Raw genomic sequence first — 57671 nt, forward strand, 5'->3', positions numbered from 1 at the left:
AAACCACTCTCACAACGGCAACAGCATTCCCGTTACGATGAACAACACATTTACTTATCCGCACTCGCAACTTCACAAGCGGTGGATTTTGTCAAACAGCACCAATTGACACTGAATAATTTGGTGCAGGTTACCTGGGGATTGCTCCTGTCTCGCTACAGTGGTGAAACCGATGTCGTCTTTGGTGCCACCTTGTCTGGTCGTCCCCCCGCACTCCTTGGTGTGGAGTCGATGGTGGGGATATTTATCAATACAGTGCCCGTGCGCTGGCAAATCTCCCCTCAGACAGATTTGCTGAGTTTGTTGAAAGATTTACAAACCCAACAGGTGGAATCCGAACAATTTTCCTACTGCTCATTAGTAGAAATTCAAAGTTTGAGTGACATTCCTAGGGGTACGTCTTTATTTGAGAGCATTGTCGTGTTTGAGAATTATCCGGTAGATGCCGATACTTTACAAGACGATGGCGGTTTGACAGTGGCGGATTTTCGAGGGATCGAACACGCAAATTATCCCCTGACAGTTGTCGCCGGACCGGGGGAGCAATTGTGGTTGAAGGTGAGCTACGATACCAATCGATTTGAGCATGAAACGATGAGCCGGATGCTGGGGCATTTTGTCACCTTGCTGTCGGCGATTGTCACCAATCCACATCAACCGATTGAGCAATTGCCGTTGTTAACGGTATCCGAGCAACAGCAGTTATTACTGGAGTGGAACGATACACGCGTAGAGTCACCTCAGCATCAGTGTATCCATCAGTTGTTTGAGGCGCAGGTGGCACTGACTCCGAATGCTGTGGCAGTCGTGTTTGAAGACCTTCAACTGACTTACGATGAGTTGAACTCTCGTGCCAATCAGTTAGCCCATGAGTTGCGCTCGCTCGGTGTGGGCGCGGATGTGCTTGTTGGCATTTGTGTGGAACGTTCCTTGTCCGCGATTGTGGGACTTTTGGCGATTCTCAAAGCGGGAGGGGCTTATGTGCCTCTCGACCCCGAGTCTCCCACTGAGCGGATGAGCTTTGTGCTTCAAGATACTCAACTCTCCGTGCTGGTAACGCAACAGCATCTGGTGGCGAAATTCCCATCAATTCAGGCGCGTGTCCTTTGCTTAGACAGCGACTGGCATCACATTGCTCGCAATAGCGCCGCCAATCCGCTCAACGGTACAACACCGACTCACTTAGCATACGTCATCTACACGAGTGGCTCCACAGGCTTGCCCAAGGGTGTTTTAGTTAACCACAATTGTGTCACCCGTTTGTTTGCCGCCACACAACCTTGGTATGACTTCAACTCTCAAGACGTATGGACTCTGTTCCACTCAATCGCCTTTGACTTTTCGGTTTGGGAAATTTGGGGTGCATTGCTTTACGGTGGACGACTGGTGGTGGTACCCTACCTGGTGACCCGCTCGCCAGAATCTTTTTATCAGTTATTGTCTCAACAGAAAGTCACAATTCTCAATCAGACACCTTCGGCTTTCCGCCAGTTGATGCAGGCAGAACAGTCCATGGCAACTGTGACCAATTTGTCCCTCCGCTTGGTGATTTTTGGTGGCGAAAGTCTTGAAATCAACAGTTTGCATCCTTGGTTTGAGCGCCACGGCGATCGCCACCCGCAGTTAGTGAATATGTACGGCATTACAGAAACCACCGTTCACGTCACTTATCGTCCATTAAGCAAAGACGATTTTCACAGCACCCTCAGTCTGATTGGTCGCCCGATTCCAGATTTGCAGGTGTATGTCTTGGATGAACATCAACGGCTCGTACCCATTGGTGTTCCAGGTGAGATGTACGTTGGCGGTGCTGGGGTTTCCCGTGGCTACCTCAATCGTCCCGAACTCACCGCACAACGGTTTATTTCTCACCCCTTCCACAACAGCACTGGTGGCGATCGCCTTTACAAAACAGGTGACTTAGCTCGTTATCTACCCAATGGTGAGTTAGAGTATTTAGGGCGCATCGACAATCAGGTGAAAATTCGCGGCTTCCGCATCGAATTGGGTGAAATCGAGGCGCTACTGAGTCAACACCACCACGTGCAAGCCAATTGTGTCATTGTCCGCGAAGACACCCCAGGCGATCTTCGCCTCGTCGCCTACATCGTACCCCACATCGACCACGCCCCCACTCCCAACTCTCTACGTAGCTTCCTCAAACAAAAGCTACCAGACTACATGGTACCGAATGCGATCGTTCTCCTTGAGTCCCTACCTCTGACCAACAACGGCAAAGTTGACCGTCGCGCTCTCAAAGCCCCCGTTCATTCCAGTGGTTCCGACACATTCGTTTCTCCCCGCAACACTGTAGAACTACAACTCGTCCAAATCTGGTCTCAAATTCTTCAGGTTGACAATGTAGGGGTTAAAGATAACTTTTTTGACCTTGGCGGTCATTCCCTCTTGGCTGTCCACTTAATGACTCAGATGAAACAGCAGTTTGGTAAAGACATCCCCTTAGCCATGCTCTTCCAACATCCCACAATTGAAGACTTGGCAATTGTTGTACAAAAAGATACCGACACTTCCCCTTGGTCTCCCTTAGTCGCCATTCAGCCAACTGGCTCCAATCCACCTTTGTTCTGTGTTCCTGGCGCGGGGGGCTTTCCGTTCTATTTGTATAATTTAGCTCGTTGTCTTGGGCCTGACCAACCGTTCTACAGTTTCCAAGCCCAAAGTCAGGATGGAGAATTAGCGCAGATTTGTACAGTGGAAGAGATCGCCGATGACTACATTCAAGCAATGCAAGCTGTGCAGCCCCAAGGTCCTTATTTTTTGGGCGGACATTCTTTTGGCGGTAAAGTCGTGTTGGAAATGGCACAGCAGTTACTGCTTCAGGGACAGGTGGTGGCTTTAGTAGCCATTTTTGATACCATAGTACCCATCGTCCACGGAAAGCAACAAGAATTCGATGATGCTACGTGGCTGATTGACATTGCCAAAAGTATGCAAGTTGCGTTTGCAAAAGATTTGGAGATGGATGCTGAGCCTTTGCGTTCTCTAGCTCCTGCCGAACAACTAGAATATGTCCTGGAGTACCTTCATCTGCTTGAGGTTGTGCCTCCCAATACCGATACTTCATATTTGAAGCATTTGTTGCAAGCTTACAAGACTAACAATACCACTGTATATCTACCACAACAGGTTAATCCCGTTCCAATTACTCTGTTTCGTGCCAGCGAGTCTATTTCACAAGATCTGAGTGTGTTACCGTCTGAAATTTTACAGGATTTATCCTGGGGATGGAGCAAGTTTTCTAGCAAACCAGTGGATATTCACTTTGTCCCTGGTAATCATGTCAGTATGATGACTCAACCCCACGTTCAGGTTTTAGCTGAACGATTGAGTCTCTGCCTTCAGAATTCTACCTTCTTCAATTGTTGATAGCTGTTTTTGAAAATAAGCCCTGTAGAGCTCGCAACGTGGTAGTATGCGATCGCCCTCAAAGCGAATTAATCCCAAACTTTCCAGTTTGTAAGCCTGAATAGGATTAAGAGAAACATCTTGCTGTCGAGCCAAAATTCTAGCATAGGCCTTCGCTAAGCTAGGATTTTCGTGTAGTTTCATGGAGTATCGCCACAAATGATAGCGATAGATCCCACCATTTGCGATCGCATCCTGTATCAATTCTGGCATGGTTATTTCTTGACAGCAAAGATAGTACAAACTCATCTGAATCATTGCTGGATGTCCCCCTAGCAGATATATGAGTTGCTCTATATCCTTAGGTTTACATAAATTGAAGCCATAACGTCTAGCTAAATCTTCTACTTGTGTTTGGGTAAATTCGCTTAAACTAATAGGTAGACCTATATTGAAAGGAGAGAGGTTAATATCTAGAGAGATGTACTCCTCCATAGAGTAAACCATGACTAACCTTAGCTTTTGCCAGTTAGGATTGTGCCGCGCTTCCTCACACCACGAACGCAACAAAGCAAAAAAATCTTGACAAATGTGAGGAGATTCAAAAAAATGGTCAATTTCATTTAACACCAAAACGACAGGTTTTTGACATTGATTGAGCAAATATTTTTCTAAATACAAGCTGCTACTCAAGTTATAACCAATTTCTTCATTCCATTGTTCCTTAATGTTGGGAGGAATACCTAATTCTGTTGCAACTCGCCAGCAAAGACGACGTAATAGCTTATTGAGATCGGTGAGACACTCAGTATCAAATTGATAACAATTCAGATTCACTGTGTGATACCCTTGCGACTGTGCAAAGGCTAACAGTCGCAATACTAAAGAACTTTTACCCATCTGTTTGGGAGCTCGAATCCGAATCACGCAACCCGGTTGGGTGACTTCTCGATAAACTCGTTTCTCTAGTGGCGGACGTTCAATATAAAAGGGAGAACATAGAGGTAAAGGTCCATCTGGGTACGGCAAAAAATTTTCCATCTCTTCAGCTTGGGTGTGATATTTTTGAGTAAAAGATTTTACCCAGAAAAATTGAGAGGGTTCTTCTATGAATGAATTTTCTGATAATAATTTCAAGGTTTGATTTTCCGACGCTTCATTCACTTCAGTGTAATCTTCTTTCTGTAATTCCAGATTAAAAGCACTAAAGCAAAGCTTCAATGTTTTTTGGTCTACACCTGCACTTGAAGACCATAATTTACTTACAGTTTTAGTGGAAAGATTAATACGATTGCTCAGCTGTTCCAGGCTCAAGCGTTCGCCTTGATTTTCCGTCATTTCTACGGCAACAATTGCTTCCTGTAACCGTTTAATTCCTATGAAAGTTAATATAACTCCTCGTCTTCTCCTGAATTTAGATTGTTCCATCATCATAATAATTGGCACACTTTTATTTGATTTTCTTATAGAATCCATCAAAGCTCTATTCGATTACACCACACTAACTCGATAGTAAATACCTCGTATAAATTTTACTATTAACTTTGTATAAAATTTTTTAGAAAATCTGATTGCTTTCCCTACTTTTCCTACTTTTCTTACTTTTAAGGCTTATTGAATTTTAATGCTTGTGTTGCACAAATTTTTGCAGAAATAATAAAACCTTTATTTTTATAAAATTATAAAAATAAAATTAAATAAACTATACATATAGCTTATGTATAAATTTTTTTAAAAAATTTATGCATTGTCAAAAAATCGTTTATAACAATTCCCACTTTCTTGAGGTGCAGGAAGAATAATTAACCGCAGATACACGCAGACAAACGCAGAGAAATTTGTACCTCAGCAGACTGGAAAACGCTGTATATGAATATCGTTGATATTAATATTTAATATTTTTGAGATACTGAATAACTTTGTATTACATCGAAATCTTTTTTAAAGATATCCCCCCTTTTTAAGGGAAACCGCAATCGCTTTTGGAGACTTGTGTGTACACCGTAGCTTAAAAAGGGGGGATATTTCTGACACGGGTGAACTTACAATTAACTATCTCCCAAACCCAACCTATCTAAAACAAAGGCATATTCAAAAGCGAGTTCCTTCAAACTGTCATAACGCCCTGATGCACCGCTATGTCCTGCACCCATATTGGTTCTCAGCAAGAGAATATTGTTGTCTGTTTTGAGTTCTCGCAGTTTTGCTGTCCATTTTGCTGGTTCCCAATATTTGACACGAGCGTCATTTAATCCCGCTAAAATTAGGGTATCTGGGTAATTTTTGGCTTCGACATTGTCATAGGGAGAGTAAGATTTTATGTAGTCGTAATATACCATTACATTTGGATTGCCCCATTCTTCCCACTCTGTGACTGAAAGGGGTAAGGAAGTATCCAATGTGGTCGTCACTACGTCTACAAAAGGAACATCAGCAATGACGGCTTTAAAAAGATCGGGACGCATATTCATGACTGCGCCCATCAATAAGCCACCTGCACTTCCACCAGAAATGACTTGGCGATCGCTTGATGTCCATTTTTCACCAATCAAGTACTCAGCACAAGCAATAAAATCGGTAAAGGTGTTCTTTTTCTGCAAAAATTTGCCATCTTCATACCACTTTCGTCCCATTTCTCCGCCGCCACGAATATGGGCAATGGCAAACACAACCCCACGGTCTAATAATGAGAGTCGATTGGAGGAAAATGCAGATGAGGAAGGATAACCGTAAGAACCATATCCTGTTAAGAATAGAGCATTTTTACCATCTTTTTGGATACCCTTTTTATAAACAATAGATATGGGAACTTTTGTCCCATCAGCAGAAGTCGCAACCAACCACTCACTTTGGTACTGACTTCTATCGTATCCACCCAAAACTTCTATCTCTTTTTTCAACTCTCGCTGATTTGTTTCCATGTCATAGTCAAACACAGAATGGGGAGTGGTGAAAGAGGTGTAATTAAATCGCAAGGTCGTTGTGTTAAATTCTGGGTTACTGCTTTCGTAGAAATCGTAAGTTGGTTCTGGAAAGGAAATTTGATGGATGTTTCCTGTCGATAAATTTTGTACTCTCCCAATAGGTAGCCCACCTTGCCTTTCATAAATTATCATGTAATTGGCAAACAAGCTAATGCCTGAAAGCATGATATCTTCTCGATGGGGAATGATAGTTTGCCAATTTTCTTGTGCTGGTGAGGCGACAAGAGTTTTCATGAGCTTAAAGTTAATTGCTTCGTCATTAGTGACAATGTAAAAGGAATCACTGTGATGGTCAATATCGTATAATACCCCTGTCTTTCGTGGTAGAAAAATTTGAAAACTTCCATTGGGATCGTTGGCATCTAAGTAATGAATTTCTGATGTAATTTGGCTACCCAAACTCATCATGATGTATGCTTCACTTCTCGTTCTACCCACTTCTAAAAAGAAAGCATTATCTGGTTCGTGAAAAATGAGAACGTCCTCGTCTACAGAAGTTCCTAAAGTATGCCTCAAAAGTTGGAAGGGACGATTTGCGGGATCGATTTTGGTATAGAATACCGTTTTATTATCATTTGCCCAGGCAAAAGAATAATAGGTTTCAGGAATAGTTTCTGGGTAAAGCTCGTATGTGGTTAGATCGAGAAAGAAAAGCGTGTATTGCTCGGCACCACTTGTATCGACTGAGTAAGCTAAAATCTGGTGATTGGGACTAACTTGCAGGACGCCCAAACTCAAAAATTCATGCTCTAGTGCTAATTTGTTTTGGTCTAACAGCACTTCCTCAAGAGCTTCAAGGCTACCTTTTTTGCGACAGTGTATTGGATACGCCTTACCTTCTTCAGTACGTGAATAATAATAATAATTATCTTTGCGGTACGGTACTGACAAGTCTGTTTCTTGGATGCGAGCTAGCATTTCCTCATAAAGCTTTGTTTGTAATGTTTCTGTGTGCTGCATCATAGCTTCGGTGTAAGCGTTTTCAGCTTCTAGATAAGCGATCGCGTCTGGATTATCAATCTCGCGCAGCCAAAAGTAATTATCAATGCGGCGATCGCCGTGTAATTCTAAAACATGAGGTTTCTTGGACGCAGTGGGTGGAGTGAGTGTTGTTTGCAAAGCATTATCTTTAGTCATCTTCGTCAATCTGTGTCCGATTTTTTGTTTTTAGGGTACAAAAGCCAATGGCTGGGATAATTCCCAGAATAATAGCTGTAAATCCCTGTCCGCTCAAATACACTACCCGATCTCGGCTCGGTGCTGGAATAAAATCTTGCACAAAAGACAGCAATCCAACCAAAAAACTAATTAGTAAAAATGAAACTGAAGGTAAAAAATTCCACCAGCAAGCACCAGATGTGTCTCGGCGCAGCACTATCCATTGAAAAAACCCCAGCCAAATTCCTGATAAAATGTACGCAATAGTTGACAAAATTCCAAAAATCACAGCCTCTTGAAAAGTGAGAGTTCTGTTTAAGGATGAGGCGATAGATGAGATGTAGTCAATCCAAGCTGTAGAAACGTTAGTGGAAACTAGCCAGCCCAAACTTGTTGCTGTCATCCACAGCCAACCCGATGTATATTGTCTGACAACAAGTGCTTGATCGATCCCATAGATCAGCGCAAACACACAACTGCTGATGTACCTTCCCAAGGCGTTCCATTTTGGTTGCTGAAGAATTTCAGGTGAGATTGTCTCTGCAAAGGTCTTTTCTATCGCTATACTGGCAATTCCACCAACAACCCATCCCAAGACAGTCATTAAACAGAATAGTATGAAAAATTTTTGGCGTTGCGATCGCGGTATCAAAAACATTTGTCCTTTGTCCTTTATTATACCATTTTGGATTTTAGATTTTGGATTTTGGATTGGAAAAGTCCTGCTTATACTTGATTTCAACCAACTATCTTCGCATTCTTTTTTGTACTTAGTATTATTTCTCATTTGTTTACGGTTCTTTCCAAATCCCCAATCCCAAATCCTCAGTCCCAATCCAAAATCCAAAATCTAAAATCTAAAATTCCCAATCCCTAAGTTAAAAATTGTCAATATTAACTTCTTAAAACTTTGCATTTGGTCAATAATTTTATAAGAAGTTTTGCGAACAGCCCCAAAAGTTATTTCTCTTGGAAAAAGGACAAAGGGGGAATGATAAGCTAAACAATGACAAATAAAGAGTTTAGGATGAATTGTTAAATGGGTATTTCCTCTAACGATCCATTTCTCCTTAGGGTAGCTCGTGGTGAAGTTTTAGATCGTCCTCCCGTATGGATGATGCGTCAAGCAGGACGGTACATGAAAGCTTATCGAGATTTAAGGGAGAAGTATCCTTCTTTTCGCGATCGCTCGGAAATACCGGAAGTAGCGATTGAAATATCCTTGCAACCTTGGAAAGCCTTTCAACCGGATGGAGTGATTTTGTTTTCTGACATTGTCACACCGCTCCCTGGTATAGGCATTGATATGGATGTCGCGGAAGGCAAAGGTCCAATTATTTACTCCCCCATCCGTACATCTGAGCAAATTGATAACCTGCACCCTCTAGAACCAGAGGAATCTTTACCGTTCATTAAACCAATATTACAGGCGTTGCGGCAGGAAGTCGGCAATAAATCAACAGTTTTGGGCTTTGTGGGTGCGCCCTGGACGTTGGCAGCTTATGCTGTGGAAGGAAAAGGTTCTAAAACCTACTCCATCATCAAAAATATGGCGTTTTCAGACCCAAGCATCCTGCATCAACTGCTAGGAAAATTGGCTGACTCCATCGCTACCTATGTCCGCTACCAAATTGACTGTGGGGCTCAAGTAGTACAAATGTTTGATTCTTGGGCAGGTCAGTTAAGCCCTCAAGATTACGAAGTCTTTGCTCTCCCCTACCAGCAAAGAGTGTTCCAGCAAGTTAAAGCCACTCATCCAGAAACCCCCGTAATTCTGCTAGCAAGCGGTAGTGCTGGTTTATTAGAAAGAATGACACAATCGGGTGCAGATATCATCAGTGTAGACTGGGCAGTAGATATGGCAGATGCACGGGAAAGATTGGGCAAACACATGAAAGTACAAGGCAATCTTGACCCAGGCGTGCTATTCGGTTCTAAAGAGTTTATTCGCGATCGCATTCTCGATACTGTTCGCAAGGCAGGTAACAAAGGACACATTCTCAATCTCGGTCATGGTGTTTTGCCAGAAACACCAGAGGACAACGTAGCTTTCTTCTTTGAGACAGCAAAAAATCTCAATGCAGTGGCTGTGTGAGGAGGGAATAGGGAGTAGGGAGTAGGGAGTAGGGAGTAGGGAGTAGGGAGTAAGAATAAGAAAACTTGGAACTTTTCACTTTCTTCCTAACTCTTAACTTCTAACTCTTAGCTATTGTATATGAGTCAGAAACGAATCTTTGTGACGGGTGCAAGTGGTTGTATCGGTCACTATATAAGCGAAACTTTAATACAACAAACAAACCACGAGCTGTATCTGTTAGTCAGAAATCCAAAAAAACTGCAAGTTGATACGCACGCACGTCCCGGTATCACTGTATTGCAAGGCGATCTGCAAGAAATAGGGCAATTTGCTGACTTGTTGAAAACAGTAGATGTAGCCGTATTAACAGCAACGGCTTGGGGTGGGGAAGAAACATATGAAATTAATGTAACCAAAACTTTAGAATTGCTCAACTTGTTAGATCCACAAAAATGCGAACAAGTTATCTATTTTTCCACGGCTAGTGTTTTGGATAGTCACAACCAACCATTAAAAGAAGCAGGAGAAATAGGGACAGATTATATCCGTTCTAAATATGACTGCTTGCAAAAGATACCACAATTAGCGATCGCACATTCAGTCACCTCCGTGTTTCCAACTTTAGTATTGGGTGGCGATCGCAAAAAACCTTATTCGCATGCAACATCTGGTATTCCAGAAGTCACAAAATATGTAAATTTAATTCGTTTTTTGAGTGCTGATGGAAGCTTTCACTTTATTCACGGGCAAGATATTGCTACTGTCGTGCGATACTTAATAGATAATCCGCCAAAAGAAGAAAAAACACGCCGATTTGTATTAGGTCAGAAGCAAATAACTGCAAACCAAGCTATTCAAGAAGTTTGTAGCTATCTTGGGAAAAAAATTTACTTTCGCATCCCCTTATCTGTATCATTAGCCAACTTAATTATCGTTTTATTCCGCATCCAGATGGCTGCTTGGGATAGGTTTTGTATGAACTATCGACATTTTACTTACAACACTGTCGTTAATCCTGCCAGTTTTGCATTACCAAATTATTGCGAAACCATGAGCGATGTTTTGAAAATAAGTGGAGTATATAGCAATCCTAGTTGAAATCTCTGATTAGCGTCGGGAGAACTGATATAAAGCTAGAGTACTCTGATAGCGATCAAAAACATCTTAAAACTTCTAATTTTTTTAAATTAGAAAGCAGACGTAAAAGTTGATCTTCGTCCCCCATTACATAGCTTTTTCATTAAAAAACGCATACAACGTGTATACGGGCATCTACACCCTGTTTTAATGTGTCAAAATCCGTATTGGCGCAATATTCAACATACATACTAAATTTTGTCAAACGCTTGTGAAAATTTGTATTGCTTGATGAGAACGTAGCACGAGCATCATTAGACGACATTTCATTGAAATTGTCAGAAAAACCCAATACAAACCAACTTCAGTGATATTTTGACAATCACTATAGCGTTTCCCAGTCTGGTGAGGTACGATTTGAAATCTGCTTGTATTTTTGATAAGAGTTAAAAAAATTTAGGTGTACCTCAGGTGCTTGGGAAAGGCTATAACTGATAAACTTAGCCCAAATGATTAACAAATAGAAATGAGTAGAAATACTAAATTTTTGGGTGGCATCTTACAAGAACGTCGTTCGCGATTGGGATTTATCTATGCAGTACCGATTGGTGTATTAGGAGGTCTAATTGGTCTGGGAGGGGCAGAATTTCGACTACCTGTACTAGCAGGTGTTTTAGGATATCCCGCACGTCAAGCCGTACCTCTTAATCTAGCGGTTAGCTTAGTGACAATTATTGCATCCCTAATAATACGTGGTAGTACTCTTTCTTTCGACTTAGTTATTCCGTTGTTACCTGTACTCTTTTCTTTAATTGCTGGAGCGGTTATTACTGCTTTTTTTGGAGCATCATTGGCAGGACGATTAACAAATGAACAACTTGAGCGAATTATTCTAATATTGCTAGTAGTGATTGGTTTTGCACTGATTATTGAAAGTTTCTTGCCTCAACAGTTACCAGCTTTTTTACCGAATATATTACCCTTGCGTATCATAGCGGGAATATTATTTGGGCTAGCAATTGGACTTGTCAGTAGTCTTTTAGGTGTTGCTGGTGGAGAAGTAATCATTCCAACACTAGTTTTTGCTTTCGGTGCAGATATTAAAACAGCAGGTACGGCTAGCCTTTTAGTTAGCTTACCCACTGTAGCTGTAGGAGTTATTCGTTATGCAACCCGTAAAGCTTTTGTGGAAAAACAAGCATTAACTGATACAGTCGCTCCTATGGGTGTAGGGTCGGTGATTGGTGCTGTTATCGGAGGTATGCTAGTTGGAATTATCCCAGCTTCAGTGTTAAAAGTTGTACTTGGTTTGATTTTGAATATTTCAGCATTTCGAGTTTTTCGTAAAACCCACTAACCAATTTAGCCTGTAAGGGGGGAAAGTAGCGAAAATCCCCCAACAGTATCCGGTATAAGCAAGAAACCAAAAAAACTTCAACCCTATCCCCAAAATCGAGTTTTTCCATCAGTTAAATGTTAAGTAATATTTCGCCAACAGTATCTTCCCGGCTCTTCCGTACTTAGTGGGCTAAATTATTATGAAATCAGCATCGCGACAGTCAGACTGGACAATGGTCGATATGGAACACAAGGGCTAATAAAGGACAAGGTCGCTGGACACCAATTACTGATGGACTTGCAGCTTCTACCTTGGGCGGCAGCATACCACAACAGTAAAATAACACAAGATAAGCACGAAAGTATCAAGCTGATTATATGCCCGACAGAGTTGAAATAATCGTCATTACCAAAAGTTCTCTTCGTAGCTGTGCGGGTCTAGAGCATCTGCTCAATGCCTTTGAGAGCATCAAAGAGTTGACCCCAACCCACTGGGGTACAGATGAACGCGCACCTAACCCATACGACCGTAACGATTTACTAGCTACAGTGAGTGCGTTCAAAAGTGATTTTAATATGCCCAGTCTGCACCGAAGACAAGCCCCTCGTTACAAAGCTTATTTTTCAGCCAGCGATCGGGGTCTTAATTATGTCAGTGTGGAGTTTGGCTCTTCCCTTCAAAACAAGGACTTGCACCGTGTCTTTTTACTTGGTGATGCGATCGCTGCACAACTAGAGGCAGAGTTTGGTATTGTTCACCCAGTCTGGCTTGAAGGTAGTCAAGAATACTGTGCCTCCGGGAAAATCACCGCTTCGGAATTGCAAAAATATGGTCCGTCTCCTGTATGTGCTCGTACCTGGTTTGGTTCACATCTAGTACAGTTGATTAGTAGCAAACGCTTATTCCTCTCTGGTGCAATTATCCACAATACACCATGGGGTGGAGTACAGTTAGACTTGGTGCAACATCCTTGGAAAAGCGACTTGGAGACGTTAAGCAACCGCCAAAGGTCGGTGATGAAGCATCTACAGCCCTCTGGCGTGTTCGGTGACTATACGCAATTCCTAAATTATCAGCCAGGATCGAACTGGATACCTATTCTAGATAAAATTTCTCACAAGGTAGGATGAGTAAACTTTTCATATTAGAGCGATTACACCAAGCTATTGGTCTGAAACAAACAGTCAGAGGTATAGATCTGTCGGGTCTTGATTTGCGTCAGGTAGATCTAACAGGACTAGTTGCAGAAGGTTTGCTAGCTCAGAATGCACACTCGACTATGCTTTACTTACACAAGCACAGTTAATGGAAGCGGACTTTACTGGAGCAAACCTAAATGGTGTGCATCTGGCAAATGCGAACGTGGGATTAGCAACATTCAACCGAGCATCAATGCGCCAGATCTGCTTACAGTATGCACTCTTCATCAACGGCTACTGCAAAGACGCTCTTCTAGAGGAAGCTAACTTGACTGGTGCTGAGCTAGCAGGTTTCCTATTCTTCGGTAGCTGTTTGAATCGAGCCGTGCTTCGGAAGGTGAAAGCCGACAACACGGGTTTTAACCGTGCAATGATGGTACAGGCTGACCTACAGGGCGGAAGCTTCGTAGGAGCAACTTTCAATAAAGCTGACCTAACTCAAGCTAACCTTACGTCCGGGGATTTCTCCCAGGCTGACTTTCGAGAGGCAAAACTAGATGGAGTAAACTGGGACGACACCCTACTAAAAGATGCATTATTCGATCCCAGAGTTTGATCTTATCAAATAGACATCTCCAGAAATTAATTATGCATTACCCAAAAGTCTTGGTAGGGGCGCAAGGCATTGCGCCCCTACGAGTTTTTAACAATTTTTGGAAAATCAGGTTCTAAACCGTTTTTGGTATAAACAATAATCTTGTCCTAGCGATCGCGTGGATTTGATTTGCAACAGATAGTTTCTCACTCTTGCACAGCTTGCACAAATATGCCTAACCTTTTCTCTGTATGGTAAATAAACTAATACCAAGTTGAAAACAGAATGTGACAGATAGTATAGTGAAATTTAGCCCAGGCAAAGCTTTCCCAATCCAAAATCCCAAATCTCTCATCCCAAATGGTATAAAATATGACTAAATTTTTGGTTGGGAGGATACCAGCTTCCCCAAGAACTAGAAACGAAAAGTAGTCCGGATAACTCCTACATAAACCGTGTCGTTGCTGTCGTTATGCTCTGGATTTGTAACCATAAACACTCCCGGCGTGATATAAATGTTTTTGGTGGCTCTGAAGCGATAGAAGGCTTCCAGATGAAAGGAAGTGTCTGGATCGGTAAAGTCATTGCCGAAATCGTTGCTAGTCACTTTAGGTGGTTGACCAACTACAATACCAGCTAAGTTACCTTCTCCACCAAGATCGGGGAAGATTAAGGTGATTGCATAGTTAAAGATATTGGCTTCTGGTTCACCGGATAAGTCTTCTGCTTTTGCTTTGGTGTAGCCAACCCAACCGCCTAAGGTAAAGTTAGAGCTAATATCAAGCCTAGCCTCAAGACCAAAGGAATTAGCTGTTATATGATCTGCATCTCCATCAAAAGGGTCATTAGCAAGCTCGCTCCCGGTTCCTGTATCAAGCAGATTGTAGGAGCGCACATACGTCAAACTCAGATGCAATTCATCATTGGGTTCCACATAGACTTGGGCAATAGCTCCATAAGGACCTTTGAAAATTCCAGACCTGGTATCGTCGGTATCTTCAGCTAAATAACCTAACCCCACACTGACAACGTCATTCAATTCATAATTTATGCCAGCCCCCGTGCTTCCGATTTGTCGATATATAGGGTTGCGTCGCCCAAAACGAGAGATAGCACCACGACCACTGCTATCTAATGGATTGAGCGAGATGGCAAAGTCATCAGCAGAAGCTAGTGCATTAATGTAGACAGTTGCTTGCTTAGAAATGGGGAAGCTATATTGAAGTGTACTCAACTCAAATTCATTATCATTACTCCCCTCAAACCCCAAGCGAGTCATGGTAGTACCTGTGACATCATCATCAAACTTAGGAATATCTCTCGCTTGTAATTGAAGTATTAAATTGTCTTTCCCTGTGAAACTGGTCTCCAAGCTCAAACGCAGTCGGCTACCAAAGATGATGCTTTCCTCCACTGGCTCATCGTCGTCGTCAGCCTGATTGTTACCAATAGCTCCAGCAATGGCAAAGATGGCGTCTCCTTTGAGCTTGACAGTTGGTGAAAACTGTTGCGCTGCTAGCTGGGATGAAACTACTTCTACATTTTCTATCCTTCCCCGTAAAGCTGATAGCTCTGCTGCAAATTCTGATTGCAGCCTTTGCACGGTGACCAAGTCCTCTTTCTTAACCAACTCAGCAGTACCCGCAGCAATTAGCTTGTTAATCTGGTTCAAGCAGGTGTCTAGACCCCCTGCAAACTCATATCGGCTGAGACTGCGATCGCCTCGATAGGTATTATCGGGATATCCAACAATGCATTCGTAGCGCTCTATCAGAGATTGTAAAGCTTGAAATGCCCAGTCATTGGGATTGACATCAGACAGTTGAGAAACAGAATTTACTTGAACCGGGGTGTTTGTTTTTTGTGAGTATTGATTAGTTTGTTCGAGAGAAAGAGTAGGTTGCTCTGAGACTAAAACTTTATTATCTAGATTCACTTTAGTGTCAGGAACCTCACCAGCAAGGGTACTGCTGGCTACTAATAGCAAAGTTGTACTAAGGAGAAGTGATTCAATCCTTAGTACAGTCCATACGTACTTAAGCATTTTAAGGGTGAGCATTAGGGCAGATGTCAAACTGATAACAAATTAGAATTTTGATAAATAAAAAATGTGCTCGCACCCCTAAGAAACTTGGTTACCGATCGCTGGTCGCTGGTCGCTGGTCACTGGTCACCGATCACTGGTCACTGGTCACTGGTCACTGGTCAATTACACAGATGCTCAATGCTTTCTTCATTGTTGGTATTTTGGGGGTAAATAGCAAGTTGTATTCTGTACAGGGCAGCATAGCAACCGTTATTTTGCATGAGTTCCTTATGGGTACCGCGCTCGACCACACGCCCGCCCTCAAGGTAGAGAATTACATCGGCGTGAGCTACCAAGTGCAAGTCATGGGTAATGATAAAAGTGGTGCGACCTTGGGCTAAATTTTCCAAAGCTGCAATTACCGCACGTTCATTTTCCTTGTCCAAACCAGTGGTTGGTTCATCCCAAATCAGGATGGGGGCATTACGGATAGCAGCACGGGCGATCGCAATCCGTTGGCGTTGTCCACCAGATAAGGTAGCGCCACGGTCACCCAGGATGGTATCATAGCCATCCGGCAACGCCATGATGAAGTCATGAGCATTGGCAAGGCGTGCAGCCGCCTCAATCTTCTTCTCTGATGCACCCAGTGAGCCATAAGCAATGTTTTCTCGTACACTGGTGGCAAATAAGACACTCTCTTGCAGCACAATGCTGATCTGCCGCCGCAAGGAATCCAGTTTGTACTCGCGGATGTCGTGTCCGTCGATCAGAATGCGACCCTCTAAGGGATCGTAGAGGCGTAAGAGTAAACTGATTAGAGTTGACTTACCACCGCCAGAAGGACCAACCAGCGCAATCTGCTGACCGGGCTGTACCTCCAAGTTAAGATTTTTGAAGACGTTCTTTTCCGGTTCATAAGCAAAGGTAACATTCTCAAAACGCACCGCGCCTCGAAAAGGGGGAGCATTGAGCGCACCCCGTGAATCGCGAATTTCGGGTACAATGTCTAGTATGTCTATGATTCGCTCGCCCGAAGCTGTCGCCTTGGTAATCTGCTCTGTGTACCTGGCAAGTTGACCAATGGGCTTAAAGGCGTTCTTGAGGTAGGTAATGAATATCAGCAAATCTCCTGGTGTAATCACATGACGCAGCACGAGTTGTACGCCCCGCCACAACACGAGTGCTGTTGCGATCGCTGCTAAGACTTCCACTACGCGCTCTTGCCTTGAATGCAGTTTTTCCACCAGAGCGTCTTCTTTGAGGTTCTTTTTGTTATGGATAGAAAAAGTCTTCTCCAGCATGTCCTCTAGAGAGAGCGCTTGTACTACTTTGATAGCACTGAAGGCTTCGGCGGCGTCAGCAGCCATTGCCCCTTCACGTCTGCGTTGCTTGCGGGCAACCTCCTTGAGGCGCTTCGTTGCGTGTAGACTGTAGAGGACAAATAGAGGAAAAACCGCGATCGCAATGAGAGCCAATTCCAAATTGAGCCAGAAAACGATGCATAACATCCCCACTAGGGTAAGGATACTGGTCAACAGTGGCACAACACCAGTGACCGTCACCCCCCGCAGCCGCTCAATATCATGTATCACCCTGGTCATTAAGTCCCCACTTCTGGCTTTGTAATGAAAGGACAGAGAGAGACGCTGAAGGTGAGTGTAAAGAATGCCACGAACTTCAGCGATAATACGGTTAGCTGCAAGTGATAGGCCCAGAGTACTAAAGTAGGCAGCGCCAGACCGCAACCCGGCGATCGCCACCATCGCCAATGCCAGGACGGTAATAAGCGACACAGGGTTCAATCCATTCAAGAATGGAATTCCCAAAGACTTGGTGTTAAAGCCAGTTGCCATTATCTGGTCAAAAAGAATTTTTAACGGCCAAGGCTCCAGTAACGCCAAGCCAGTCTTAGTCAGGAGTGCCAGCACAGAGATTGCTAGCAAGAATCCTTGTTTGCGAATTTGCGGCCAGAATCTACGTACAATCTCCCATAGACCAGGTATCGATTTCTGAAGTTTTTGAGGACTACGGCTCACTGCAACTCCTTGTTTTGTGATTTCCTACTCCGTAACTCCGACCATGGCAGTTTCCCGCTCATCAATCTGACTCTCTAAGCAATTGAGCAGATTGTTTCTCTCTTCAGCAGACAAGACTCTATCCCCTGCTTTGCTGTTTGTAGCTGCTTGTTCGGGGGACTTGGCTCCGGGGATTGCCACGGGCTGTACTGGGTGCGAGATGACAAAACCCAGGGCTGCTGTAACCATTTCCTCTCCAGGAGTCAATGTTTTTTTGAGATTTTCGACTGTAGCAATGTGGTTCTGGATTTTTAATTGTTTGCTTTCTTTCTTGTACCACTTGGCTCTGACAGAATCGGTAAAGACTGTATCGTTTGAGTATTTGCCAGACAAAAGACCTTTGGCGAGAGGCCCGCGCACCAATACAGCAATACCATGTTCCTGGCAATAGGGCAATATTTGGGACTCGGCATCGCGATTCAATAGCGAATATTCCAACTCCACCACACGACAGGTGTTATTGGCATTAAATCGTTTCAAAGCTTCAAAATTATTAGTTGATATGCCGTATACTCGGATATGACCTTGTTGTTTAAGAACTTCAAAGGCTTCCAGGTAAATGGTAGGATCTTCAATATCCCCCTCATGGCAAAGTAGTGCGTCGATCCAGTCAGTACGCAGGCGATACAAGGAAGCATGAGCGCAAAGGCGGATGTTATCTACTGAATCTTTTGGTATGTGTTGATGAGTACGATTGCCCCAATGACCGATCTTGCTGACGAGGTGGACTTTGTGACGGATACCTGTCAATGCTACCCCCAATCGCTGTTCGGACAATCCTTGGGGAATGCCGTATGACTCAGCACAGTCAAACAAATTCACGCCATTGTCGATAGCACTGCGTACAGTAGCGAAAGCAGTTGCATCGTCAATCTCGCCCCATTGATTACCGATATTCCAAGTGCCCAAACCGATAGCTGATACTTTCCATCCTGTTTGCCCGAATTCTCTATAAAGCATGATAAATTCTCCTGTTTGTTCAAAGTTCAATTGCATGAATGTCTGCTTCTGGAACAGACTGCTGACACAGGGTCGCGTACCGACCGCCAAGGCGCATCAGTTCCGCATAGGTACCCTGTTCTAAAAGTTTTCCGTTTTCGATATAAAGGATGAGATCCGCGTTTTCGACTGCTCTAGGGTTGTGGGAAATGAGAAACGTAGTTTTCCCCTGAGTCAGTCGATCTAGTGCTTCGCTAACAGCACGCTCATTTTCTTTGTCTAAGCCAGTTGTTGGCTCGTCGAGGATAACAATGGGGGCATTACGGATAGCAGCACGGGCGATCGCAATTCGCTGGCGTTGTCCACCTGAAAGGGTTGCCCCCCGCTCGCTCAGAACGGTTTTATAACCTTGGGGGAGTGCCATAATAAAGTCATGGGCATTAGCCAGACGAGCCGCCGCCTCGATCTCCTGCTTTGACGCTTCTAGAGAACCGTAGGCAATGTTATCTTTGACACTGACCGCAAAGAGAACGCTATCTTGGAGCACTATGCTAATCTGGCGGCGCAAGGACTCCAATTTATATTCCCGAAGGTCATGCCCATCAATCAAAATGCGACCTTCTAGGGGATCGTAGAGGCGCAAGAGCAGACTCACCAGGGTTGACTTGCCACTTCCAGAGGGACCAACTAGCGCCACACGTTGACCGGGCTGCACCTCAAAGTTGAGGCTTTTCAAAATGCCGCTTCCTGATTCGTAGCCAAAGGAGACATTTTCAAAACGCACTGCGCCACGAAAGGGAGGAGCATCAAGAGCACCCCGGACATCATGAATTTCGGGTACCATGTCCAGTACATCTAAAACGCGTTCCCCTGAGACTGTTGCTTTAGCAACCAGCCCTGTTTGCTTAGCAATTTGACGCATGGGGTCCAAGGCTGTCCTATAGTAGCTAATAAACACCAACAAATCCCCTGGGGTCAGCGTCTTGTTTAGTATCAACATTGAACCCCGCCAGATCACAAATGCCATAGCGCAGGCAATCAAAATTTCTACTGTCCGCGTCAGCATTCCTCTGAGTTGCTCAGTCTCAGTTCCTTCATCTAAGCTCTCATTGTTAAGCTTAGAAAAAGTTTCCTCGGTCATTTCTTCAAGTGACAGTGCCTGTACAACCTTGATGGTGTTAATCGCTTCGGCAACTGTATTTGCCATAGATCCCTCAGACTTGCGATGTCTGCGGGTAGAGCCTTGAATGCGATTTATGAGAGGCGTGCTCCATAACACAAACAAAGGAAAAGTCGCGATCGCTATCAAAGTCAGTTCCCAATGCAGCCATAACATGACTCCCAACATCCCAACCAAGGTGAGGCAATTAGTTACCAATGGCAGAGCAGCTTTGATGGTCACTGACCGGATCCGATCTATATCATAGGTAATTCGGGTAATCAGATCGCCACTCTTGAACTGACTGTGAAAGGAAAGGGAGAGACGTTGCAGGTGACTGTAAAGATTGCCTCGAATCTCTGCCATGACAAAGTTAGCAGCCATTGCCATGCCAAATGTACTCAAGTAAGCAGCCATTGCACGCAGTGTTGCGATCGTCACGATCGCTAAAGCCAAGAGCGTCAGTAGCATCATTGGATCGATCCGCTTGATAGCCGCCGCGATCCCCAAAGGAGCTGTGTTGGGTTCAGCCACAATAATGCTGTCAAAGATAAACTTCAGAGGCCAAGGCTCTAGTAACTTTAACGCAGTCTCGAACAAGAGTGCCAAAAACGAACTAGCAATCAGGACCCTCTGCTTGCGGATCTGCGGCCAAAACCTCTGCAAAATCCGCAAACTACCTGGTAAAACTGCCTTAAATTTTTTTTCCCGATCGCGACGCATTGACTGTCTCTCCCTCATGCTTAAACTGGCATCAATTATTAGTTTTGAGTGATGCCGTTACCAGGGGCGTAGGCAGCTCTTTTTCCTTCACCTCTTTTCTTAAACCAAAGCTATGGCGAGCGTAACTGTGCTTCTGGGCATAACTGTCGCTGATGTAGCCATTTAGACGGTTTTCTACTGATTTAAGAACATCGGCGAACCAATGTCTGTGTTCTTTGAAAGGAAAGCGGCTAATGACGGCTCTGAGCAATGCCCGGTAGCGGCGGCGACCAAGCCGATTATACCGTCTTTCAAAATAGTTATCCTCAACCAGATTCCACTTTTCACGGAAGTGACTGAAGCTAGCTAGATCCCAGGCGTTACTCCAGCGCAGCATGAAGAAGGTGACATCCCACCAATCAAACTTTGGTCCAGTAATATAAGTAACAATACTCTGTCGCTCGCAGTAAACAGGGTATCCTGCCTGAGTTGCCAAAAGACAGATATCTATGTGTTCCCTAGTGCTTAGCAGCCCTTCATCAAAAGGACCCGTATGCTCAAAAAGTTCAGTGCGAGCTAAAGCGCAGTGCAACTCGACAAACTCACACTGTGTCCGGTGGAGTTGCTCGGGTATTTTGGAAACTCGCCGTCCTTCGAGATAGCTGTTCTGAATAATACGTCGCTCAGTCCGAACACCTTTGGACTTCAATACAAAGTGGGTTTCTCCACCTCCATTGTGAATCACCTCATGTAAGGGTTTGTCAAGACAGGTAAGGGTTCCCACAACTCCCGCGCCTGTCTCCTCAGCACACTGTACCAGCGCCTTCAGCCAGCCTGATTTAACAACTACGTCATTATCAATAAAAACAACGTACTTGGTCTTCACCTCAGACAATCCCAGGTTTCTAGCTCGATTGGGGGAGATGTAGTGATCGGTGCGAATGAGTTTAAACTGCTTTTGTTGTGCTTGAGCTTTCAAGTAGCGCTTGATACCAGGGGACGAACCACCATCTACATAAACTAAATTGAAAGGATAATCTGTCTGGTCGTAGATGCTTTCGAGAGACTCACGCGTATAGCTGAAACGCTCCCGTGGTACTACAACGATAGTTACTAGCGGACTTTCCATCGCTTACGCCTCCAAAATACGATCTTTTGACCTTAATTTGGGAGCTGTTATGAGATTACCACTAGACTCTGGCTGCTTCGAGGCTTGAGCCTGTCTGCTCTGAGGATAGAACTTTTCGTAGCGGTTGCTGATCCAACGGTTCAGTCGTCTTTCCAAGGGCATGAGAATTTTTTCTAGCCACTCGCTGTCACGTCCGAAGGTAAAGCGACGGATCAGAGGTTTGAGCCATGCCTCGTGTCGCCGATGACCCAGCTTCCGATATCGCTTTTGGAGATACGCATCGTCGTCAGAAAGATTCCATTTGTCACGGAAATAATGCAGACTCTCTAATTCCCATGCGTCGCTCCAGCGTACCATAAAGAAGTGCAGATCTGACCACTGAAATTGCGTGCCTTGAATATATCCTGCAGATGCTAGATTTTTTTGTGCTTCGCCTACCGCCAAGGTATCAGTGAACACAACAGACTCTCGCTCGCAATAAATGGTAGATCCCGCCTGAGTCGCCATTAGACAGAGATCGATGTACTCTCGCGTGTTTAGCAACCCTTCATCGAGGAGATCGACGCGATCGAAGAGTTCAGTGCGGACGAGTACACAGTGCAACTCGACATAATCGCACTTTATGCGGTGAAGTTGGTCGCGCACTTCGGCCATTGGTGTTCCGTTAAAAAAGGCTTTTTGCTTATTACGCCATACGGTTTTGTCACCTTGTATCTCCGGTACAATGCGGACTTTCCCACCAGCATTGTGAATTATTTCATGCTCGGGCTTACCAATGCAGGTCAAGGGACCAACTACTCCCGCTCCTGTTTCCTCAGCACACTGCACTAACTTCTCCAGCCAACCTGGCTTGACAATTACGTCATTATCAATGAAGACAATATACTTAGTTTTCACTTCACGACGCCCGATGTTTCTGGCTCGGTTGGGAGATAAGAAGTATTCAGATCGAATCAGTTTAAACTGCTTTTGTTGTGCTTGCTCTTCTAGATAGCGTCTGGTATCGGAGGGCGAACCACAGTCTACATAGACTAAGTCGAAGGGATAATTTGTGTCCTTGTAAATGCTTTCCAAGGACTCACGACTATAGCTAAAACGCTCCCGTGGGACTACAATCAGGGTTACTAACGGATTTTCCATGGTAGATGTTTCAAGTACTAACGGATTTTCCATGGTAGATGCGGTCATTTCTAAGTCTCCTTTTCTGACTTTCCTGGTGTTAATTTTGTGTTGTTGCCATTGGCGACTAGAAGTCGCAACTATACAGGCAAAACCCACCTACGTGGGTTTCAAACCCTTGATTTCTTGTTAGTACGCGCAGGCGGACTTTGTTTGTGTAGTCGCGAATTAAATTCGTCCAAGACTTGCTGGTTTTGAAGCAACTCTTTTAGCAATACGACAGTTTTCTGCGCGCCTTGGAGTTCAAAAGGTTCAAAGTTGTTCGTAACTGGTTCTTTGCTAAGATAGTCGATAATTTTTGCTGCAAGTTTAAAAGGTTTCAAATCATGAGGATGAATAATCTCAAGCATTCCCAGCGTTTCCAACTTCTCAGCCCTGACTTTCTGCTCCCAATCTTTATTAGAGGGATAAATCATGGAGCGAACGCCAGTTCTGACAATGTTCATTGTGGTGTTGTAGCCTCCCAGACTAATTGAAAGGACTGCTTTTTCCATGTATTGAAGTAAATGAGAGGTATATCTTCTCATGGAAATATTGGAGCGATTTGCTACCGCTTTTTGCAATTCTACAAATTTATCATCCGGTAGAAAAGGCCCTGTAAAAACTTGAATTTTATGTGGTAAAATGCTTTCAAAAATTGAGCTAACTTCCACAATGCTTTCTAAGAGATCGTGACCCAATTGACCTCCACCAACACTCACTAAAATCATCGGTTCTTTCATATTCAGGCTGGAGAAATCCTCATCCGCGATCGCAGGATTTTCCGGTGGTGATTGTGCAACATATCCCGTATAACGGATATCGCAATTAATGTCTTGAACTCTAGAAAAGCTTTCTTCTAAGCTGTGAAATTGTGGATCTGAATGAACCAATAGCATATCATAATACTGGTTCAATAATTTACAAGTCTTCTCAAGCACCTCAGCTCTATCTTGATAGGGTTGCGCCATCACAATATCTCGAAGACTGCAAACAACCTTGGTTGAACGCCCTGTTGATTGAATTCGCTCTAGAAGTGGGATGGATTCAAACTCAAACTGATACTTTTTGAATGGGTAACCTTCTGTCATTAAACAATCAGGCTTAAACTCTTCAAACACTTTCAGCAATAGATTTTTTCGGCTGTCTTTAACTTCCTCAAGATTCTGGGAACTGTCCGCCACCTTGATTTGTCGGTTCTCCGACAAAAGCAGAGGAAGAGTAACCACCTCAACAGCTGATGGAATTTCTAACCCCTCCACCTCCGTTCCAGCCTTGACAAAACAAACTTTGAATTCTTTAGCTAGGCTACGGAGAATTTCTACACTGCGAACAAGATGACCCATTCCTAAATGATATTGGCAGTAAAACATGATTTTTTTCATGCAACCGATCTCCACTTTTTTAATTCATTATCCAAACCCCCCATTTTTAACTATGAGGATTAACTGGTTACTGGTCACTGGTCACTGGTAACTAGTAACTAGTAACTGGTCACTGGTCACTGGTAACTGGTCACTGTGACTTTGAAGTAACTCTTTTAATAAGACAGCCGTTTTCTGTGCGCCCTGGAGTTCAAAATAGTCAAAGTTGTCTGCAATATGTTCTTTGTTCAAACAGGCGATAATTTTTTGAGTAAGATGAGCGGGTTGCAAATCATCAGGACGAATCATCTCTACAATTCCGAGTTTCTCCAGCTTTTGAGTCCTGATTATCTGCTCGTTATCTTTATTAGAGGGATAAATCATGGAGCGGACGCGAGTGCGGAGAACATTCATGGTGGTGTTGTAGCCTCCCAAACTAATTGAAAGACTTGCTTTTTCCATGTAGGCCAGTAAGTTTGGGGTGTATCGCCGCAAGGTGACATTGGTTTTATCTGCTGCTAATTTTTGCAGTTCTAGAAACTTTTCATCTGGCATAAAAGGACCAGTGAATATTTGAATATGATGCGGCAAATACTGTTCAAGAATTAGAGCAGTTTCTACAACACATTCGAGCAGATCGTGTCCTAGTCTCCCACCACCGACACTGACTAAAATCATCGGTTCTTTTCTACTAAGACTGACAATATCCTCATCCGTAGTTACAGGATTTTCTGGCGGTGATTGCACGACATATCCCGTGTAATGGACTTGACAGGTAAGGTCTTTAGCTTTGGAAAAGTTTTCTTCTAATCTGTGAACTTTTGGATCTGAATGAACCAGTAGCATATCAAAGTACTGATTCATGAATTGACATCTTCTTTCCTCCTCGTTGGCTCGGTTTGCATATTCCTTTACCATGATGATGTCACGCAGACTGCAAACCACTTTGGTTAAATGACCTGTTGATTGGACTTTTTCTAGGAGTGGAACTAACTCAAATGCTAAAGCCTTCTTCTTACTAAACGGATACCCTTCAGTAATTAAACAATCAGGCTGAAACTGCTCGTACACCTTGAGGAGTTGATTTTTTCGTAACTCTTTAACTGCCTCAAGACTCTGGAAACTGTCTACTGCCTTGAGTTCTCCGTTCTCTATCCGAAGCGCCGGGATATGGACTACCTCGACTGCTGGTGGAATTTCAAACCCCTGAACAATCTCTCCACCATCAATAAGATAAACTTTGAAGTCCTTAACGAGGCTACGAATAATTTCTGTAGTGCGAACAAGATGACCCATGCCCAAAAGATTTTGACAGTAAAACATGATTTTTTTCATGCAACTGTTACTCCAGCTTTTTCTAGATTTTTCGATTTTCTGTTTTTGACTTCTAAGAAAGCGGGAAGCGGCTTCCTTGTCTATGAGTTATGGACAGTTTGTTAGACGAATTCTTCTGCTACTTGAATAGGTATCGGTTGGGTGGGAAGAGAATAGGCAACAGGATAAGAAGAAACTGGGCTTTGAAGTAACTCTTTGAGCAAGTCAGAGGATTTCTGGGAACCTTGGAGATCGAAAAAGTCAAAGATCCCCCCAACTGCTGCTTTGCTCAAATATGCAATAATTTTTTGAGCAAGTTGAGCGGGTTCGAGCTCGCTAGGACGAATGACTTCAATAGTTCCTAAATTCTCCAACTTCTCAGCCCTGAGTACCTGCTCGTTCTCTTTCTCGGAGGGGAAAATCATGGAGCGGACACCTGTTCTGAGAACATTCATTGTGGTATTGTAGCCACCCAAACTAATTGAAAGATCTGCTTTTTGCATATATGCTAGCAAGCTTGGGGTGTAGCGGCGTATGGTGATATTGCTTTTATCTGCTGCTAATATTTGCAATTCTAAAAACTGCTCATCCGGCAAAAAAGGTCCAGTAAAAATGTGAATATGGTGCGGCAAAAACTTTTCAAGAATTGAGGCACTTCCTACAACAGATTCCAGTAGTTCATATCCCATTCTACCCCCACCGATACTGACCAAAATCATTGGTTCTTTCCGGCTCAGGCTGGCGATATCCTCATCAGTAGTTACAGGGTTTTCTGGCGGTAATTGTGCAACATAGCCCGTGTAATGAACTTGACAAGTAAGGTCTTGAACTCTAGAAAAGTTCTCTTCTAATCTGTGAACTTTTGGATCGGAATGGACCAGTAACATATCATAGTACTGATTCATCAATGTACAAATTTTATCTTCTAATTGAGCTCGTCGATCCAAATCAGTCTTATTCGACGACAGAATAACGTCTCGAAGACTGCAAACCACTTTGGTTGAACGCCCTGCTGATTTCACGTGGTCTAGCAGTGGAATCAACTCAAAGGAAAGCTTGCGTTTGCTAAATGGAAAACATTCTGTAATTAAACAATCAGGCTGAAACTGCTCGTACACCTTGAGGAGTTGATTTTTTCGTAACTCTTTAACTTCTTCAAGATTCTGGGAACTGTCTACTGCCTTAAGTTGTCGGTTCTCTAGCCAGAGAGCAGGGAGATGGACGACTTCCGCTTCTGATGGAATTTCAAACCCCTGCACAATCTCTCCACCATCAATGAGACACACTTTGAAGTCTTTAACCAGGCTACGAATAATTTCTGTACTGCGAACAAGGTGACCCAGACCCCAAAGATTCTGGCAGTAAAACATGATTTTTTTCATACAACTGTTACCTTTTTTCTGTTTAGGTAAATACTTTATTTCTTCCATGCAAGGTGTACCGTCAGCGGTACTTTCTCCTGGAACTGTCCTGTCGGAACTACCTCAAGAAGCGTTGTTTTCAAATCCTCTTCAAATTGCGGGACGCGATCGCCTAGAAGTGACTGCGAACAAAAGGATGTTGAATACAAATAGCCGATGATGGTTTCGATAGTCCAATTGTGCTCAAACTCTAACTTATGTTTTGCCATTCTCGTGAAGGACGACTTAGCAAGCAAGTCTTTTGTCGAGGCTTCAGAGGAAATGTAGGTGCTCCTGCTGCTCATCCCCGCTCGACGTTGCTCACCCAGCCATTTTTTCACAACTTCAATGGTTTTTTGCTTCCAAAATTCAGGACTTTTCCAGAAACTTCTGCCAGTACTAATAATTGCTAGCCCGCCATCATCTAAAAGTAATTCATAACAGCGCTCTAGAACGACTTCCTTGTCCATCCAACAGAAGGCGTCTCCAATCGTAGCGAGTTTAAAAAAACTCTGGCTTGAAGAAAACTCTTCTGCCTGTTGCTCAAGCCATGTGATATTGCTAGTACCAAGCGCTTCCGCTTCTTTTTGAGCCTCACTGAGCATTTCCGGCTCGGGATCTAGCGCAATTACCTCTTCAAAACGGTTAGACAATGGAATGGCGAGATGGCCAGTTCCGCAACCGAGATCCAGGAGTCGTCCTTGTCCGTTTAAATTGAATGCCTCTGATAGCAGTTCAAACAAGACGCTTGGGTATCCCGGTCTGTAGCGGGCGTAGTACCAGGCAGTACCCTTGAATAAGGTAGGGTCATATGTGGTAAATGTAACCATCGTTCAAATCTCCAGAAATTAATTATGTATTACCCGAAGTCTTGGTAGGGGCGCAACGCCTTGCGCCCTTACATCTTTTCCACGCCTAGATCTATTGTCAAAACTTTTAGTTTAAGATGTCTGGCTCCATTGCTTCCATGCAAGGTGTACCGTGAGTGGTATTTTCTCCTTGAATTTCCCCGATGGCTCTACCTCAAGCAGCGTTTTCTTCAAATCCTCTTCAAATTGCGGGACGCGATCGCCTAGAAGTGACTGCGAACAAAAGGATGTCGAGTACAAATAGCGGATGATGGTTGTGATAGTCCACTTTTGCTGAAACTTGAATCTACACTTTTGTGTCCGAGCGAAAGGTAATTTAGCAAGCAGACGACTTTTAGAAATTGTCGAGGTCGTGTAGAAACTCTTGGTGTTAGTCCCAGCTCGACGTTGCTCGCCCAGCCATTTCTTTACAACTTCGATGATTTTTTGCTTCCAAAGTTCATCGGGATTTTTCCAGAAATTTCTGCTAGTATTAACGATTGCTAACCCTCCATCATCTAAAAGCAAGTCGTAACAGCGTTGGAGGACGAGTTCCTTGTCCATCCAATGGAGGGCTTTGGCAATAGTAATGAGTCGAAAGAAACCCAGGCTTGGAGAAATCAGTTCTGCCCGTTGTTCAAGCCATTTGATATTGCTAGCACTAACCGCTTTTGCTTCTCTTCGAGCCTCTTTGAGCATTTCTGGCTGAGGATCTATCCCAACGACCTCTTCAAAACGGTCAGACAATGGAATTGCGATCTCACCAGTCCCACAACCGAGATCGAGGAGTCTTCCTTGTCCGTTCAAATTGAATGCTTCTGATAGCAGTTCAAACAAGGTGTTTGGATATTGCGGTCTGTAGCGGGCGTAGTAGCTGGCAGTACCCTTGAATAATGTAGGGTCATATGTGGGAAGTGTATTCATAGTTCAAAAATTTTTTGCAGAATGAATGCGTCATAAATTTGTAGATATGTTTTCAGGAAATTAGGAATTACGCACTGTAGAAATAGACGAGCTTGTGTATTAACGTGTATTTGGTTGTTTCAAACTTTTCACGACTGCCCTCAGATGGTTGGTGTAGATGCATGGGGCTTGTCGTTAGACATCGCTTGATGGATGAAAAAATTAAACTAGAATGCCTGAAAATTCATACTTCACATTTGATTGTTTCTGTCAATGCGTAAGTCCTAAAATTGTTGTAATTTCAGTCCATCGGCATACTCGGAACCCAAAACTCAAATATATAAAGTTCTTCAATATATATTGAGAGGTAGGGAACTCTGTTTTGGGAGCCGTTAAACTTTGCTCTTTAGCTTTGCTTTAACTCAAAAGTAACTTGATTTTTACTTGGTCATCATGACTGATTGGTGAAAATTTTATGAAAGCTTTTTCATCTTGTTCGCAGTCGATCAATCCAAAATAGCGTCTAGATGAAAGACTTTTCATAGATAATTCATCAAACTTTCATGACGAAAAAATTGGGGTTTTGCTAACTTTAAATTAACTCAGTTTTATGACTTTTATCAGAGGATACTCTCTAGAGTGCCGACACAGTATTCCAAAAGAGGGCAAAAATCCGGCGTCTCTCTTCGGTCAAACTTGAGATCTCCTATGCGTACAGACTAAGCATGGCTAGTCTCTACAAAGAAACCGGGTTTTTATGATTTCTCTACCAGTGCTTTAGGAATAATAGAATAAATTTGGTAGGATATAGCGGTAAAAAAATTCAGAAACGGCTGTATATGCAACCCGAATGACCTCAATTAAAATGAGTCCCTTAAGTTGTTTGCAGCTTATAGCCTACGCCTCTAACAGTTTCAATCAGGTTTTCGCCAAGCTTTCGGCGCAGATGTCCCACATAAACATCCACGATATTGGAGCTAGGGTCAAAGTTGTAACCCCAAACGTAATTGAGAAGCTCTTCTCGGCTCAGGACTTGATTTGGATGGCGCATAAAGGTGTCTAAGAGGATAAACTCCTGGTTGGATAGGCGGATTGAGCGATCGCCAACTTTGACTTGGCGCTTGGGCAAGTCAAGGACGATGTTACCCACTTTTAGGACTTCTTCCTGCTTGCGTCCGGGCGGTTGGCGATCGCGCAACCGCAGGAGCAGTCTTGCAAGGAGTTCTTCAAAGCTAAACGGTTTTGTGATGTAGTCATCGGCTCCGCTCTTGAGTCCAGCAACTTTATCGTTCACATCATCCCGCGCTGAGAGAATGAGAATTGGTATATGTTCACCCTGACCTCGCAACTCTTCTATGACTTCTGTTCCATCTTTACCGGGAAGACCCAGGTCAAGGATCAAAAGGTCAAAATTTTGACTGCGAGCCATGTGAACTGCTTCGTAACCATCCGTAGCTACTGAGGTAAAAAAGCTATGCTCCTGGAGTTTTTTTTCTAAAAAAGCAGCGATGCGAGATTCATCTTCTGCAATCAGAATTCGTTTCATAAGACACCCTAGTTTGGTAAGTTTAAACTGGAATCACAATCGTGAAAGTAGAGCCATTACCTGGTAGGCTGATTAATTCCACCCAACCACCGTGAGCTTCGGCTATGGCTTTGACAATCGCCAATCCTAAACCCGCGCCTTGCAAACGCTGCCTACTGTCACCTCGGATAAAACGTTGGAATATCCGTCTCTGCTCAACAGGATCGATGCCTTCCCCTGTATCGCGTACCCAGAAATGCAACTGATTATTAATTAAGGTCGAGCCCAATGCGATCTCATCAACCTCAGTTGTGTGTTGGATCGCATTTTGAATAAAGTTCATCAGCGCCTGGGTCAGACGGTGGGGATCGGCGATGATGCGACCCGAACCCTTGGCTTCTAAGCACCAGTTCCTCTGGGCTAAAATGCTTGCCTTGGTGTATATTTTTTCGGTCAACGAGCCAATTTCTACAATTTCTAGGTTTAAAAAATTGGGTTGCTCTGCCTTTGCCAACAGCAGTAGGTCATTGACAAAGCGACTCATGCGCTCCAACTCGCTGAGGACTAATTCCAGCATTTCACGTTGTTCTAAGGACTCGACTTTAAGTTGTTCTAAATAGCATCGGACAATGGTGATCGGTGTCCGCAGTTCATGACCTACGTCGTTGATGAAGTCTCGTTTACTGGCAAAGGCAGTCTGGAGCCGCTCCAGCATTTCGTTGATGGTGATTGTCAGTTCGGTGATTTCGTCGCTTCCTTGCACTGAAATACGTTGCGTCAGATCGGTCTCGCTAATTGCTCGGGCTGTTTCACTGAGTAAGCGCAAGCGAACTAGTATCCTTCCTGCTGTTAACCAAGCAATGGACGAGGTTAAGGCAATGACAGCCATAATTCCCTCGACAAGTCCGACAATTAAAATAATCTGATTCACTTCCTCATATTTGCCAGCCGGGATGATCACTACCACAAAAACTCCACGAGTTTTGCCCCCGATCCTGATTGGATCTGCCAGATAGCGTATAGTACCGACTGGGGTTACCATCTTGCCGTTTTCAGGCTCGGTTAATTTCGCCCAGCGATTTACTACCGAATTAGGATGTAGAGAGTCTGGAAGACCTATAGGGCTGGATTTATATAGTTTCCCATCCAACAGCGTCAGCATAAACTCATCGTCATTAGGCACATTGCGCCTGAGAAATACATCGAAGATAGAAGCAACATCATCTTCAAAGGGTAGACCTGTCATTGGGTTGCGACCTTTAACCAAGCGGCGGAATTCTTCCATCTCCTGAACTAAAATTTTCTCAATCTGGTCTTCTACACGAGCAATGAGGATATGACGGATTGCTAGAAGCGATACCATGGTCGAGAAAACAACGAGCACAAGATATGAAGCTATTACCCGTGCTCTAGCTCCAAAGACGAATCTACGCCATCCTTGCAAGTTGTGAATTTGGTTTTGCCCCATATCAAAATTTGCACCCTGATTACGGAAGATAACATATAGCAATCCCCTTTCAATCATGAAAACATAATTTGATAAAGAAATACTATAAAAATTTATCAACCTAATTTGATAATATGATAAAGAAATACTATAAAAATTTATCAACCTCACTCTTTTTTATTACTTTTGCGAGAGAATAATCAACTAAAAATTCAATAAAGAAAATCAGGGACTATGGTAGAGCTTTAGAAACCTGGTATCTCCCAGATACTGGGTTTCTTTATTTCACGATTTAATGAGAATTGCTATATACTTAAAGGTGGTGTATTAATATGAATTTTTGATGAAACTTTATGCAAATCAAATACAGTATGTACTAACTGAAATGCGAGTTCTAGAAAATCTTGTAATGTAAATTTTTGACATTCAATTAGCCAATTAGCGCGATCGCATTCGATATGAGAAGCAAGGGGAAGGAACTGTAACTTAACTCCTACCCATATTGACCCATCACTACCCTTGTTTGGGGAAGTCTGAAATAAGTTGATCTACATATTCCCTGAGCCGTTCTTGCCAGTTAGGAACTTCAAACCAAACTTGGCAACTTTAATCGCAACGTAAACCGATTACCCAAAGATGGCTCTAAAACATGGCACTTTTATCATAAATATGGCTCCTGGAATGCCGCAGTGCAGTTTACTCCTGCGCCAGTAGAACGTGTTTCTCAGCATTCAGCTTATGGCTGTGTTGGAATTGATATGAATCCTGAATCCATTGGCTGGGCATATGTTGATCATGATGGCAATCTCAAAGCACATGGACAAATTCCATTACAAATGGGACTCAAATCAGGTAAACAGGACGCTCAGATAGTAAATGCTTGTTTACAGCTAGCAACATTGGCTACTAAATATGCTTGTCCTATTGTTTGTGAGGAATTAGATTTTTCTGCCAAAAAAGAACAATTAACAGAACGTAGTAGAAAATATGCACGAATGCTATCTAGTTGGGCATATAGCCGATTTTATGAATTATTAGAAAGTCTTTTAAATAATCGTGGTATTTACCTGATGAAGGTAAATCCTGCATATACCAGCATCATTGGTTTAGTAAAATATGCACGTCAATATGGTTTAGCCAGTGATGAAGCCGCAGCATTAGCTATTTAAAGCTTGCACTTTCGGGCGTGAGTAGTAAGCAGTTGTTAGCCTTTTTTTACCGACTTACTTAGGGACTTCCAAGAAATAAATTATCCATCTTGTGGGATGGGCGTCCTCGCCCGTCCTATGCTAATAGTGGCTCGCCCGTCCTATGCTAGTAGTGGCTCGCCCGTCCTATGCTAATAGTGGCTCGCCCGTCCTATGCTAATAGTGGCTCGCCCGTCCTATGCTAATAGTGGGCGAGGACGCCCGCACTACAAGAAATTTTGGGAGATCTTTTTATTTGGAAGTCCCTGATTGCAATACAGGATTCAAATTCCCTACTTTTAAGTATGGGGATCAACTGGTCACCGATCGCTGGTCATAAGCTAAGAAAACACAGAAACTTTAAAAAAGTTAACTGCGTCTAGAAGCTTTTCAGGCATCAAATACGATTCTTCCCTGCACACTGATTTTGGTGAGGTATGACAGTCCATGCGAATTTTACTGGTTTATCCTATTTTTCCCAAAACATTTTGGTCATATGAAAAAATCTTAGAATTAGTTAACCGTAAGGTTCTGCTACCACCTTTGGGTTTGGTGACAGTAGCAGCCATTTTACCCCAAGAATGGGAATTCAAGCTAGTTGACCGTAATATTCGCCCAGTTACAGAGGAAGAATGGGCATGGGCTGATGTCTGTATCTTCAGCGCCATGATTGTTCAAAAACAAGATTTACTGGCACAAATTCGAGAAGCAAAGCGGCGCGGTAAGTTAGTCGCAGTGGGTGGTCCTTACCCAACTTCAGTTCCGCATGAAGTTCAGGGCGTTGGTGCTGATTTTCTCATTTTAGATGAAGGGGAAATTACCCTGCCAATGTTTGTTGAGGCAATCCAACGAGGAGAAACTTCTGGCACTTTTCGCGCCACAGAAAAACCAGACGTGACAACAACCCCTATACCCCGGTTTGATTTGTTAGAGTTTGGTGCCTATGATATGATGTCAGTTCAGTTTTCACGGGGCTGTCCTTTCCAGTGTGAATTTTGCGACATTATTGTTCTCTACGGGCGCAAGCCACGCACAAAAACTCCAGCGCAGCTATTAGCAGAATTGGATTACCTGTACGAGTTGGGTTGGCGGCGCGGTGTTTTTATGGTGGATGACAACTTTATTGGCAACAAGCGCAATGTGAAGTTGTTGCTGAACGCGTTAAAGGTTTGGATGGCGGAGCACAACTATCCATTCCGGTTTGATACTGAAGCTTCTATTGATTTAGCAGAAGATCCAGAATTAATGAAGTTAATGGTTGAGTGCGGTTTTGCTGCAGTGTTTTTGGGAATTGAAACACCAGATGAGGATAGTTTGCAACTTACTAAAAAGTTTCAAAATACCCGCAGTTCTTTAACTGAGGCAGTTCACAGCATCATCAAAGCAGGTTTGCGTCCAATGGCTGGTTTTATCATTGGGTTTGATGGGGAAAAATCAGGTGCAGGGAATCGTATTGTCCGCTTTGCCGAACAAGCAGCAATTCCCTCTACAACTTTTGCCATGTTACAAGCATTGCCAAATACAGCCCTTTGGCATCGCCTTAGTCAAGAAGGAAGACTGCGGGACAACAAAGATGGCAATATTAACCAGACAACTTTAATGAACTTTCTTCCCACTCGTCCTTTAGAAGATATTGCTAGAGAATACATAGATGCTTTCTGTACTTTATACGATCCCGTGCAGTATTTAGATCGCACTTATCGTTGTTTTCTCATGATGGGTACGTCAACATGGACTTCTCCGTTTAAGATGCCAGAGTGGGTGGTTGTGAAAGCACTATTGCTTGTCATCTGGAGACAGGGGATCAAACGCGAAACCCGGTGGAAGTTTTGGCATCACTTGTTTAGCATCATCAAGCGGAATCCTAGAGTAGCAGAACATTATCTTGCTACCTGCGCTCACAACGAGCATTTCTTAGAATATCGCCAAATTGTGCGCGAGCAAATAGAATCTCAGCTTGCTGAATATTTAGCACAAGGTACAGAGAAACCTTATGCTGTTGTGAATGAGTTAGTGGTTAGTGGTTAGTGGTTAGTAGATAGTGGTTAGTGGATAGTGGTTAATGGATAGTGGTTAGCTAGAAACAACTAACAACTAACAACTAACAAACAACAACTAACCACTAACTACTAACATCTTTTCAGATTGTACAAGCGGCAAAGTGATAATCAACGTTGTTCCTTCACCCCATGCAGAATTAACTTCAATTTTACCTTTGTGCTTCTGAATAATTTGATAGCAAATCCACAATCCCAATCCACTGCCTTTCCCTACTTCTTTTGTTGTGAAAAAAGGATCAAAGATTTTATCTTGTAACCTTGGTTCTATCCCCGATCCATTATCTTTGATTTTGATACAAATCCTTTCAATAAAATCATTAACAGTAATATTTTCAGTACAAATTTCAATTTGACGACATCTCCTTTGTTCTTTCTTTATAAGTGACGAATGATTAATGACAAATAAGTCTTTGACTGCATCTATGGCATTGCTTAAGATATTTATAAAAACTTGATTGAGTTGTGCGGGATAGCATTCAATGGATGGTAAATCGCTATATTTTTTAATAACTTCGATTTCGTCTTTTAATTGGTGATTGAGAAGTAATAAAGTGCTATCAATTCCTTCATGAATATCCACAACTTTCATTTCGGCTTCACCTAATCGCGAGAAATTTCTCAATGATAAAATAATGTCGCGAATGCGCTGAGCACCTATTTTCATTGAGGACATCAGTTTGGTTAAATCCTCGGTGATAAAATTAAAATCAATTTCTTCTAATCGATTTTGAATTGCTGGAGTTGGCTGAGGGTACTCTTGTTGATACAGCAATAGTAATCTTAGTAATTCTTCTGTATAGTCCTTAGCGTAGGCTATATTGCCATAAATAAAGTTGATGGGATTGTTGATTTCATGGGCAACTCCCGCTACCATATTGCCGAGGGAGGACATTTTTTCTGTTTGAATTAATTGTGCTTGAGTTTGCTGGAGTTCGTTTAACGCTTCACTCAGTTGATCGTAAGCTAAATTTAATTCCTGATTTTTGTCTAAAAGTTGTTGAGTCCGTTCTTGAACTCGTCTTTCTAAAGTTAACCTTCCATGTTCTAATTGCTGAGTGTATTCTGCTACTTTACGAATCAGGCTGTTGAGAGAAACAGCTAATATCCCTACCTCATCATGACTGGTGACGGGGGCTTGTAGCTCAAAGTTAGATTCTTTTGTAACTTTTTGCGCGACTTGAGTGACAACTAGCAAGGGAGCGGAAATTCTTCGCGCAATGCTTTTACCTACAAAAATTGTTATCATCGCGCCCAATATAAAAAAACCCCATAGTCTTAACCATAAGAACTGGAGAGTTTTGTTTAAGGGAGAAAGGGATTTTAAGACTGTAACTGTTAAAGAAGTATGACTCAAATCCGCGATCGCAACACTTTTAGCTAAATAATCTTCTCCCGCAATTACAGAACGTTGCGGTATATCAGCAACAGGAGGCGGTTGCCAATCAGTTTTGCAAGCGCCTGGTATTGTAGAAGCGTAGACACACAGCAAAGATTCTTTCTCGGATACTGATGTTTTAATTGCATTAAAAGCGACTACGTGTTCGCCTTGTATAGGATCTACATATTGAAATAACTCTGGCTTGATAACAGTACCCAGTTCGATAGCACCAATGATTTCTTCTGCGTATCGAATAGGTGCTAACCCAACTAGTGCGGACATAATTTGACCTTTTTGTTGAGAAATATTAACGACATCAGAAGAAGAGAAGCCACTCAGTGCTAGAGAAATACTTTTTCTATCTTCCAAGAATGACTCATCTAATGCTGGCTGTTTCAAATTTAACAGGACTACACCGTTTTGGTTAACGACTTTCAGTAAATCTAATTTTAAAGTTGTTTTTTGTGAAACTAAAATCTTCATAAGTGCTTGCGTATCCAACTGCTTAACTGCGGTACGCACATCTTCTCGTTCAGCTATCAGCCTTGTCCAAGAATGTAAAACTTGTTTTTCTTTGTTGATTGCTTGCAAAACGGCTAAAGTAGTAGTCTCAAGATGGCTGGTTATTTGCTGCTCTACACTACTGCTGAACCAGTAAGCAAAGTTAATAATTGCGAGCACCATGATGCTGAAGAATACCAGAAGAAATGGCATGACTATTCTCTGGCTTAAGGCTAGTTTTGAATAGCTAGCTTGCAACTTCACGCCTCGCACCACAGTTCCTGATTTGACTTGTCGGCTGATGGTTTCTTGAGAGGAGTTGTGAATTGACATTTTTTTTAAAGATAAATCAGCAACAGTTGTTACATTTTCTTTGGTTTTATGACACAAACCTTGCTTGTGGCAATTTTTAAGTCAATACGTTCCGCGTTGGGAGGAACCCGGTTTTTTTAAGAAACCGGGATTTTGTTCGGGCTTATTCGCACCGTAGAGATATTTATGTGGCTTTAACCTTAATTTTGCTGCTTGTCTATTTATAGCTTAAGTGTAATTAATGATACTATAAAAACTTTACATACCCTGTTTGTCTGCTCTCTTTATGTAAGGTAGAAGTCAAGTTTTATCAAAGCCTACACATCGCTTTCCGAATTATTTCTGCTAAATCAGGAACATTTCTGAAATCTTTCCCCTACTCCCCACTCCCCACTCCCTACTCCCCATTCCCTACCTTTTGTGTGTCATTCATTAAAGTTTATTGCGAAGTACGAAGTTGAGGCAAAACAACATGATAAGTATTTGGTAATGTAAACACACCAATTACATAACGATGTAAGGAGAACAGAGTGGCAATGGAATCAAATTTTCTAGAGGGCGCGAACGCAGTCAGTGAACGTGAAGATTTTAGTGAATACGTTGCCCACCTACAACTTCACATGACTCTGCAAGCTCGCAATCTGGTTCCATCTCTGAAGCAGACTGTGGAAGATAGCCGGGAGCAACTCCTCCATCAAACTCAAGCACATTTTGAAAAGCTTGTTTCTCGGCAAAGCTAGTAGCCCTTGGCTTTCGTCAAAAGTCACGCATTCAAAAGTCAGAACCCTTACAAAATCAGATTTTCAGATCGGAGTGAATGTTAGCTTGATTTCCGCCGTGCTGTACTAGTTGCGCTGGATAATGGTTAAATAAGGTAAAAATAAAATAAGATAGAAGCAGATTTTGCAAGAGTAATGCTAAGTCATTCTCAGCAAACTCTGCTTTTTTCAGTATTTTTGTTGTAAAATCACCCTTTTGGTTCACTGGAAACGAGTGGAAAGCCGCTAATATTATAGCAGCAGTTCCTTTTCTTCAGTGACTAAAAGCTGAATGGCGGCTCGAATGAAAATGACTTCATTGCTTCCTCGAAATCTCAGCGTTATTATCCGACCAGTCCAGCACCGGGATCTGGACGGTATTGAGCGACTAACTCAAGATTCATTCGCAGCCCAAACTCCAAGAGGATCAGGTGATGCTATGCGGCAAATGCAATCGCTGCGCCGTTGGTATGGGCTATTGAAGTTTTTGAGTTGGTTCCCTAACCCCCTACAGTATGGTCTTTGTGCTTATGTCGCAGAACAGGGGCGCACGCTGTTGGGTATGATCCAAGTATCGCCCTTTAACCGTACACACAGTACGTGGCGGGTCGAACGCGTGGTTTTAGAGCGTGCTACCGACAAGCAAGGCACCGGCTCACAACTTCTGCGCCATTGCTTTGAGTCAATGTTAGAGGCTCGTACTTGGATTTTGGAAGTCAATGTCAATGATAAAGATGCTTTGGCGCTTTATCGGCGCAACGGATTTCAGCGCCTAGCAGAAATGACTTACTGGGAAATTAGACCAGAGTTGCTTCAAGAATTGGCACAAGCAGAACCAGACTTACCTAACCTTCTACCTGTAAGCAATGCTGATGCACAACTGCTGTATCAATTAGATACAGCATCCATGCCACCTATTGTCCGTCAAGTATTCGATCGCAATGCTGATGATTTTAAAACAAGTCTGTCGAGTGCTTTGACAGAAGCAGTGAAGCAATGGGTAACTAAAACAGAAATGGTGAGTGGTTACGTATTTGAACCCCAACGTAAAGCAGCTATAGGTTACTTTCAAGTACGGCTCGATCGCAAAGGTCAGCAACCTCACGTAGGAACTCTAACCGTAAACCCGGCTTACACCTGGTTGTACCCAGAACTGCTGTCTCAACTAGCGCGAATAGCTCAAGATTTTCCACCCCAATCTCTACAGTTGACCTCAGCAGACTACCATCCAGAAAGAGAAGAATATCTCGAACGAATTGGTGCAACTCGTACAGAGCATACCCTCATGATGTCTCGTTCGGTATGGCACAAGCAACGAGAGTCGAAGTTCGTTTCCTTAGAGGGAATTCAATTACCGGAAATGCTACAGGGTTTGCAACCAGCACACAAACCAGTAACGGGTGGGATGTCATGGACGCCACCAAAACAAAGAAGGCAATCGGTACCAGATAGAGGAGTACAACCCAATCCTCCCCAAGACAATGTCGCTTTTTCATGCAATAACAACAGCATAGAAGCTTCTTGTCAGCCAGAAACCACAGATTCTTCACAGCAGGAGTAGAAAAGTGAGTTTTGAAGGACTTGGGGATCGAGAGACACGGGGAAGAGGGGATATGGCGGCACTTCCCCAAAAGTACATCTCCGCACTAGGATTAGATGTAGGCAGCAAGCGAATTGGTGTAGCAGGATGCGATCGCACGGGATTGATTGCCACTGGGCTAGTAACAGTTGAGCGTACTTCCTTTGAGAAAGACGCCGAAAAGCTGCGCCAAATCACAAGCGATCGCGAAGTGCAAGTTTTGGTTGTAGGATTACCTTATTCCATGGATGGCTCTTTAGGGTTTCAAGCACGTCAAGTGCAAAAATTTGCAAAAAGACTTGCCAAAGCGCTCAACCTTCCTGTGGAATATATAGATGAAAGGCTGACATCCTTTCAAGCAGAACAGATGCTGATTGCAGAAAATCGCTCACCTTCCCGTAATAAAGGCTTGATTGACCGTAAAGCAGCATCCCTTATCTTGCAACAATGGCTGGATGTAAGGCGCTCGAACTTTAAAAACAGGGAGGTTGTTGTTGATTGATACAATTATTTAAGGTAATCTTTACAAGATAGTCATTCACTAGAAAATCCCTCAACCAAAAATGAAAACCCTCTTCCCCTACTCCCTACTCCCCACTCCCTACTCCCTTTTTCAAGCTAGATGATTTATTCCAATAACTATTTGATTGATAATATCAGTTAAAAGAATAAAGATAAGAAAGTCCGTTTTCAATATAAATCACCTATTAGGCTATGTTTTCCTCGCCATTTTCTGAAGAAGATAATGTTCATGCCGGTTCCATCACCTTAACCGACGAAAAAGGACGTACCCTCGATTGTTACATCGAGCACTCCTTGGAAGTAGATGGGCAAGAATACGTCTTACTTCTTCCTGTAGACTCACCAGTAGAAATTTTTTCTTGGGAAGGTGACGATGAGGAAGAGGAAGCTATTCTGGTTGAAGATGAAGCAATAATTGACGAAATTTTTGAAACAGCCCAAGTTGTTCTCTCAGAACAGAACTTGGCATTAAAAAATACTGCGTATGCTTTAACAGTGTTCGGGGAGTTGCCACCAGTTGAGGAGTCAGAACTCTTTACTCTAGAAATTGAAGACGAAGGCACAGATCTAGAACCAGAGCAATTACAACTTCTTGCTAACTTTTACCATGAAGAGCAAGAGTATGCAATTTATACACCCCTAGATCCCTTGCTGTTTTTTGCACGCATAGCGAAAAATGGCAAACCCGAATTATTGTCTCCAGAAGAGTTCCGCAAAGTCCAGCCCCTGTTAGAGGAACACTTGTTTAATGAAGTTGAATAAAGTTTAAAAATCCAACAATTAGAAATTAAAAGAGATTTTAATTTTTAATAAGGATTTTAGACTATCATAGTCTATGGAAAACCTTTGATAGAAAGAGGGGCAGCGGTTACCTGTTTTGACTCAGCTGCCTTTAAGGCTATTGCCTTGCGTTTTGCAAGGTAGAAGATGGCGGAGCGGGTAATCGCTGACTTTGGAATATTATGCGCTGGAACAATTTCTTGCAGCCGGATTTGATTGTAGAGGGTTCAGTGTTAAACCTCACACCAGATATGATTAGAAAATACGATCTGAAAGGGCTGGTGTTAGATGTGGATGAAACACTAGTACCCATAAGAGTGGCGTCAGCTTCCCCTGAATTACAACAGTGGGTAGATCGAGTTCGTGCTTGTGCAAAATTATGGTTGGTAAGCAACAACATAAGTGATGCTCGTATAGGTGGGATCGCTCGCTCTCTGGATCTACCTTACTTTACAAGTGCGGCTAAACCTTCGCGTCGCAAGCTTAGAGAAGCACTCAAGGCAATGAATTTACCTGTCAATCAAGTAGCAATGGTTGGCGATCGCTTGTTTACTGATGTGTTAGCAGGTAATCGCTTGGGAATGTTTACCATATTAGTCGAACCTATCATACATCCAGAAACCGCCCTGCGATCGCGTCCGATCCGAAACTTTGAGGTTTGGGCATCAGAAATATTAGGAGCCTCAATTAGTCCCAAGAAAAGAAGGTTTAAAAATCTTGACAAATAGACAAGAAAATAAATCTAAAGAAATAGTTAATAACCTCTTGTTTTATTTAAAAATCGGAGAACATAAGTATATATAACAATGGGGTCAGCAAAATAAAGCCTCAAGCATAACACTTACCATATAAAACATAGAGCGTCAGCCTTCACATATAGAAGGACTGACGCTTTATAATTTTGACCAGTGACCAGTGACCAGTGACCAATTCCAAAATCCAATGCCCCAAACAATTGTTGTTAAAATAGGCACATCTAGCCTGACGCAACCGGAAACCGGACAACTAGCACTTTCCACAATAGCCACCCTAGCAGAAACTCTCTCACATTTGAGAAGGCAAAATCATCGCGTGATTTTAGTGTCTTCCGGTGCTGTAGGCGTGGGTTGTGCGCGGTTGGGTTTAACTGAACGTCCCAAAGCGATCGCTCTAAAACAAGCAGTAGCCGCTGTAGGACAAGGTAGGTTAATGCGGGTGTACGACGATTTATTTACAACTTTGCAGCAACCAATTGCTCAAGTTTTGCTGACTCGCAGCGACTTAGTGCAGCGCAGTCGGTATCTCAACGTATACAATACATTTAAGGAATTACTAGAACTGGGTGTGATTCCAGTGGTGAATGAGAATGACACAGTCGCAGTCGAAGAGCTAAAATTTGGGGATAATGATACGCTTTCAGCTTTAGTTGCTAGCTTGGTAGAAGCTGACTGGCTGTTTTTGCTAACCGATGTAGATAGACTGTATTCAGCAGATCCCCGTTCTGTAGCTGATGCACAGCCTATATCTTTAGTGAGTAATATCAAGGAATTAGCAGAATTACAAGTGCAAACAAGTGGTCAAGGTTCTCAATGGGGAACAGGTGGTATGATGACCAAAATATCCGCAGCAAGAATTGCCACAGCAGCTGGTGTTCGGACTGTGATTACCGAAGGGAGACAGCCTCGGAATATAGAAAAAATTTTACAAGGTGAGTCTTTTGGAACTCGCTTTGAAGCACACCCCGAACCAACATCTGCTCGCAAACGCTGGATAGCTTACGGTTTGCTTCCTGTTGGAAAATTGTACCTAGATGAAGGAGCTGCGATCGCAATTTCTACCTCTGGAAAGTCATTGTTAGCCGCAGGGCTTTTGTCAGTAGAAGGAGAGTTTGACACTCAAGAAGCGGTACTGTTATGCGATAAAAACGGTCATGAAATTGCTAGAGGGCTTGTCAACTATACCAGTCAGGAACTACAAAAGATTTGCGGGCGTCGTTCTAGTGAAATCCCTAATATTTTAGGTTATGTCGGTGCTGAAACTGTAGTGCATCGGGATAATTTGGTTTTGACATAGTTAAGTTACTTAGTGGAGATACAACAAAACAAGCTAATCAATAAGATAAAATATGACACAAGTTTTACACATCATTTACGCTTTTTCCACAAATGTTCACTAAATTGACAATCAAAGGCTGTGCGATCGCTATAGTTTGTTTGATAGCAGCTTTATTAAATATTCCTAAGATTTGGGCACAATCGCAAAATGATACACAAATTAACTCTTATATCGAACAATTAAAGAATCCCCAACAACGTTCTGTAGCAATCGATGATTTAGTCACTGTTGGCAAACCTGCTATTCCCGCTTTAATAACAGCGTTACAGGACAGCGATCCTCAAGTGCGTGCTAGTGCAGCCATGATTCTCGGTCAAATGGGACCAAATGCAGGTGAAGCTGCACCTGCTATATTGCGAGTCATAGACGATAAAGATCCGGCTGTTCGTTCTTCCGCAGTTCAAGCGATACAAAAAATTGGCAAACAAGCTTACGTTCCTCACTTAATAGCTGGTTTGGATAGCACAAAGTCATGGGAACGCTACAATGCATCTCATGGCTTACGCGCCATGGGGAAAGACGCTGCACCAGCTGTACCGGCTTTAATCAGAAAATTACAGGATGAAGAAGATTATTGGATGCGGGTCAGTGCTGCTTCTACTTTGGGTAGCATTGGCACAGCCTCTACACCTGCAATACCGATTTTAGTAACTTGCTTGCAAGATAAAGATATCACAGTTCGTCATAGTGCGGCTTATGCTTTGGGTACTATCAGTTCAAAATGGCAACAAGATATCAAGCAATTACCAACACAAGACTTAGACGTAATTGTTTCAAACTTGGAAAAAGCTTTGAAAGTGGTACAAGATCCCGCACTACAATTCCGCCCGGAAGCAGTAACTTCTGTAAGTGAACCTCTTGCTGCTTTAAAAAAGGAAAGATTGAGCAGGTAATGGTCTTTAACTGCTCTTTCTAAATCATACTCATAATGACTTCGGGTTGGCCAAATTTAGTAAATCTTTTAAATCCCCTACTCCCTACTCCCCACTCCCTACTCCCCACTCCCTACTCCCTTTTTCAAAACAATCTTGCCGAAATGTGCGCCACTTTCCATATAAGCCAAAGCTTCCCGTGCTTGTTCAAAGGGGAAGACTCGGTCAATTATCGGTTTGATATTATGCAAGGAGATAGCTCGATTCATCGCCTCAAACATCTCACGACTACCTACATAAATGCCTTGTACGCAAATACCTTTGTGCAAAATCGAGACCGTACTGACATCAGCATTTAACCCAGAAAGCACTCCAATCAAACTAATATGTCCTCCATAGCGCACAGCACGGAGGGATTTATTAAAGGTTCCCGCACCACCAACTTCAATAATGCGATCGACTCCAAGTTTATCTGTGAGTTCCCAAACTCTTCCATCCCAGTCTGGTACAGTCTTGTAATTCACAACTTCTGATGCGCCCAACTGTAGCAACTTTTCTAACTTGCGATCGCTACTTGAAGTCCCAATGACTTTGATCCCCATTGCTTTGGCAAACTGAAGGGCAAATATTGAAACTCCCCCAGTTCCTTGTATCAAAATCGTATCGCCAGCTTTTAACTTACCATCTGTAACAAGAGCATTCCAAGCTGTCACTGCAGCACAAGGTAGCGTTGCTGCTTCTTCATAAGAAAGATGCTCTGGAAAACGAACAACGCCGTTTTGGTCTATTACAACATACTCAGCCAAGATACCATCAATGGCACCACCCAGCGCTGACTGGGATTTTTCTGCTGAAAATTCCCCATCTATCCAAGCTTGCATGAAAATACTGGCAGCGCGATCGCCAACTTTAAATCTAGTGACCCCCTCCCCAACACCAACCACTTCCCCCGCACCATCAGAGAAAGGAACAAGCGGTAGTTTTTGTTTAGAGCCATATGCTCCTTTAACAGTTAACAAATCGCGATAATTGAGTGAAGCCGCGTGAATTTTGAGAAGGATCTGTCCCGCTTTAGGCTGGGGTTCGGGTCTATCAACCAACGTCAATGCATCAAGACCTTCTTGAGATTGAACTTCCCACACTTTCATCGTTAGGTGCTCCTAGTTGTACCAGGACTATTCTATAAGAACAGTGGCGATAGTTACTCAGTTGCAGTTGGTGAGTCAAGTAGATCGAATCCCCACACGCCTGCTCTAATGCTCTAGGAACACTAATACAAGTTAGTTGATTGCCACTTACTTGAAAATCCCAGGTTTCACCATCGACATTTTGGGGATGGATGTAGAATTTTTATAAAAATTTGTAACAGCATCCCTTCCCAATTCATAACAAATTCAGCAAAACTTTTATATAAAAAGTAACAAAATACACATTTTTTTGAGGTAAATTGGATAAGGACTTACTTAGCATCTACGTATTTGACAACCGATAGATTATTCAGGCGTATACTCGCTAAATCTCTCATTTGCAAGCTATTAACCAATGAAAAAAGAAATTGATTCATAATTCAAATCCTCATACTTAAAAGTAGGGGATTAATTGGTCAATGGTCATCGTATCAAATTTGACATAAAAACAAAATGTTTGCATACACAGATCCAACAGGTTCAGATTTTCTTAAACGCCAAAATGCCCTAGAAATATATAGAATTGACATTGATAGGTTCTACAAGCGCTCTGCTTTCAGACTGAATTCTGCTTTTACATTGCTAGAAGCGTTTGAGGGACTTACGAACACAACAGGGCTTCAGGTTGAAACAATTAATTGGATTGCATTTCCCAAACTCGCAAATAGACCATTTGAGGTCATTGATAGCGATCGCTTTAATTTGCAAGACGAATACGTTGAATGGCGTACTGAAATTCAAGATGGAAAAGTTACGCGAGTTACGTTTACCACTGAGTTCCCTGAGTATTATGAAGCTTTAGCTCAAGTCAGTGTTGATGCTCTGATTGCAGGAATTCAAGATACGATTCCAGAAGCAAATCCCACACTTGAGGAGTTATTTGGTCTGGGATTCAATCCTGTATCTGCCTCACCGAGAGAGCGTGCAGAGCAATTTCGCAGACAGTTGAGACAAAATCCTTGGAACAACGGACAGAAAGGAATTCTTTGTCTAACTCAAACGAATAATACAGTAGAAGCATTGTTCGGCTTAGTAGAGCCTTGTGCAATATCTCGATTGGACATTCCTGCATCAGCAATTTGCGGGCAAACTGCTTGTGTCCCAGGACGTAACTCAGATCCGGCTATTTGCCAAGCATCTCAGAACTTAGCCCGTAGCGGTCGTGGTTTAAGCTTGGAAGATCCAGTGGGTATTAAGATGTCTAGGCTAGAAGGTATTTGGAAAATTAATGGTCAAGAAATCAATATTAATAACCTGAATGAAAATCAAGGTGCTTGGGTTATCAGCCGTAATGGTCGGCGTGCTGTCCTTGATGTCAGCAAAGGGGTCACGATTGAAAACAGAACCATCACGACTGGAGCACAAGTAGCAGCGCAATTAACAGTTGGGGCATCTGTGATTGCAGCGCTAGAGTCAGTGCTTCCTGATTGGGCAGCAACTGGAGAAGAATCTTCACGGTTAATTGGTCAAGTTTAGGAGCAGGTGAATAATGCGTAAATTTATTACAACAGTGATCGCATTCGTATTTTGTTTTTTCATCTTTACAAAGCTTGCTTTTGCTCAAGCTGCACCAGTTCCCCTATCGCTAGAACAAAACACAGATGGAGCAAGCGTTCAGCAAATTGCTTCAAGTACCTTCAATTCTCTAGGCGATCCATTTTTTAATCTCGTGCTAAAAGAGCGTGCAGATGTTACAAATCTGGCTGAAATAGAAAATTTAATTAAAGGTCAACTAGGTCAAGAGCGAACTTTCGTTGTAAATGAAACCATTGTTGATACTCGTCCAATAGTAGACGGTCAACCAGCAAGTAGAAGAGCCTTATTGACCTTTACTGGCAACAATCAAGGGGAAAGGTTAGATCGAAATGTTATGTTCTCTGTGTTTTTTAACTCCGAGAACTTCCCGGATGTACAATCGATTGAAGCTTTAGGCTGGGATAGTCAACAAGGTCGCTACAACTACTACAAGCTTGACCAACAAGGAACGCCAGGAAGATTATCTTGGAAATTTCGCAACTCATCTGTTCAAGCCGATTTACTGCAACCTGCTCAACGGAGCGGAACCTGCTTGCAATGTCACATTAATGGTGCACCAGTGATGAAAGAATTGGCTTTCCCTTGGAATAATTGGCACTCGTTTGCATTTAACGCCAATTACTTAAGATTAGATTGGAAAGCTGGTACCAATTCTAGAATTGCCCAAAATTTAGAAGGTGCTGAAGTACTGGAAACCAACTTTATTCGTCCCGCAATTAATCAATTTAATGAAAAAAAAGTTGAGGAAAGTATTGCTCGCAATAATGATGGTAGCCCAATAGCCAATCCTGATGGAAGTCAACAAGTTACTCAAGGAAAACGCCTTTTACGTCCTCTCTTTGAGACCACTGAATTTAACTTAATCAGTAACAATCAACAAGTTGGAAACCTGCATCCTTTTTCAAATACTCCTACACCTGGACCTTTTGCCGATGTCAAAATTCCTAATACTTTCTTTCTTAACGCCAATTTAATCGGTGGTAGTACACCTACGATTTCACAAAGCTTAGGTATTGCAGAAAGTTTGAACTTTAGTGACATAGCTAAGGTAAAACCTGAAGAATACAGACAGTTATTAGCGCAGTCTGGAGTCAGGTTAGATGGGAAGCCAGGAGATGCTAATTTTGCTTGGTTTGTACCAGAAGTCAGTCATGTTGATAACAGTGCGATCGCTCAACTTATGAACAGAGGAGTTCTAACGCCTGAGTTTGTTGCTGCTGTTATGGCTGTTGATTTAGAAACACCAGTCTTTTCACAAAAAAGACAAGAACTGTTGCAGTTTATTCCCGAACAATTTAGTTTTCAACCTCTACAGTCAGGTACAAATCCCCTTAATGTCAAACGGTTCCCAGACGACTTAACTCAAAAAGTTATTGCGGCTATAGAACAAGCTAACCCATCAAGCGATTCCACTACAGGTGAATTTTTAGCCCTGCTGAAAAATGACAATCCCTTACAAGTTCTTAAGGAACGGGTTCAAGCCTATAGTAACAGCATCGATCAAAAACTAAATAAGAACGACCAAGCAACTCGCCAAGCCGAACTCAAACGGCTTTACGATTTAGCGATCGCTAGAAGGCGATCGGTGATTAGCGATCCCGTTTTGGCGGCGATTAATGAAACAGGAGATGCTCTTCTTCCAGTTCCCGAAATTACAGTGACCAGTAATCAGTGACCAGTGACCAGTAATCAGTGACCAGCGATCGCAGTTAGGGATTTCCAAGAAATAAATTATCCATCTTGTGGTACGGGCGTCCCGCCCGTACTATATTTAGTAACGGGCTAGTACTAGAGAACGATCGCTCTGTGAATGTTTGCTTGGAATATTGAATGAAAGACAATCAGCATTTAAGCGATCGCAGTAAATGTTGGGTTTCGTTCCTCAACCCAACCTACCTGCGTGTTTTCGGATTTTCAGGCTTAACTAACAAGGTTCTGAATCTAATTATTTAGGTTATCGATCTGTTGCTGTAGCTTTTGCACAAAGTCAGATGATGGGTTTGGCAGTAATTGTACAATATTTCGACGAAGGAATTGCACTGAATCTCTCTCAACTAAACAGAGTAAGTCTCGTTGTTGCCAATATCCAATTTCATCAAAAACATTATCTAAAATTCCTAGACATTGAGATCGATCTAACATTTCAACAACTAAAGTATGAGCAAGAACAAAATTAGCGTCCCCTCCATATTCTGGTAGAGATGCAAATTGTGTTTTGCAATGTCCTGTTGCCATCCAGTTTTTATACTGAGAATAGTATCCCAGAAAAATAACTAAACCTTCGCATCCTGGTCTAGGAAGTGTCTCAAATCCAATTATATGAGTAGGGGATATAGATTCACCTGTAGCAAAATTATGGTGAATGGCTTGAAGAGTAAGGAGTGAAGATTTTCCATTTTCAGAACTGAAAACACAGTCTTTTCCTTCTAGCTCAATGATATTATCATCCACCCATGTAAAGGGAAGTAGTTGTGCATGGTGATGTAATGAATCTAAAATAGAGCGGATTTCATCAATAGGTCGATTACCAGCATTAAATTGGTAATGGATACTATATCCCATAACTTCAATCCCACCAAAAGACGGCAAATTGCGCTTCTAGGAACTACTTACTGACACGAGACAGAGCCTCGTAAACTGCATTCCCAGGCTCCGCCTGGGAACGAGATAAGCACCAGTCACTGGTCACTGGTCACTGGTCACTGATTAATATCGTAGCCGAATAAATTTGGATCGACTTCGTCTAGCTGTAAATCCGCCAAACCATACTCAGCCCATCGCTTATCGACCATTGCTGCTATTTCTGGATCTGACTCCAAGGAATCACCCCACTCATGTTCCGTTTCTGGAGGGATTTTTGTGGTTGCATCAATTCCCATCCTTCCACCCAAACCAATTTTTTCACTGGCAAAATCCAACGTGTCAAAAGGTGTGTTAGGCAAAATAAAAACATCTCGTGAGGGATCAACTTTGGAACTAATTGCCCATAGGACTTGACGCGGATCTCTAATGTTGATCGTCTTATCTACCACAATCACAAACTTGGTATATGTAAACTGTGGTAAAGCACTCCAAAATGCTAAAGCTGCGCGTCTTGCTTGTCCCGGATATGCCTTATCAATAGATATAATTGCTGCTTTGTAACTCAAAGCTTCCATGGGTAGGAAGAAGTCCACAATCTCTGAGACTTGCTGCCGCAAAATAGGTGTATAAATGCGATTGAGAGCGATCGCCATCATAGCTTCTTCTTTTGGTGGACGCCCGCTAAATGTGGTCAAGTAAACTGGCTCTTTGCGGTGAGTCATGCAATGGAAGCGAATCAGTGGTGAATCTTCCACGCCCCCATAATAACCCATGTGATCCCCAAAGGGACCATCTGGTAGAACTTCCCCTGGGGTAATTGTCCCTTCCAAAACAAATTCCGAATCGGCTGGAACTTCCAAATTCACTGTCTTACACTTTGCCAACTGTACGCCAGAACCACCATAAAGCCCTGCAAATAACCATTCTGATAAATCTACTGGGATTGGTGTCGCAGCTGCCATAATAATCAGGGGGTCTACACCTAATGCGATCGCGATTTCTAATTTCTTCCCACGTTCTGCTGCCTTGCGTAAATGCCTTGCACCACCTCGCACTGACAACCAGTGAACCGTCATCGTATTTTTAGATTGTAGCTGCAAGCGGTACACGCCTACATTCGGTGTCCCCGTTTCACAATCTCTGGTGATTACAAGTCCTAAAGTAATAATCTTGCCTGCATCACCGGGATAAGGCCGTATCAAAGGTAACTTATTTAAATCTAACTCATCCCCTTGAATGACTACCTGCTGACAGGCAGGGAAAAAGTCACGTCCTGGTTTTGCTTTTAAGACATCAAACAGAATCTTACCAAACTCCACCGCTTGAGCAATCTTTTTAGGTGGTTTTGGTTGTTGCAACATTGCCAATTTCTTCCCCAGTTCCTCCAATTCCAGAGGATGCTGCATATTCATTGCCCAGCATATCCGTTCTACTGTTCCCAGCAAGTTGACTGCTACAGGGAAGGATGCTCCTTTCACGTTTTCAAACAGAAGCCCCGGTCCCCCTTGTTGCAGCATTCGATTAGCAATTTCGGCAATTTCCAAGTCTGGAGCGACTGGGGCTGAAATTCGCTTTAATTGACCTTTTTCTTCCAAAAGTTTGATGAATCCCCGCAAGTCTCGTGCCATTGTTTAAGAAGTATGAAGCGTTTCTTATATTATCAATCTTCTGGGCAAGGTTCAGAGTAGTCCGGGTAAGGGAACTTTGTTTGTATAGCCGCGATTACGAACATCCCTTGGGGTATTTTTGTAAAATTGAGATGATTCCGTAGCTAAACAATGGCTTTGGATATTTTAACTAAAATTTAATATTTTTTTTACATTTCTTTACTAGAAATAGCATAAATTTCATGTATCTTTGTTAAGAATATGCATAATTTTTTACCAGTAAGCGCTTTCAAGAATCAAGTATGATCGGAATATACGATACCTTCCTGGCAGGCGGTCTCGTTATGTGGCCTCTGTTGTTTTTATCTATCGTGACTTTAGCTTGTGCGCTGGAAAGGACTTGGTTCTGGTGTAAGTTGATAGTTCGAGAGCGTCGATTGGTGCGGAAAGTGTTGGCAGCAGCCGAGATTGGCTTAGAGGAAGCAGAAGCGATCGCTTTGTGTGGTAAGGATTTATCGATAGGTCGCTTTTTAGTTGAGCCATTGAAACTAAGGAATCCAACACCCGAAACTTTTCACTTAGCCATAAGAGCTGCTTGCGATAAAGAATGCTTGGAAATGCGTAAAGGTAATCGGTTGCTAGAAAGTGCGATCGCGATCGCGCCTTTGTTAGGTATTTTAGGTACAGCAAATGGTCTGATTGCTGCTTTTAGTAACATTAAGACAGGCACAAATACAACTGATTTCTTTGCTGTAACGGCTGGTATAGCGGAGGCACTCATCAGCTCTACAACTGGAATTGCCCTAGCGATTATTGCATTTGCAATTTTCCGAATTTTTGTAATTTTGCAATTGCAGCAAATAGACTTTTTTTCTAAAGTGGGTCATGAATTAGAACTCATTTATTTACAACGTTGGAACAATGTCCAGTTAACAATTCACAGCGAACAGTTAACAGCAAATAGTAATCAGTCAATAGATGATAATTAACCGGTCACTGGTCACTGGTCACTGGTCACTGGTCACTGGTCACTGGTCACTGATTCTTAAACAGAAATTAAAAAATATTTAAACTGGAGTTTAACTTTTCTTAGATTTTTCTTAACCCTTATCATTGTAGCGTATTGGCTGTGTTGTCCAAAAACAAATAATCATTAATAACCTGGCAATATGAAATTATCAGCTACCGTTTTGAATCGTGTAGTTGCGGCTTCAGCTGTCACTGCTGTTGTTGCTGTCGGATCTTCTTTTACAGCAACTGCCCAAGCGCAAACTATTAATGGTGCAGGAGCGACGTTTCCTGCTCCTTTGTACGAACGTTATGCTCGTGAAATTAAGAAAAAGTATCCAAAGCTAGGTGTTAACTATCAAGGTGTTGGTAGCGGTGCGGGTATTCGCCAATTTATTGCTGGAACTGTTGACTTTGGTGCTAGTGATGCCGCAATGACTGACGCAGAGATAGCTAAAGTCAGCAGAGGAACTATCCTAGTACCTACTGCGGGTGGTGCTGTTGCTATTGTTTATAATCTTCCTGGTGTCAACAATCTAAAATTGTCTCGCAAGACCTTACCAGGTATTTTCTCCGGTCAAATCACTAACTGGAATGATCCTCAAATTAAAGCGGATAATCCTGGTGTAAATCTACCAAGTCAGCCGATCAAACCTGTTGTTCGCGCTGACAGTAGCGGTACTACTTTTATTTTGACAAATCATTTAAGTAGCATTAGCCCTTATTTTAAGGGCAGAGTTGGTGCAGGAACTGCTCCAAAGTGGACAATCGCCAATGTTCTCAAAGGGAAAGGAAACCCAGGTGTTGCTAACTTCGTGGCTCGTACCGCAGGGTCTGTTGGTTATGTTGAGTACGCTTTTGCCACAGCAAACAAACTGAACTCAGCACAAGTACAGAACAAAGCAGGACAATTTGTCGCTCCTTCTTTAGAGTCTGCAAACCAAGCTTTGTCAACTGTCAGTTTCCCTGAGAACTACCGAGTTTTTGTTAGTGACCCAGGACAAGGTTACCCCGTTGTTGGTCTAACCTGGCTGTTGGTTTATAAAAATTATCCCGACGCTGCTAAAGGATCTGCTGTGAAAAACTTTGTGAATTGGGCATTAACTGACGGTCAACAAATCAATGACGACCTCAACTACACCCGGATTCCAGCATCTGCAGCACAAAAGGTAATACAAACAGTAAACAGTTCTGTTAAATAGGTTAGTGGTTAGTGGTTAGTGGTTAATGGTTAGTGGTTCTTTTTAACAACTAACAACCAACAACTAACCACTAACAACTAACAACTAATCTGGCGTGACAAGAATTTAATCTTCTAATGAGTAATGGCTAATTCCTCAGAACCAACTAATAACAATCAACGAAACTTAATTGATGAAAGTATAGACATTACAGCGACTAGCGGTCAAAGTTTCTTAATTGATAAGGGATTCACCTGGCTAGTTTATGTATTTGCCGCCCTGACAGTTGCTGTACTATTTTGGATGAGTTGGGTAGTTTTTCAACAAGCTTTCCCTGCTATTCAAAAGTTTGGATTGGGGTTCTTGTGGAGTCAAGAATGGGATACGGGTAATTTACTTTTTGGTGCATTACCTTATATTTACGGAACCATCGTCAGCAGTGCGATCGCCATGTTATTATCTATACCTGTTGGTTTGGCGGTAGCTTTAGTCACCAGTGAAAACTTTATCCCTCCTTCAGCAAGAACAACTATAGCTTTTATTGTGGAACTAATTGCTGCTATTCCCAGTGTCATCATTGGTTTGTGGGGTGTATATATCTTTATTCCAGTCCTGACACCCCTACAAACCTGGTTTTCCACTACTTTCGCATGGATACCACTGTTTAACACACCAGGTCCAGCAGGATTCAATCTACTCACTGCGGGGATTATCCTGGCGATTATGGTTTTGCCCACAATGGCAGCCATTACTCGTGATGTCTTGCTTGTAGTCCCAAAAGAATTACGCAGTGGATCGATGGCTTTGGGTTCTACTCGTTGGGAAACTATATTTCGAGTGATACTACCGGCTGGATTTTCTGGAATTGTCGGTGCAGCCATGCTTGCTTTAGGGAGAGCATTGGGGGAAACAATGGCTGTGACGATGGTGATTGGGAACTCAGCTCAAATCAGTGCATCACTCCTGGATCCGGGCTACACGATCCCCTCCGTATTAGCTAACGAATTTGCTGAAGCGCAAGATCCTCTACACCTTGGTGCTTTAACATATTTGGGATTGATTTTATTTGCCGTGACTTTATCTGTCAATATTTGTGCTTTAGCAGTTGTACAGTTTGTTGGTAGCAAAAATAAGTAATACCATTTTGGATTTTAGATGCGTGGATTTTGGATTGAGTCTGCCTTACTAAGGCTTAATCTTAACCAACTATCTGTGAGATTTTTTTCAAATTGGTTTAAGAAATTTACGACAAATGTTACAAACACTACTTGTAACTGAGCTATTGACAGTACTTTTATCAGGATATATGTCTAAAGAAAGACATAAAAGCAGCCAAGGAGTTTGAATATAAAAAGGCGTAAGAGATTATGACAAGTCATCAAGATTCTGAAATAAATAAATCTGTGGTAGCAGAAATATATAGTCCTCTACCACCAATAAGGCTAGTATTTAACTATGGAATGACTGCAGTAGCATTCTTACTCTCAGCTTTAGCTTTGATTCCTTTGCTGTCACTGTTATGGGAAATCGTTGGGCGGGGGTTAAAAAGTCTAAAACCATCCATGTTTGTGACACCGGTCATTTACGATGGTTTTGGAAACGCAATTGTTGGGACTCTAATTATGGTGTCAATAGCTGCACTATTTAGTGTTCCTACAGGGATCATGACGGGTATATATCTGTCAGAGATAGGAAAAGGAACTCAAATTGGACGCATTGTTCGCTTTGTGGCTTCCGTGCTCACAGGCGTTCCTTCCATTGTGGTAGGGATCTTTGCCTTTGGTGTCATTGTATTAGTGACAAAGCAATTTAGTGCGTTCGCAGGTGGTTTTGCTTTGGCAGTCTTGATGCTGCCAGTTGTTGTACTTACCACTGAAGAGGCTTTAAAACTTGTTCCTACCTCCATGCGTTTGGGATCCGCTGCTTTAGGAGGAACTCGTTTTCAAACTATATTTCGTGTCGTTGTCACTGCTGCACTCCCTGCTATTACGACAGGGGTTTTACTAGCTGTCGCCCGTGCTGCGGGTGAAACAGCTCCCTTGATTTTTACATCTTTGTTCAGTTTAGATTGGTCAACCGATCTAAATGGTCCAACGGCGTCACTATCAGTGTTAATTTTTAATTTGTACAATGATCCTACACCAGAAAAAACAGCCATAGTCTGGACAACTTCTCTGGTCTTAGTTGGGATGATTCTAATAATTAGCATTCTCTCTCGGGTCTTTACGAGAAAGAGAAACGCTTAAGCAAATTCCAATAGTGGTGTGATGTTTTGTGTAGTACCTAAACTATATGAGTAAGTTAAAACCAGCCATCAAAGTTAGGAATCTCAGCTTCTACTACGGCACCTCCAAGGCATTGGAAGGTGTCTCAATGGATATCCATGAGAACCATGTAACCGCAATCATTGGTCCAAGTGGTTGTGGTAAATCAACGTTCATTAAATGTCTCAATCGCATTAGCGAGTTAGAAGGACCCGTAAAAGTTGATGGTTCCGTAGAATTTTACAATCAAAATATTTACGGTTCCCGTGTCAACTTAAACCGTCTGCGCCGCCAAATAGGGATGGTGTTTCAAAAACCCAACCTTTTCCCCATGAGCATTTACGATAACGTGGTCTACGGGATCAGAATTGCAGGCTGGCATCCAAGAGCAGAATTAGATGCAATTGTCGAATCAGCCCTCAGAGGTGCAGCTATTTGGGAAGAGGTAAAAGATAAACTGCATAAATCCGCGTTGGGACTCTCCGGAGGTCAGCAACAGCGATTGTGTATTGCTCGTGCTTTAGCTGTAAAACCAAAAGTTTTGTTGATGGATGAGCCTTGTTCGGCACTCGATCCTATTGCCACAATGAAAATTGAGGAACTTATTTACAGCTTGCGCGAAGAACTCACAATTGCGATCGTGACTCACAATATGCAACAAGCAGCGCGTGTTTCTGATTTTACCGCTTTCTTCAGTACTGATGAAAGTCGAATTGGTCAAATGGTGGAATTTGGAGAAACGACTCAAATATTTAGTAATGCCCTTGATTCTCGGACTCGTGATTATACCTCTGGGCGTTTTGGTTAAGATGTTTCTCTTTGAGATCTATCAACATTAACCAATCTTAAGATAAGGCTAAATACTGGTGAGTAAGATTATTTTCGATGGTAAAAACGGGGTCAATCTACAAGCTTGAGGTTAGGAAATATCTTATGAAACGTGTTTCTAAAATCTAAAAACGTATTATGAATTATTAACTGCAAAGCTAACAGGTTACTTTATACTTTAGTAAAGTAGCATGTTAGTTGTGCTTTAGAGGTTTTTGTCACAAACCTTAGCCTCAGTACAGATAATTCCTTCTCTTATTTATAGTAAATTTGTACTAAAAAAATTGATTTAAATTATACAAAGTGGTGTAAGTTAGACTTATAATATAGCTGAAGTAATGCTTGTGCTTTGGAAGCTTCGCGTCGTATAAGCAAAGGAGAAGTCCATGACTGACTCAACTCACTTCTTGATTGAAGAATCTGAAAACTTCAACGGATCTAAAATTACCTATCTCTTGCAGTATTGTCCTGTTCCCTGTTCCCTCTAGGAAATTGTTAATTTAGCATAACAAATACTGAAAATCTATATTTTTTTATAAGTTTATCCTAACCTAGTACAGCATGGCGGAAATAAACCCACCATTATGAACCTTGAAAAAATCATCATTTGCAGCCTTTGAAAATGGTAGGCGTATTTACGCCGCAAGGTACTAGAGTTATCGTGACATTAGTTCTCACTTTTTTGAATTAAAATTTTTACAAAAGTCTAAATTACTGAGGAGCTAACTCGGATGAGTCGCAAAGTCAGCAAAGTATTTCAGCAATCTGGGGTGATTCCCTATAGAGTAAAAAATGGAAACATCGAAGTCTTGTTGATTACGAGCCGCAACAGTCAAAATTGGGGAATTCCCAAAGGTGGTGTTACAGATGGAATGAGTCCGGCGGCTTCAGCAGTAAAAGAGGCATGGGAAGAAGCTGGGGTTGTAGGGCAAGTAGATGCTTATAAACTTAACACTTACGAATATCGTAAAAAAGGCAAGACATACAAGGTCAAGATGTTTTTGTTACCAGTCGAAACAGTATTAGAAGATTATCCAGAAGTAGGTCAAAGACAGAGGCAGTGGGTAAATGTAATACAAGCTGTTAGGCAGGTTAAGAAAGGTTCAGTCAAACGAATCCTTAAAGAGTTCGGGTTGCCATCTATGCAGACATATGTCGATGAAGTCTATAAACAACTATGATCGATCGTGTTTGTTTATGGATTAATAGACATCTCCAGAAATAAGGTATCGACCCTGACTGCACAAGGCTTTTATCTTCTTTTTCGGAGATGTCTTTTACTCATGGGACATAACACTTGCACATCCTACACTGGGTTAAAACCCAAATTCTTCGGCATTAAGCTAAGTCAACTTACACCTAAGCCGATTGCACTCATCTAGCAGGGTATTGAGTTCCGCTGCAACTTTCCACGGATTTCGACCTTTGAAAGGGGCGGCGATGACTGCTTCGTAAGGATTTTTTCCAGTTTGTTTGACGGCGGCGATCGCGGCTTTGTTCGAGAGTCCTCGTCCAGCCACAAGCCAAGCGGCTAAAATGTGCCCGGTGCGCCCAACTCCACCGGAGCAATGAACGACTACTTTCTCATGACTCTGGTTGGCAACGGCTAAGAATGGCAAAATCTGGTAAATCAGAATTTCCGGATTGACAAAATGAAAATCTTCGATCGGGGTCCAACAAACTTGGTTGATTCCGAAGGTCTGTTGG

At 42.6% G+C, this 57671-nt stretch carries 45 protein-coding genes and 1 pseudogene (1 of these 46 only partly in view); 25 read left to right on the top strand and 21 right to left on the bottom strand.

Annotated features, from left to right (window positions below):
* Positions 1–3387, top strand: a 3387-nt coding sequence (locus tag WA1_RS15550; RefSeq protein ID WP_066612900.1) for a non-ribosomal peptide synthetase, incomplete at its 5' end; no start/stop codon positions are given.
* Here the strand turns inward: WA1_RS15550 and WA1_RS15555 are convergent.
* The 3 genes from WA1_RS15555 to WA1_RS15565 form a co-directional block, all read right to left on the bottom strand.
* Positions 3334–4794 (bottom strand): AAA-like domain-containing protein, encoded by a 1461-nt coding sequence (locus WA1_RS15555; RefSeq protein WP_017749410.1) that lies wholly within the window; start codon positions 4792–4794, stop codon positions 3334–3336. The genes WA1_RS15550 and WA1_RS15555 overlap by 54 nt on opposite strands.
* Before the next feature lie 620 nt (positions 4795–5414).
* Positions 5415–7487, bottom strand: a complete 2073-nt coding sequence (locus tag WA1_RS15560) for a S9 family peptidase (RefSeq protein ID WP_017749411.1) — start codon at positions 7485–7487, stop codon at positions 5415–5417.
* The gene (locus tag WA1_RS15565; RefSeq protein ID WP_017749412.1) at positions 7480–8112 is read right to left on the bottom strand and encodes a hypothetical protein; all 633 of its coding nucleotides are present in this window, start codon (positions 8110–8112) and stop codon (positions 7480–7482) included. Before WA1_RS15565 ends, WA1_RS15560 begins: the two co-directional genes overlap by 8 nt.
* Positions 8113–8547: 435 nt before the next feature.
* Here WA1_RS15565 and hemE point away from each other — a divergent pair, with 435 nt between their 5' ends.
* From hemE to WA1_RS61345, 7 genes and pseudogenes are all read left to right on the top strand, one after another.
* Positions 8548–9603 carry a uroporphyrinogen decarboxylase gene (gene hemE / locus WA1_RS15575; RefSeq protein WP_017749414.1) on the top strand — a complete coding sequence of 352 codons (1056 nt, stop codon included), beginning with the start codon at positions 8548–8550 and terminating at the stop codon, positions 9601–9603.
* 120 nt (positions 9604–9723) lie between these two features.
* A complete protein-coding gene (locus tag WA1_RS15580) occupies positions 9724–10683 on the top strand; it encodes an NAD-dependent epimerase/dehydratase family protein (protein WP_017749415.1) in 960 nt (319 codons plus the stop codon).
* Between the two features lie 505 nt (positions 10684–11188).
* Positions 11189–12019 carry a sulfite exporter TauE/SafE family protein gene (locus WA1_RS15585; RefSeq protein ID WP_017749416.1) on the top strand — a complete coding sequence of 277 codons (831 nt, stop codon included), beginning with the start codon at positions 11189–11191 and terminating at the stop codon, positions 12017–12019.
* 359 nt (positions 12020–12378) lie between these two features.
* The gene (locus WA1_RS15590) at positions 12379–13131 is read left to right on the top strand and encodes a hypothetical protein (RefSeq protein WP_017749417.1); all 753 of its coding nucleotides are present in this window, start codon (positions 12379–12381) and stop codon (positions 13129–13131) included.
* Positions 13128–13307 carry a hypothetical protein gene (locus WA1_RS15595; protein WP_017749418.1) on the top strand — a complete coding sequence of 60 codons (180 nt, stop codon included), beginning with the start codon at positions 13128–13130 and terminating at the stop codon, positions 13305–13307. Before WA1_RS15590 ends, WA1_RS15595 begins: the two co-directional genes overlap by 4 nt.
* A pseudogene (locus tag WA1_RS61690) lies at positions 13304–13402 on the top strand (pentapeptide repeat-containing protein); the annotation flags it as partial. The gene WA1_RS15595 and the pseudogene WA1_RS61690, both read left to right, overlap by 4 nt.
* Entirely contained in the window at positions 13394–13756 is a 363-nt protein-coding gene (locus WA1_RS61345) for a pentapeptide repeat-containing protein (protein ID WP_336389843.1), read from the top strand. The pseudogene WA1_RS61690 and the gene WA1_RS61345, both read left to right, overlap by 9 nt.
* Positions 13757–14150: 394 nt before the next feature.
* Here the strand turns inward: WA1_RS61345 and WA1_RS15605 are convergent, their stop codons facing one another.
* The 13 genes from WA1_RS15605 to WA1_RS15665 all read right to left on the bottom strand — a co-directional run bounded on the left by WA1_RS15605 (position 14151) and on the right by WA1_RS15665 (position 31805).
* Positions 14151–15779, bottom strand: a complete 1629-nt coding sequence (locus WA1_RS15605) for an iron uptake porin (protein WP_026135310.1) — start codon at positions 15777–15779, stop codon at positions 14151–14153.
* Between the two features lie 161 nt (positions 15780–15940).
* A complete protein-coding gene (locus WA1_RS15610) occupies positions 15941–17800 on the bottom strand; it encodes an ABC transporter ATP-binding protein (protein ID WP_017749421.1) in 1860 nt (619 codons plus the stop codon).
* A gap of 24 nt (positions 17801–17824) precedes the next feature.
* Positions 17825–18835, bottom strand: coding sequence for an aldo/keto reductase (locus WA1_RS15615; RefSeq protein ID WP_017749422.1), 1011 nt, complete (start codon positions 18833–18835; stop codon positions 17825–17827).
* On the bottom strand, positions 18819–20660 hold the full coding sequence (locus WA1_RS15620; RefSeq protein ID WP_017749423.1) for an ABC transporter ATP-binding protein: 1842 nt from the start codon (positions 20658–20660) through the stop codon (positions 18819–18821). Before WA1_RS15620 ends, WA1_RS15615 begins: the two co-directional genes overlap by 17 nt.
* 31 nt (positions 20661–20691) lie before the next feature.
* Positions 20692–21768 carry a glycosyltransferase family 2 protein gene (locus tag WA1_RS15625; protein WP_017749424.1) on the bottom strand — a complete coding sequence of 359 codons (1077 nt, stop codon included), beginning with the start codon at positions 21766–21768 and terminating at the stop codon, positions 20692–20694.
* A 3-nt stretch (positions 21769–21771) separates the two neighbouring features.
* Positions 21772–22908, bottom strand: coding sequence for a glycosyltransferase family 2 protein (locus tag WA1_RS15630; protein ID WP_026135312.1), 1137 nt, complete (start codon positions 22906–22908; stop codon positions 21772–21774).
* Positions 22909–23057: 149 nt separating this feature from the next.
* The gene (locus WA1_RS15635) at positions 23058–24311 is read right to left on the bottom strand and encodes a glycosyltransferase family protein (RefSeq protein ID WP_017749426.1); all 1254 of its coding nucleotides are present in this window, start codon (positions 24309–24311) and stop codon (positions 23058–23060) included.
* Between the two features lie 81 nt (positions 24312–24392).
* Positions 24393–25625 (bottom strand): glycosyltransferase family protein, encoded by a 1233-nt coding sequence (locus WA1_RS15640; RefSeq protein WP_017749427.1) that lies wholly within the window; start codon positions 25623–25625, stop codon positions 24393–24395.
* Positions 25626–25726: 101 nt separating this feature from the next.
* Positions 25727–26986 carry a glycosyltransferase family protein gene (locus tag WA1_RS15645; protein ID WP_051077146.1) on the bottom strand — a complete coding sequence of 420 codons (1260 nt, stop codon included), beginning with the start codon at positions 26984–26986 and terminating at the stop codon, positions 25727–25729.
* A gap of 35 nt (positions 26987–27021) precedes the next feature.
* Positions 27022–27834, bottom strand: coding sequence for a class I SAM-dependent methyltransferase (locus WA1_RS15650; protein ID WP_017749429.1), 813 nt, complete (start codon positions 27832–27834; stop codon positions 27022–27024).
* 111 nt (positions 27835–27945) lie between these two features.
* Entirely contained in the window at positions 27946–28776 is an 831-nt protein-coding gene (locus WA1_RS15655; RefSeq protein WP_017749430.1) for a class I SAM-dependent methyltransferase, read from the bottom strand.
* Positions 28777–29629: 853 nt separating this feature from the next.
* A complete protein-coding gene (locus WA1_RS15660) occupies positions 29630–30301 on the bottom strand; it encodes a response regulator transcription factor (protein WP_017749431.1) in 672 nt (223 codons plus the stop codon).
* A gap of 22 nt (positions 30302–30323) precedes the next feature.
* A complete protein-coding gene (locus tag WA1_RS15665; protein WP_017749432.1) occupies positions 30324–31805 on the bottom strand; it encodes a sensor histidine kinase in 1482 nt (493 codons plus the stop codon).
* Positions 31806–32416: 611 nt separating this feature from the next.
* Between WA1_RS15665 and WA1_RS15670 the strand changes: the two genes are divergently transcribed.
* Together WA1_RS15670 and WA1_RS15675 are read left to right on the top strand one after the other, a co-directional pair.
* Positions 32417–32896 (top strand): IS200/IS605 family accessory protein TnpB-related protein, encoded by a 480-nt coding sequence (locus WA1_RS15670; RefSeq protein WP_017749433.1) that lies wholly within the window; start codon positions 32417–32419, stop codon positions 32894–32896.
* 465 nt (positions 32897–33361) lie between these two features.
* On the top strand, positions 33362–34942 hold the full coding sequence (locus tag WA1_RS15675; protein WP_017749434.1) for a B12-binding domain-containing radical SAM protein: 1581 nt from the start codon (positions 33362–33364) through the stop codon (positions 34940–34942).
* Between the two features lie 87 nt (positions 34943–35029).
* Here the strand turns inward: WA1_RS15675 and WA1_RS15680 are convergent, their stop codons facing one another.
* Positions 35030–37186, bottom strand: a complete 2157-nt coding sequence (locus WA1_RS15680; protein WP_026135314.1) for a sensor histidine kinase — start codon at positions 37184–37186, stop codon at positions 35030–35032.
* Positions 37187–37701: 515 nt separating this feature from the next.
* Here WA1_RS15680 and WA1_RS15685 point away from each other — a divergent pair.
* The 7 genes from WA1_RS15685 (at position 37702) to WA1_RS15720 (ending at position 43791) form a co-directional block, all read left to right on the top strand.
* A complete protein-coding gene (locus tag WA1_RS15685) occupies positions 37702–37905 on the top strand; it encodes a hypothetical protein (protein ID WP_017749436.1) in 204 nt (67 codons plus the stop codon).
* 310 nt (positions 37906–38215) lie between these two features.
* Positions 38216–39484: a GNAT family N-acetyltransferase gene (locus WA1_RS15695; protein WP_017749438.1), complete on the top strand. Its 1269-nt coding sequence runs from the start codon at positions 38216–38218 to the stop codon at positions 39482–39484.
* Between the two features lie 52 nt (positions 39485–39536).
* A complete protein-coding gene (gene ruvX, locus WA1_RS15700) occupies positions 39537–40004 on the top strand; it encodes a Holliday junction resolvase RuvX (RefSeq protein WP_026135315.1) in 468 nt (155 codons plus the stop codon).
* A gap of 212 nt (positions 40005–40216) precedes the next feature.
* Positions 40217–40786 carry a DUF3727 domain-containing protein gene (locus tag WA1_RS15705; RefSeq protein WP_017749440.1) on the top strand — a complete coding sequence of 190 codons (570 nt, stop codon included), beginning with the start codon at positions 40217–40219 and terminating at the stop codon, positions 40784–40786.
* A 200-nt stretch (positions 40787–40986) separates the two neighbouring features.
* Complete coding sequence (locus tag WA1_RS15710; protein ID WP_017749441.1) at positions 40987–41532, top strand: YqeG family HAD IIIA-type phosphatase; 546 nt, start codon at positions 40987–40989, stop codon at positions 41530–41532.
* 214 nt (positions 41533–41746) lie between these two features.
* Positions 41747–42856, top strand: coding sequence for a glutamate 5-kinase (gene proB, locus WA1_RS15715; protein ID WP_017749442.1), 1110 nt, complete (start codon positions 41747–41749; stop codon positions 42854–42856).
* A gap of 92 nt (positions 42857–42948) precedes the next feature.
* On the top strand, positions 42949–43791 hold the full coding sequence (locus WA1_RS15720) for a HEAT repeat domain-containing protein (protein WP_017749443.1): 843 nt from the start codon (positions 42949–42951) through the stop codon (positions 43789–43791).
* A 98-nt stretch (positions 43792–43889) separates the two neighbouring features.
* On the opposite strand, the gene WA1_RS15725 is transcribed toward WA1_RS15720, so the two are convergent.
* On the bottom strand, positions 43890–44918 hold the full coding sequence (locus WA1_RS15725; protein WP_017749444.1) for a zinc-dependent alcohol dehydrogenase family protein: 1029 nt from the start codon (positions 44916–44918) through the stop codon (positions 43890–43892).
* 492 nt (positions 44919–45410) lie between these two features.
* Between WA1_RS15725 and WA1_RS15730 the strand changes: the two genes are divergently transcribed.
* Positions 45411–46433 carry a hypothetical protein gene (locus WA1_RS15730; RefSeq protein WP_017749445.1) on the top strand — a complete coding sequence of 341 codons (1023 nt, stop codon included), beginning with the start codon at positions 45411–45413 and terminating at the stop codon, positions 46431–46433.
* 13 nt (positions 46434–46446) lie between these two features.
* Positions 46447–48168: a hypothetical protein gene (locus WA1_RS15735; RefSeq protein ID WP_017749446.1), complete on the top strand. Its 1722-nt coding sequence runs from the start codon at positions 46447–46449 to the stop codon at positions 48166–48168.
* Positions 48169–48434: 266 nt separating this feature from the next.
* Here WA1_RS15735 and WA1_RS15740 read toward each other — a convergent pair whose 3' ends face one another.
* Together WA1_RS15740 and WA1_RS15745 are read right to left on the bottom strand one after the other, a co-directional pair.
* Positions 48435–49055, bottom strand: a complete 621-nt coding sequence (locus tag WA1_RS15740) for a hypothetical protein (protein WP_017749447.1) — start codon at positions 49053–49055, stop codon at positions 48435–48437.
* Between the two features lie 137 nt (positions 49056–49192).
* The gene (locus WA1_RS15745) at positions 49193–50704 is read right to left on the bottom strand and encodes a UbiD family decarboxylase (protein WP_017749448.1); all 1512 of its coding nucleotides are present in this window, start codon (positions 50702–50704) and stop codon (positions 49193–49195) included.
* A gap of 281 nt (positions 50705–50985) precedes the next feature.
* Between WA1_RS15745 and WA1_RS15750 the strand changes: the two genes are divergently transcribed.
* The 6 genes from WA1_RS15750 to WA1_RS15775 all read left to right on the top strand — a co-directional run bounded on the left by WA1_RS15750 (position 50986) and on the right by WA1_RS15775 (position 57145).
* Complete coding sequence (locus WA1_RS15750; RefSeq protein ID WP_033336726.1) at positions 50986–51672, top strand: MotA/TolQ/ExbB proton channel family protein; 687 nt, start codon at positions 50986–50988, stop codon at positions 51670–51672.
* Between the two features lie 180 nt (positions 51673–51852).
* Complete coding sequence (gene pstS / locus WA1_RS15755; protein ID WP_017749450.1) at positions 51853–52893, top strand: phosphate ABC transporter substrate-binding protein PstS; 1041 nt, start codon at positions 51853–51855, stop codon at positions 52891–52893.
* Positions 52894–53016: 123 nt separating this feature from the next.
* Complete coding sequence (gene pstC, locus WA1_RS15760; RefSeq protein WP_017749451.1) at positions 53017–54009, top strand: phosphate ABC transporter permease subunit PstC; 993 nt, start codon at positions 53017–53019, stop codon at positions 54007–54009.
* Positions 54010–54239: 230 nt separating this feature from the next.
* A complete protein-coding gene (pstA, locus tag WA1_RS15765; RefSeq protein WP_017749452.1) occupies positions 54240–55118 on the top strand; it encodes a phosphate ABC transporter permease PstA in 879 nt (292 codons plus the stop codon).
* A 46-nt stretch (positions 55119–55164) separates the two neighbouring features.
* Positions 55165–55944, top strand: coding sequence for a phosphate ABC transporter ATP-binding protein PstB (gene pstB, locus WA1_RS15770; protein WP_026135316.1), 780 nt, complete (start codon positions 55165–55167; stop codon positions 55942–55944).
* Positions 55945–56695: 751 nt separating this feature from the next.
* Positions 56696–57145 carry an NUDIX hydrolase gene (locus tag WA1_RS15775; RefSeq protein ID WP_017749454.1) on the top strand — a complete coding sequence of 150 codons (450 nt, stop codon included), beginning with the start codon at positions 56696–56698 and terminating at the stop codon, positions 57143–57145.
* Between the two features lie 162 nt (positions 57146–57307).
* Here the strand turns inward: WA1_RS15775 and WA1_RS15780 are convergent, their stop codons facing one another.
* Positions 57308–57671 carry the 3' portion of a protein-tyrosine phosphatase family protein gene (locus WA1_RS15780; protein WP_017749455.1) on the bottom strand. 182 nt of this gene lie beyond the right edge of the window, so 364 of the gene's 546 nt are visible here — the last part of the coding sequence; its start codon lies beyond the right edge, outside the window; its stop codon occupies positions 57308–57310.

The organism is Scytonema hofmannii PCC 7110 (genome assembly GCF_000346485.2).
Classification (GTDB): Bacteria; Cyanobacteriota; Cyanobacteriia; order Cyanobacteriales; family Nostocaceae; genus Scytonema; species Scytonema hofmannii.

Bases quoted from the DNA above. Each gene is read 5' to 3' on its own strand.
- WA1_RS15555 (WP_017749410.1), bottom strand. From the start codon at position 4,794: ATGGAACAATCTAAATTCAGGAGAAGACGAGGAGTTATATTAACTTTC.
- WA1_RS15560 (WP_017749411.1), bottom strand. From the start codon at position 7,487: ATGACTAAAGATAATGCTTTGCAAACAACACTCACTCCACCCACTGCG.
- WA1_RS15565 (WP_017749412.1), bottom strand. From the start codon at position 8,112: ATGACTGTCTTGGGATGGGTTGTTGGTGGAATTGCCAGTATAGCGATA.
- hemE (WP_017749414.1), top strand. From the start codon at position 8,548: ATGGGTATTTCCTCTAACGATCCATTTCTCCTTAGGGTAGCTCGTGGT.
- WA1_RS15580 (WP_017749415.1), top strand. From the start codon at position 9,724: ATGAGTCAGAAACGAATCTTTGTGACGGGTGCAAGTGGTTGTATCGGT.
- WA1_RS15585 (WP_017749416.1), top strand. From the start codon at position 11,189: ATGAGTAGAAATACTAAATTTTTGGGTGGCATCTTACAAGAACGTCGT.
- WA1_RS15590 (WP_017749417.1), top strand. From the start codon at position 12,379: ATGCCCGACAGAGTTGAAATAATCGTCATTACCAAAAGTTCTCTTCGT.
- WA1_RS15595 (WP_017749418.1), top strand. From the start codon at position 13,128: ATGAGTAAACTTTTCATATTAGAGCGATTACACCAAGCTATTGGTCTG.
- WA1_RS61345 (WP_336389843.1), top strand. From the start codon at position 13,394: ATGCGCCAGATCTGCTTACAGTATGCACTCTTCATCAACGGCTACTGC.
- WA1_RS15605 (WP_026135310.1), bottom strand. From the start codon at position 15,779: ATGCTTAAGTACGTATGGACTGTACTAAGGATTGAATCACTTCTCCTT.
- WA1_RS15615 (WP_017749422.1), bottom strand. From the start codon at position 18,835: ATGCAATTGAACTTTGAACAAACAGGAGAATTTATCATGCTTTATAGA.
- WA1_RS15620 (WP_017749423.1), bottom strand. From the start codon at position 20,660: ATGCGTCGCGATCGGGAAAAAAAATTTAAGGCAGTTTTACCAGGTAGT.
- WA1_RS15625 (WP_017749424.1), bottom strand. From the start codon at position 21,768: ATGGAAAGTCCGCTAGTAACTATCGTTGTAGTACCACGGGAGCGTTTC.
- WA1_RS15630 (WP_026135312.1), bottom strand. From the start codon at position 22,908: ATGGAAAATCCGTTAGTAACCCTGATTGTAGTCCCACGGGAGCGTTTT.
- WA1_RS15635 (WP_017749426.1), bottom strand. From the start codon at position 24,311: ATGAAAAAAATCATGTTTTACTGCCAATATCATTTAGGAATGGGTCAT.
- WA1_RS15640 (WP_017749427.1), bottom strand. From the start codon at position 25,625: ATGAAAAAAATCATGTTTTACTGTCAAAATCTTTTGGGCATGGGTCAT.
- WA1_RS15645 (WP_051077146.1), bottom strand. From the start codon at position 26,986: ATGAAAAAAATCATGTTTTACTGCCAGAATCTTTGGGGTCTGGGTCAC.
- WA1_RS15650 (WP_017749429.1), bottom strand. From the start codon at position 27,834: ATGGTTACATTTACCACATATGACCCTACCTTATTCAAGGGTACTGCC.
- WA1_RS15655 (WP_017749430.1), bottom strand. From the start codon at position 28,776: ATGAATACACTTCCCACATATGACCCTACATTATTCAAGGGTACTGCC.
- WA1_RS15660 (WP_017749431.1), bottom strand. From the start codon at position 30,301: ATGAAACGAATTCTGATTGCAGAAGATGAATCTCGCATCGCTGCTTTT.
- WA1_RS15665 (WP_017749432.1), bottom strand. From the start codon at position 31,805: ATGATTGAAAGGGGATTGCTATATGTTATCTTCCGTAATCAGGGTGCA.
- WA1_RS15675 (WP_017749434.1), top strand. From the start codon at position 33,362: ATGCGAATTTTACTGGTTTATCCTATTTTTCCCAAAACATTTTGGTCA.
- WA1_RS15680 (WP_026135314.1), bottom strand. From the start codon at position 37,186: ATGTCAATTCACAACTCCTCTCAAGAAACCATCAGCCGACAAGTCAAA.
- WA1_RS15685 (WP_017749436.1), top strand. From the start codon at position 37,702: ATGGAATCAAATTTTCTAGAGGGCGCGAACGCAGTCAGTGAACGTGAA.
- WA1_RS15695 (WP_017749438.1), top strand. From the start codon at position 38,216: ATGGCGGCTCGAATGAAAATGACTTCATTGCTTCCTCGAAATCTCAGC.
- ruvX (WP_026135315.1), top strand. From the start codon at position 39,537: ATGGCGGCACTTCCCCAAAAGTACATCTCCGCACTAGGATTAGATGTA.
- WA1_RS15705 (WP_017749440.1), top strand. From the start codon at position 40,217: ATGTTTTCCTCGCCATTTTCTGAAGAAGATAATGTTCATGCCGGTTCC.
- WA1_RS15710 (WP_017749441.1), top strand. From the start codon at position 40,987: ATGCGCTGGAACAATTTCTTGCAGCCGGATTTGATTGTAGAGGGTTCA.
- proB (WP_017749442.1), top strand. From the start codon at position 41,747: ATGCCCCAAACAATTGTTGTTAAAATAGGCACATCTAGCCTGACGCAA.
- WA1_RS15720 (WP_017749443.1), top strand. From the start codon at position 42,949: ATGTTCACTAAATTGACAATCAAAGGCTGTGCGATCGCTATAGTTTGT.
- WA1_RS15725 (WP_017749444.1), bottom strand. From the start codon at position 44,918: ATGAAAGTGTGGGAAGTTCAATCTCAAGAAGGTCTTGATGCATTGACG.
- WA1_RS15730 (WP_017749445.1), top strand. From the start codon at position 45,411: ATGTTTGCATACACAGATCCAACAGGTTCAGATTTTCTTAAACGCCAA.
- WA1_RS15735 (WP_017749446.1), top strand. From the start codon at position 46,447: ATGCGTAAATTTATTACAACAGTGATCGCATTCGTATTTTGTTTTTTC.
- WA1_RS15740 (WP_017749447.1), bottom strand. From the start codon at position 49,055: ATGGGATATAGTATCCATTACCAATTTAATGCTGGTAATCGACCTATT.
- WA1_RS15745 (WP_017749448.1), bottom strand. From the start codon at position 50,704: ATGGCACGAGACTTGCGGGGATTCATCAAACTTTTGGAAGAAAAAGGT.
- WA1_RS15750 (WP_033336726.1), top strand. From the start codon at position 50,986: ATGATCGGAATATACGATACCTTCCTGGCAGGCGGTCTCGTTATGTGG.
- pstS (WP_017749450.1), top strand. From the start codon at position 51,853: ATGAAATTATCAGCTACCGTTTTGAATCGTGTAGTTGCGGCTTCAGCT.
- pstC (WP_017749451.1), top strand. From the start codon at position 53,017: ATGGCTAATTCCTCAGAACCAACTAATAACAATCAACGAAACTTAATT.
- pstA (WP_017749452.1), top strand. From the start codon at position 54,240: ATGACAAGTCATCAAGATTCTGAAATAAATAAATCTGTGGTAGCAGAA.
- pstB (WP_026135316.1), top strand. From the start codon at position 55,165: ATGAGTAAGTTAAAACCAGCCATCAAAGTTAGGAATCTCAGCTTCTAC.
- WA1_RS15775 (WP_017749454.1), top strand. From the start codon at position 56,696: ATGAGTCGCAAAGTCAGCAAAGTATTTCAGCAATCTGGGGTGATTCCC.